The organism is Rubrobacter marinus (genome assembly GCF_011492965.1).
Classification (GTDB): domain Bacteria; phylum Actinomycetota; class Rubrobacteria; order Rubrobacterales; family Rubrobacteraceae; genus Rubrobacter_F; species Rubrobacter_F marinus.
Map to the genome: position 1 here is coordinate 109,209 of NZ_CP045121.1, position 56,005 is coordinate 165,213.

Here is a 56,005-nt window from a genome sequence, read left to right on the forward strand (position 1 = left end):
CCTCGACGTACAGCGGTCCCGTCTGGGGGTTGAGGAACTTGGCGGTTGCCAGCGCCTTGCTCGCCACGTCGTCCTTGCTCTGGATGCGGCTCTCGAACGCGTCGTTGGTGTGGATGGTCACCCGATCTCCGGGGCTGACTCGCGCTATCGCCTCCCGGTAGGGGTTGAAGACGTAGCTGTAGTCCTCGGGCTTGATCTCGACGGTCCTAGCTTCTGTCGTCACAAACGCTCCTTTCTGCGGCCTACTTACCTTTCATATCGGGGATCGGATGGTACCGTTTAGGCCCTCGCGACGGAGTAAAAATGCTCGGCGTCCATCGGCATGCCTCGCCTTGCTAACGTGGTCTTTTCGTGGCTTTGCCGGAAGGGTAGCGATTTCGCGAAGTATCCGCGAGGGTCCGAAGAGAGCGCTAGAGCCAATCCACCGAGCTTCCTCCTCTTTCCTATCCCGAGGGCATTGTAGGTTGGCCCCAAACCCCATACAAGGCGCGTGGTCTCTTGCGGAGGGTTGCTACACGCACGAGGCTACTTCTCCTGCCATATACCATCCCCGACCCCCGCGATGTGCCAAGGACGGAGAGGCGCGCCCAGATCGGACGGCCACGGGTCAACGTTGCTTCGATGCTTCATGATCCGGAGCCCGGATCGGTGACGTAGGCCGGGAACCAGCGACCGTATGGGAAGCCCGAACCCACCGGCCCCTGCCTTGCCGTCGCTCGAAACGTGCAACCCCAACCGATCATCGCCCGCTCGAGGCGAACCTCCCGGGAGCCATCGGTCAGCAGGGCGCAGAACCTCCGCCTATCTGTAAGCTGTTTGCGTGCTCCAAATCCTGGTCGTCATCCGGGGTTTCGTCGCGATCTTCTGGTTCGCCGTCCAGACCTACCTCGGGAGCCTCGCCGTGGGCCTTGGCTTCTCAATCGTGGTCAGGGGTTCCCCTCCGGTCGGGAAGTCGTTCGAAGTGACAGAATATTGTCCGGTCGTCTAGTATGCGCGGCAATTCGTGGTTTGTAGGCGGATCTCATACGGTCGGGCAGGGAGGGGCAGGGTTTGGAGCAACGGAACGCGGGCGGGGGCTCAGGGGCGGGGCGCTCTCGACGGTCGAGGCGATGGTCGTCTCGATGGGCTTTATGGCGCCCTCGGTGGCGATGTTCTTCAACACGCCGTTTATAGCGGGCTTCGCCGGTGGGGCGATGCCGCTCACCATGCTGCTCTCGTTCGCCGCGGTCTTTCTCGTGGCCCTGGGCTTCTCGCAGCTCGCGCGCAGGACGGCTTCGGCGGGGAGCGTTTACGCGATCGTCTCGAACGCCATCAACCCCAGGACCGGGTTCATGGGGATGTGGTTCTTTATCATCGGGTACGGCATCTTCGAGGCGGCGACGTACTCCATCTTCGCCTCCTTCTCCAGCGAGCTTCTGGAGCGCACCTTCGGCATCGCGGTGCCCTGGATCATCCCGTTCCTGCTCGTGGCCGGGCTGGTCTACACGCTCTCCGTGCTGGGCGTCACGCAGTCCGTGCGGGCGGCCTGATCTTTCTGGCCTACGAACTCGGGTCGTCACGATCCTGCTGCTCGTCGTGGTCTTTCAGGGCGGCGCCGAGGGGAACACCCTCGCCGTCTTCAACCCGGCGACCGGCTCGGGCGTCGGCGGGGTCTTTCTCGGCATGATCTTCGGGATAATGTCCTTCGTCGGCTGGAAGGCCGCGGCCTCCCTGGGCGAGGAGACCCGCGACCCGCACACGTCGATCCCCGCGCCCTGCTCGGGGCGGTGGCGATCATCGGCACGTACTACGTCTTCGTGACCTACGCCGCCACGATCGGGTTCGGCCCGGGCAACATGGAGCGCTTCGCGGGCGACGCCGCCTGGTTCGACACGCTGACCCGCGAGTACCTCGGGCGGGGTGGGCGCCGTTCGTCGGCATCGCCGCCCTGACCGGGGCCATTGCCTCCTGCATCGGCATCCACAACGCGACCGTCAGGCTCCTCTACGCCCTCGGCCGCGACGGGGTGCTGCCGCGCGCGCTCGCCAGGGTCCACCCGACGAGGCGCTCGCCGTACGTCGCAGCCTCCTTCCAGGCGGGCTTCTCCGTCCTCCTCGGCATCATCTTCAGCGCCTTCGTCTTCGGCGACCCGGCGACGACCTACGGGTACTTCGGCGGCCTCGGGACGCTCGCGGTGCTGCTCGTCTACATCTTTATCAACGTCTCGGTCTTTCTGTACTTTTCGAGGAAGGAGCGCGGGAGCTTCTCGCCGCTGAGGCACGCGCTGATACCGCTCGTCGCGACGGCGGCGGTCTGCCTGCCGATCTACGGCCTGATCTACCCGGTCCCGGACCCGCCGTTCAACCTGTGGCCGTACCTCATCGCGCTCTGGGCCGTCATCGGCCTGGTCTTCCTCTTCGTCGTCTCCCGCCGCCGCCCCGACCTGGTGGAGACGATGGGCCGCGCCTTCACCGAGGCGGGCGACGAGCCGGATGCGGCGCAGGAGGACGTGCTGAGGGTCGAGGACCGCCGGGCCGCCGGAGGGAGCACCACCACCGGAACCGCCGAGTAGGGGGTGCGGAGCCCGGTCATCCCCATCGAGCGGCATCGGTCTGGCCCGCGGCGCGTATCCACCGCGGGAGCGGAGCGTCGCTTCTGTACGCTCGGCCGAAGAGAACGCGGGCCGGGACCGCTTTACTTGCGGGGCGGGGAGTCGAAAGGAGCCCGAGGGTGTACGACCTGATCATACGCGGCGCGCGCCTCGACGGCGCGGTGGTGGACGTCGCCGTCGCGGGGGGCAGGATAGGGCGAATAGCGCCCCGCATAGGAGAATCGGGCGTGCGGGAGATCGAGGCCGGAGGACGCCTCGTCTCGCCGCCCTTCATCGAGTCGCACGTCCACCTCGACACGACGCTGACCGCCGGGGACCCGCGCTGGAACGAGTCCGGGACGCTCTTCGAGGGCATCCGGATCTGGTCCGAGCGCAAGCGGAGCGTGACGCGGGAGGACGTGATCTCGCGCGCCACGGAGCTTCTGCGGTGGCAGGCCGCCCAGGGCGTCCTCCACGTCCGCACCCACGTCGACGTGACCGACCCGAGCCTTACGGGCCTGAAGGCGATGCTGGAGGTCCGCGAGAGGGTCCGCGGCTGGACGGACGTGCGGATCGTCGCCTTCCCCCAGGAGGGCATCCTCTCCTACGCGCGCGGCTCGGAGCTCATGGAGGAGGCGCTGAGGCTCGGGGCGGATGCCGTCGGAGGCATCCCCCACTACGAGCACACCCGCGAGATGGGTGCTGCGTCCGTCCGGGAGAGCTTCCGGCTCGCCGAGAAGTACGACAAGCCCGTGGACATTCACTGCGACGAGACGGACGATCCGGAATCTCGCTTTCTGGAGGTGATGGCGGCGGAGGCCATCCGGACGGGGATGGGGCCGCGCGTGACGGCGAGCCACACGACCGCCTTCGGCTCCTACGACAACGCCTACGCCTTCAAGCTCATGGGCTTTCTGGCGAGGGCGGACATAAACTTCGTGGCGAACCCGCTCGTGAACATCACCCTTCAGGGCCGCTACGACTCCTACCCGAAGCGCCGCGGCCTCACCCGCGTCAAGGAGCTCCTGCAGCACGGGCTGAACGTCTCCCTGGGCTACGACGACATCATGGACCCCTGGTACCCCCTCGGGACCGGCGGGATGTTGCAGCCGGCCCACATGGCCGTCCACGCGTGCCACATGACGAGCCGCGAGGAGGTCACGGCCTGCTTCGACATGGTGACGCAGAACGCCGCCCGCACGCTGGGGGTGGAGGGCTACGGGCTCGCCGAGGGCAACAGGGCCAGCTTCGTCCTCGTCGACGCGCCGGATAAGTGGGACGCCATACGACGCCTGGCGACCACGACGCTGGTGGTGAGGGACGGTGAGGTAGTGGCGGAGGCGCGGCCGGCCGAGCACCGGCTCATGGGCGAGGTCGTAGAGTTTCGGAGGAAGGGGCGGGCGTCGGCCCGGAGCCCCTCCCGGGCGAGGGCCATTAGCGGGAGAACGGAGGAAGCATGAGCAGAAGTACGAGCGCCGGGCAGGGCGGGGCGAGCTGGCGGAGGCCGTGCACCTCGAGCGCCACAACAGCATCGAGCCGGTCCCGGACGGGTACAAGGACGCGACGGCGCTGGACCAGTTCTGGATCTGGGCCGGCGCCAACATCGCCCCATAAACTGGGTCCTGGGCGCTCTAGGGATCGTGCTCGGGCTCGGGCTCTGGGATACCGTCCTCGTCCTCGCCGTCGGCAACGCCCTCGGGTGACGATCTTCGGTCTGTTCGTCCTCATGGGCCAGAGGACCGGGGTGACGCAGATGGTCCTGGCGCGCAGCGCGTTCGGGCGGAGGGGGGCGTACTTGCCGGCGCTCTTCCAGATCGTGATCGCGACCGGCTGGATCGCGGTGAACACCTGGATCATCCTGGACCTCGGCGTCGCGCTGCTGGAGATTCTGGGCCTCCCCGGCACGGCCGCCGCCAAGGTGATCCTCGTGCTCCTCATCATGGCCGCGCAGGTCGGCCTGGCGACGCTCGGCTTCTACGCCATCCGCACGTTCGAGAAGTGGACGGTGCCGGTGACGCTCGCGATCCTCGTCGCCATGTCGGTGGTCGCGTGGACGAGCGGCGACGTCCGGTGGGCCTACGCCGGCGAGGCGCAGGGGGCCGCCCGCTTCACGGCGATGAGCCAGGTCATGACCGCGATCGGCATAGGATGGGGGATCACCTGGCTCGCCTACGCCTCGGACTACTCGCGCTTCGTCCCCCGGACGGTGCCTCGCCCGAAGCTGTTCTTCGCGGGTGCGATGGGCCAGTTCGTCCCCGTCCTGTGGCTCGGCGTCCTCGGGGCGTCCATCGCCACCACGGGCACGGGCGCGGATCCCGCCGTCATCATCGTCCAGACCTTCGGCGCGCTCGCGGTGCCGGTGCTGCTCCTTGTGGTCCACGGCCCGATCGCGACGAACATCCTGAACGTCTACTCCACCTCCGTCTCGGCGCTCGCCGTCGACATCAGGGTGCCCCGGCACGTGCTCTCCATCGTCGTCGGGGTCCTCGCCACCGCCTTCACGCTGTACCTCGTGTTCGCGGGCGAGATCGCCGAGCAGCTCGACTTCTGGCTCGCCAGCGTCGTCGCCTGGGTCAGCCCGTGGGCGGCGATCATGCTCGTCCACTTCTACGTGATCCGTCGCGAGAACATAGACATCGAGGCGCTCTACCAGAGCCCGAGGGAGTCGCGCGTGGGCGACGTGAACTGGGCCGCGATGGCCTCCCTCCTCGTCGGCCTCGTCATGACCTGGATGTTCCTCTACGGCCTCGTCGCCCCGCTCCAGGGCCCGATCGCCCGCTCCATGAACGGCCTCGACCTCTCGTGGCTCGCCGGGATGCTCACCGCGGGTACCCTCTACTTCACCCTCTACAAGCTCGGCTTCGTGGACCGGCACAGCGGCGCCCGCGGAGGGATCGAAGAGCCGCCGGCGGTCGAGCGGAGGACCGGGGCGTAGACGGGGCTCCTCTACCGCGGGACCGGTGGCGCCCCGCACTAGCCCTCGGCGCCGATGTCCCGCTGGACAACGGGTCGGGCCCCCGAGCCCCCACAAGTTTAGCCCGCAGGCTACAGCCAGCCAGGCTGCGTCCCCCTAGCATTCCCCCTACATCCACGCACACCGCGGTCTCTTCGGGAGGCCCCGGGCCAGAAGGAGGGTTTGTTTGGATTCAGCGGTGAGGAAGGGCGAGGCGTTCGACCCGACGCTGTACAACGAAGATCTCGCGCCCATCCCCAGGGAGAGGCGCAACTGGAGCTGGGTCAACTACTCGACGGTCTGGATGGGGATGGTTCACAACGTCGTCGCGTACACGACGGCCGCGGGCCTCGTGGCGGCGGGGATGAGCCCGTGGCAGGCCCTCGGGACGGTCGCGGCGGCGAACGTGATCCTTATCCTCGCGATGTGGGTGAACAGCATCGCGGGGGCCAAGTACGGGCTGCCGTTCCCGGTGCTGCTGCGCGCGGCGTTCGGGTACCGGGGGGCGCAGGTCCCGGTTATCATCCGGGGGTTCGTCGCGATCTTCTGGTTCGCCGTCCAGACTTACCTCGGGAGCCTCGCCGTGGGCCTCATCCTCGGGACGTTCATCCCGGGTTGGAGCTCGCTCGACGTCTCCATCCTCGGGATGGGGCTGAACGGCTGGATCTCCTTCCTCATCTTCTGGGGCTTGCACGCGTACGTGATCTTTCACGGGATGGAGCGCATCAAGTTCTTCGAGCTCTGGGCAGGCCCCCTGGTTATCGTCGCCGGGCTCGTGCTCGTCGGGTGGGCCGTGAGCGTCGCCGGCGGCGTCGCCCCGCTCTTCGACCAGCCGTCCAGGCTCGCGCCGGGCGAGTTCTGGCCCCTCTTCGCCCTCTCGGTGACGGCGCTCGTCAGCGTGTGGAGCACGCTCGTCCTGAACATCCCGGACTTCACCCGCTTCTCCCGCTCCCAGGGCGACCAGATGGTCGGCCAGGCCATAGGGCTCCCGCTCACGACGATCATCTTCTCCTTCATGAGCATCGCCATCACCGCGGGCTCGACGATAGCGTTCGGCAGGCCCATCAGCGCCCCCGACCAGCTCCTCCTCGCCTTCGACAACCCGGCGATACTCCTGATCGGGGCCGCCACCATCCTGATCGCTACGCTCTCGGTGAACGTCGCCGCGAACATCGTCTCCCCGGCCTACGACCTCGTGAACCTGTTCCCGCGCCGGCTCGACTTCGTCCGGGCGGGCCTAATCTCCATCCTCATCGGCTTCCTCTTCGTGCCGTGGCTCTGGATGGACAACCCCGAGACGATCTTCGCGGTGCTCGGCTACATCGGCGGCGCCCTCGGCCCGGTCGCGGGGATCATGATCGCCGACTTCTACCTCGTCCGCCGCCGCAACTACGACCTCGCCAGCTTCTACGACAGGAGCGGCCAGTACGCCTACCGGAGCGGCTGGAACACGAAGGCCCTGATCGCCACGGCCCTCGGCCTCGCCGTCGCCTTCGTGGGCCTCGTCGTCCCGCCCCTGAGCGGCCTCCTCGCCTACACGTGGTTTCTCGGCCTCGCCGTCGCCTTCGTCGCCTACGCCGCCCTGATGCGCTCCGAGAGCCGCCCGGCGGCCGAGGCCGAGCCCGCGATGGAGATCGCCGACGAGCTGGGCTAGACGCCGCCTCGCGGGCAGGGAGGGCCGCTCCGTTTATTCGGGGCGGCCCTCCCTGTTCGTGGCCCGAGGCGAGGCTTGACGCGAGGATACGCGCCACCCACACTAGAACCATTACGCCGGGGGACCCCGGCGCCGGGGACAGGGAGCAAGAGAGGAGTCGGATGAGCGAGTTACTCTTCACCGACGGGAGGGCCGTCACCGCCGCCGGCGCGGTGCGCGCGTGAAGCACGAAGACTTGAGGGCGCGCCACGGCGCCGTGATGCCCGGCTGGATGCCGCTCTACTACGAGAAGCCCATCGGGATCGAGCGCGGCGAGGGGTTCCGGGTCTGGGACTACGAGGGGAACGAGTACCTCGACTTCTTCGGCGGCATCGTCACCGCCATAAGCGGCCACGCCGTACCCGAGATCACCGAGGCCGTAAAGGGTCAGGTCGACAAGGTCTTGCACACCTCGACGCTGTACCTCATAGAGAACCAGATCAAGCTCGCCGAGAAGCTCATCGAACGCGCCCCGATCTCCGGCGACAAGAAGATCTTCTTTGTCGGCAGCGGCACCGAAGCTAACGAGGCGGCGCTCCTCTTCGCCACCCGCTACCGCAACTCCAGCGAGGTCATAGCGCTGCGCTCCTCCTACCACGGCCGCTCCTTCGCGACGATGGGGATCACCGGCCAGAGCCAGTGGAGCCCGACGAGCCGCTCCGGCCTCGACGTCTCCTACGCCCCGAACCCGTACCGCCTCCGCTGCCCGTTCTGTAAGGACGAACCAAGGTGCAACCTCCAGTGCGCCGACGACCTCCGCGCGATCGTCGGTGAGGAGACGACCGGGCACGTAGCGGCGTACATCGCCGAGCCGATACAGGGGGTCGGCGGCTTCATCGAGGCGCCGCCCGGTTACTTCGAGAGGGTCAAGGAGATCCTGGACGAGACCGGCATCCTGTTTATATGCGACGAGGTGCAGACCGGCTTCGGACGCACGGGGAGCCACTTCTGGGGCATAGAGGCCTTCGACGTCGAGCCGGACCTCGTCGTGATGGCCAAGGGCCTCGGCAACGGCCTGGCCATCGGCGCCGTGATGGGCCGGGCCGAGGTCGTGGAGTCCGTCTCTCCGAACCTCCACCTCTCGACCTTCGGGGGCAACCCGATCTCCTCCACCGGGGCCCTGGCGAACCTGAACTACATCCTCGACAACGACCTCCAGGGCAACGCCTATACGGTCGGTACGTACCTCAAGGACCGCCTCCTGAAGATGGCCGAGGGACACCCGGTGATCGGGGACGTCCGGGGCAAGGGGCTAATGCTCGCGCTGGAGCTCGTCGGTCCGGGGAGGGAGCCCGACCCGGCGGCGGCGAACCGTTTCCTGGAGGCGTGCCGCAGGCGTGGCCTGCTCGTCGGCAAGGGCGGCCTGAAGGCGAACACGATCCGCATCTCGCCGCCCCTCACGATCACGCGGGAGGCCGCGGAGGAAGCGGCCGGGATCATGGACGAGGCGCTCGCCGAGATCGGGGCGAGGGAAGGGGTGCGCTGATGGAGGCGATGGAGAGCGTCGACGCCCGCCGCGCCGTCGAGGAGCTGAAGGAGCTTGCGGCCCTCACCGGTGGCCCCGATGGGGCCCGCCGCGTCTGCTGGACGGACGAGTGGGCGAAGGCGCGCGCGTGGCTGCGGGAGAAGCTCTCGGAGATCGACGGCGTCGAGGTCGAGACGGACGAGGCCGGCAACCTCTGGGCCACCGCCCCCGGCGAAGGGGAGGCGGCGGTCCTCCTCGGCGGCCACCTCGACTCCGTCCCGAACGGCGGCTGGCTCGACGGGGCGCTCAACACGGTCGCGGCCCTCGAAGTCCTGCGCGTCCTCGCCCCCCAGAGGCGGCCCGTCACCCTGCGGCTCGTGGACTGGGCCGACGAGGAGGGCGCCCGCTTCGGCCGGAGCCTCTTCGGCTCGGGCGCCGCCGCCGGCGCCTTGAAGCCCGACGACGTGCGGAACCTCAAGGACGCGCAGGGCGTCGCCCTCCCCGACGCCCTGCGCGAGCACGGCGTCGAGCTGGATCGGGTAAACGAGGCCGGCCGGCAGCTAGAAAATGCCGTCGCTTACCTGGAGCTCCACATCGAGCAGGGCCCCGTGCTCGAACGGATGGACCTGCCGCTCGGCGCCGTGCTCGGCACCTTCGGGGTGGAGCGCCACGCCGTCCGCTTCACCGGCCAGCAGGCCCACTCCGGCTCGACGCCGATGGACGTCCGGCGCGACGCGTTTATAGCGGCGGCGAGGTCCGCGGTCGCGTTCCGCGACGACGCCGCGCGGCGCGACGACGTGCGGGGGACGACCGGCTTCGTGAACGTCAGCCCCGGCATCGTCACGGCCTTCAACGGATGGTGCGAGATGTCGCTGGACCAGCGCGCCCTCGACGCCGGCGTGCTCGCCGACATGCTGAGGACGGCCAGGGAGACCAGCGAGGGGATCGCCGGGGAGGAGGGCGTCTCGGTCGAGTGGGCGAAGCTCTGGGAGATAGAGCCGATACCCTTCGACGAGGAGCTTATAGGGCTCGCCGAGGAGGCGATAGCCGAGGTCGCCGGCCGGTCGCACCGGCTGCCGAGCGGCCCGCTGCACGACGCGGCGGAGATGGCGCGGCTGATGCCGACGGTGATGGTCTTCGTGAAGTCCTTGCGCGGCCTGAGCCACAACAAAGAGGAGGATACGCCGGAGGAGGATCTGGAGCTCTCCGTGCGGGCGCTGCACGGGCTCGCGCTCCGCACGATCGACTGGGCCGCGCGGCGCGGGTAGGGGACACGGGAACAGAGGAAAGGGGAGCCGTGGAGAGGCAAGAGTACAGGGAGTTCGCGGCCGATCCGGCGGAGCTCGCGCGCATAAAGACCGAGGTCATGTCGAGCAGCCTCTACAACGAGGACCTCGCGCCGACCGGCCCCGAGGAGCGGACGTGGACGACGTACAACATCGCGGCGCTCTGGATCGGGATGGCGATCGTCATCACCACCTACACCATCGCCTCGGGGCTGATGGCAGCGGGGATGAACTGGTGGCAGGCGCTGCTGACGATCTCCCTCGGCAACGTCATCGTCCTCATCCCCATGCTCCTCAACGCGCACGCGGGGACGAGGTACGGGGTGCCTTTTCCGGTCTTCGTCCGGGCCTCGTTCGGGGTGAGGGGGGCGAACTTCGCGGCGATCGCCAGGGCGCTCGTCGCGTGCGGCTGGTTCGGCATACAAACCTGGATCGGGGGCCTCGCCCTCGACGCGCTCCTCGGCGCGGTTTGGGGCGGGTGGGCCGCGGTCCCGGGGCACACGGCCATAACGTTTATCGCGTTCTGGGCGATACAGCTCGCGATCATCCTAACCGGGGTCGAGGGGGTCAAGTGGTTCGAGTCGTACACGGCGCCGCTCCTGATCGCCGGTAGCGTCGCCCTCCTGGTCTGGGGCTTCTACGCCGGCGGCGGCGTTGGCAGCGTCTTCTCCAACTCGGCCCAGCTCCAGCAGGGGAACACCCCGTTCTGGTCGCTGTTCTGGCCGAGCCTCGCTGCGAACGTGGGGTACTGGATCACGCTCTCCCTCAACATCCCGGACTTCACCCGCTACGCGAAGAGCCAGCGCTCGCAGGTGGTCGGCCAGTCCCTCGGGCTCCCGCTGACGATGACGGCGTTCAGCTTCGTCGGCATCGCCGTCACGGCGGCGACGGTGGTCGTCTTCGGCGAGGCGATCTGGGACCCGGTCACGCTCATCACGCGCCTCACCGCCGGCCTGCCCGTGGTGCTCATCATCGCCATGATCATCATCGTGCTCGCCCAGATCTCGACGAACATGGCGGCGAACGTCGTCTCGCCGTCGTTCGACTTCTCCAACCTCGCGCCGAAGCGCATCTCGTTCAGGACCGGCGGGATCATCACCGCCGTCATCGGAATTGTCTCGTTCCCCTGGTACCTCTACAACAGCGTCGGGGCGTACATCTTCACCTGGCTCGTCGGCTACGGGAGCCTGCTCGGGGCGATCGGCGCCGTCATGATCGCGGACTACTGGATCGTGCGCCGCCGCCAGCTCGACCTCGCCGACCTCTACAAGCACGACGGCCGCTACGCCTACTCGAACGGCTGGAACTGGCGGGCCATCATCGCGGTCTTCGTCGGCGTGGTCCCCGTCGTCCCCGGCTTCCTGAACGCCGCCACGACCCCCGGCTTCACCGGCGTCTTCGAGAACCCGAGCTTCTTCGACACCCTCTACACCTACGGCCTCTTCTTCACGTTCTTCGTGGCGGGCCTTGCGTACCTGATCCTGAACCTCATCCCCGGCCGCGCCCCCGCCCGCGAGCCCGAGGCCACGTAGGGGCCTCGATGCCGGACGCTTCCACATACGGCGTCTTCGTCGCGGCCTCGCTGGCGCTCACGCTGGTGCCCGGACCGGCGGTCCTGTACATCGTGGCCCGCAGCGTGGAGGGCGGACGTCCGGCGGGGCTGGTCTCCGTCCTCGGCATCGGCGTGGGCGGTCTCGTCCACGCCCTCTTCGCCGCCGCCGGTCTCTCGGCCATCCTGGCCTCTTCGGCGACTGCCTTCTCGGTCGTCAAGTGGCTCGGCGCGGCGTACCTCGTCTACCTCGGGTTGCAGCGCGTGCTCGCCGGCGACGAGGGGACCGCCGCGGTGACCGTTGGGAGGGAGCCGCTCTCGCGCGTGTTCTCCCAGGGCGTGGTCGTCAACGTCCTCAACCCGAAGACGGCGCTCTTCTTTCTGGCCTTCCTGCCCCAGTTCGTGGACCCGTCGCGCGGCGCGGTCTCGGCTCAGACCATGCTGCTCGGAGTAACCTTCGTTGCCCTCGCCCTCTTCACCGACGGGCTCTACGCTCTGCTCACCGGCTCCGCCGCGGGCTGGATCCGGCGCCGCAACGAGAGCGCGCGGTTCAGGCGTGGGCAGCGTTACGTTTCGGGCGGGGTGTACATAACCCTGGGCGCGGTCGCGGCGGCCTCGGGCAAGGATTGATGGAGGAGGACGCATGGACTTCGGGGTAACCTTCCAGACCGACCCGCCGGCCTGGCGCGTCGTGGAGCTGACGAAGAAGGCGGAGTCTCTGGGCTTCACCCACGCCTGGACCTTCGACTCCCACATCCTGTGGCAGGAGCCGTACGTCATCTACTCCCAAATGCTCTCCGCGACGGAGAAGATAATCGTAGGACCCTTCGTCACCAACCCCGCGAGCCGCGACCCGTCCGTGACCGCCTCCCTCTTCGCCACCCTCAACGACATGTTCGGGAACCGCACGATCTGCGGCATCGGCCGCGGCGACTCCGCCCAGCGCGTCCTCGGCAAGAAGCCGACGACGCTCGCCGAGGTCGAGGCCGCGATGAGCGTCATAAAGGAGCTCGCCGAGGGCCGCGAGATCGACGTCTTGGGCAGGAAGGTCCGCATCCCTTGGGTAAGGGACGGCAAGCTCGACGTGTGGATGGCCGGCTACGGCCCGAAGGCGCTCGCCCTCACCGGGCGCAAGGCCGACGGCTTCATCCTCCAGCTCGCCGACCCCGTGATCCTGGAGTGGACGATGCGCCACGTCCACGACGCCGCCGTTCAAGCGGGCCGCGACCCCGGGGACGTCAAGATCTGCGTCGCGGCCCCGGCCTACGTCGGCGACGACCTCGCCCACGCGCGCGACCAGTGCCGCTGGTTCGGCGGCATGGTCGGCAACCACGTCGCCGACCTCGTCGGGCGCTACGGCGAGGGGGAGAGGTCCCCGTCGCGCTCACGGACTACATAAAGGCCCGCCAGTCCTACGACTACTCCCACCACGGCAAGGCCGGCAACCCCACCACGGACTTCGTCCCCGACGGGATTGTGGACCGTTTCTGCGTCCTCGGCACCGCCGAGGATCACGCAAAGAAGCTGACCGAGCTGAAGGAGCTGGGCGTAGATCAGTTCAACGTCTACCTCATGCACGACGCGATGGAGGAGACGCTGGAGGCCTACGGGCGGGAGATCATGCCGGCGCTCGGCGCGAGGGTCGACGCCGCGCTGTAGGAGGAGACTTCTATCGCGCTACCGAAGTCATCCTTGGAAGGGAGGAGCATAGCGCCGCTTCGCCTACGATAAGCGCAGGCGCTCACCCGTAGGCCCGTATGTCGGCAAAGCCCAGGTCGAGTGTTACGAGGGCCGGTTGCTCGCGCTGGCATACCAGCCCGACGTTCGGATCGGGCTCACCGCTCATGCTCTGCTGGCGAATGGTCGAGGCGTTGTGACCTTCTCTTCTCAACGATTCGGCCACTTCGTCCGGCAGGTTCTCGTCGATCTTGAACCTCATGTGCCGGCTCTACGCCGTCAGGGTGACAACGCGCTCCCCGGAGAGCTCCGCCGCGTAAGCGATGGCGGCTCGTATAGCCTCCGGGGTAAGGGAAGGGTGGCTGTGCAGGATCTCCTCCTGCGAGACGTTCGCCGCGAGGTTGTCCAGCACCACGGATGCCATGATCCGCGTGCCCTTGATGCACGCCTGACCGTGGCAGATTTCGGGATCCACGGTGATGTACTCACGCCAATCCATACCGATCCTGCCCATTCTGCAGCCTACGGGGCGCTACTCGTCGGCGACGGAGACGTAGTAGCCCTCGTCGTTCGGGGCCCCGTAGGTGTAGCCGATGAATTCGGCGCCGGCCGAGGTGTTGAAGATGAGGGCGGCGCCCGAGTACGAGAACGTCCCCTCCGTGTCCGTAAACTCGACGGAGACGGCGTCGAGGTCCCTGTGCAGGGCCTTGAGGTCGCGCGCGATGAGGGCGTAGCCGGCCTCGTCCGAGGCCCGGGTGTCGACGAGGAGCCTGATGGCCTCGGCGCAATCCTGCCTGACGTTCTCCTCCTCGAGCACCTCGTAGGGCGGCACCGGCTCCTCCGGCGGCGCGAAGTCGCCTATGCGCCACTCCTCCCTCTCCGGGGGACACGACCGCTCCTCCGTGGTGGGCGGCATGGGCACCGTCTCGCCCGTGGACGCCGACGCTCCGTCCGTGGAACCGGCGGGGCTCGCGGCGGAGGCTTCGGCCGGGGCTTCGGGGGCGCGCTGCGCCTCCTCGCCAGAGCACCCCGCCAGGAGGGCGACGGCCAGGAGCACGGATGCTATGGGGGTTGCCCTGGTTGCGAGCATGGTCTCCTCCTTCCGGGGAAGACTAGCACGGGGCCCGGCGGGCCGTGTGAACCGTCCGTCTACCCGGAGAACCGAATGTAATAAAATAAGGGGGTAGCAAATTTCATACTCCAAGGAGGGTCGCGCTTTGGCTCAAAAGACATACGACGTCGTGATCATCGGTTCGGGGCCGGCGGGTTACACCTCGGCGCTGTACGCCTCGAGGGCGAACCTGGAGACGGCGGTCTTCCAGGGCTTCGAGTCCGGCGGGCAGCTCATGCTGACCTCCGACGTCGAGAACTTCCCCGGCTACAAGGACGGCGTCGAGGGGCCGGAGATGATGGACGAGCTTGAGGCCCAGGCCGCGCGCTTCGGAGCGGAGATGCTCCCGGACAACGTCGAGAGGGTCGACTTCTCCGAGCGGCCGTTCAAGCTGTGGGCCGAGGGCGAGGACGAGCCTACCCTGGCGAAGGCGGTCGTGATCGCGACGGGTGCGAAGGCCAAGTGGCTCGGGCTGGAGAAGGAGCAGCACCTCATGGGCAAGGGCGTGAGCGGCTGCGCCACGTGCGACGGGTTCTTCTTCAGGGAGAAGAAGGTCGCGGTCGTCGGCGGCGGCGACACGGCGATGGAGGAGGCGCTGTTCCTGACGAAGTTCGCCTCGGAGGTTTTCCTGATCCACCGCCGCGACGAGTTCCGGGCGTCCAAGATCATGGTCGAGCGCGCCCGCAACAACCCGAAGATGACGTTCGTCCTGGACTCCGAGGTCGAGGACATCCTCGGCGAGAACTCCGTCGAGGGCGTGAGGGTGAAGAACGTCAAGACCGGCGAGGAGACGGAGATCGCGGTCGAGGGCTTCTTCACGGCGATCGGCCACGAGCCCGCCACGGCGATCTTCAAGGGCCAGGTCGAGATGGACGGCGCGGGGTACATCTTGCAGAAGGAGCATACGATGACGAGCGTGCCGGGCGTCTTCGCCGCGGGCGACGTCTCGGACACGCGCTACCGCCAGGCCGTGACGGCGGCGGGCGACGGCTGCCGCTCGGCGATCGACGCGGAGAGGTGGCTGGAGGAGCAGGGCGAGGCCGAGAACGCCATCGACCCGGGCTCCTGGACCGCCGAGAAGGACGAGAAGGCCGGGGTCTGGGCGGGCTAACCTCCCCGGCCCGGTAGACCGGTCTCCAACGCCGACGCCCCCGTCGTAACGGCGGGGGCGTCGGCGTTGGCGGTGCTGCTATAGTGTCGCGCAAGACGTGCGCGAACGGGAGGAGAGTTGGAGGAGCCAAGGGAGATCCTGCTCGTCGAGGACGACGAGGACCAGGTGATGCTCGCGATGCGCGCCATGCGCAAGCACGGGATCGTCGACGAGGTCGACAAGGTGGTGGTCGCGAGCGACGGCGAGGAGGCGCTCGACTACCTTTTCGGCCGCGGCGAGTACCAGGGGCGCGACACGAGCGTGACGCCGGAGTTCGTGCTGCTCGACGTGGACCTGCCGAGCACCACGGGCCTCGGGGTCTTGGAGGAGCTCCGGGCCGACGAGCGGACGGAGCTCCTGCCCGTCATCCTCTTCTCCGCCTCGAACCGTCGCGGCGACGTGATCGAGGGCTACAAGCTCGGCGCCAACTCCTACGTCACGAAGCCGACCAACTTCGACGACTTCTCCCAGGCGATGAGCCACCTCGGCTGGTACTGGCTGAACTGGAACGAGACGCCCTGACGCCGTAGCCGGTCCCGGGGCCACGAAGCCAAACCCGGCACGCATTGCGGTACCCGCCCGGTCCGAGCGGCGACGGGCCCGTTGCCGGCTCGATTCGCGAGCCACGCGGCCCGCCAGATTGAACCCTAGCCCCGAGCGGTCCGCGAACGGTTCAGTCTTTCGACCGTGTCGAAGAGGGAGAGCAGGTCCTCTATCGTGGGGTTGGAGGTCTCGGTGAGGCGTCCGTCCAGGAACAGTCGTGCGGGCCGTTCGGAATCGTTGGAGAGCTGTATCCAGGCTGCGGTGGAGGCGAGGTCTCCGGCGTCCAGGCCGTCGCAGATCACCAGATCCGGCGCCATCAGCACTGCCTCCTTCTCGAACCTGCTCGGCTCGGCAACCGTTACCCTGGCCTCCGGGCGCAGCGCCTGGATGGCGACCGCTATCGCCTCCCGGTAAGAGCGGTAGTCGTCGTCGAAAACCACCAAGACCTGCATCTTCGTATCCCATCTTCTGAACCAGGCTTGACCGTGCGGGGACGAGCGTGAGGACCCGATGCCGCGGGTTTCCGGGCTCGAAGCCGCCGGGGCCTTGCGCTTCGAGGAGCGCGGCCGAACCGGGTGGGGTTCCACGACTCTACTCATCCCATCCTCCCGAGAACCGTTCCGGGTACTCCCGCCGCCGGAGGAAGCACCCTTCGCCGAAGCCGTCGCGGGGAGCCGCACGAGGCGGTGCGAGGGGTACCACCCGTCCGTGGTCCCGGCCCGTGGCCCTCGCCTCGTCGTACGCCGTGCCGGTCATGGAACCCTCCCCTGGCTTCTGGACCATCTACACCTCCGAGTTTGAACGCCGAACCTGTCTTTGGCATGTGGGGAAGATGACGTTTTCGACAGAAAAGGAGCCCGGGGATCGGGGGGTGGGATAACATAAGTTTGGAGATGAGAAGGATCCTGCTCGTGGAGGACGAAGCGTACCTCGCCCGGATGATCGCCCGGGTGCTCGGCGAGGAGGGGTACGCGGCGGACACCGTCGGGAACGGACGCTCCGGTCTGACGCGCGCCCTGGCGGAGCCGTTCGACCTGCTGATCGTGGACTGGACGCTCCCCGACCTGGACGGGGTCCAGATCGTCCGCAGGCTCCGCGCGGCGGAGGTGAGCGTGCCGGTGCTGATGCTCACCGCGCGCGGCCAGATCGAGGACCGGGTCGAGGGCCTCGACGCGGGCGCCGACGACTACCTCACCAAGCCCTTCGCCCTCCCGGAGCTCCTCGCCCGCGTGCGGGCGCTCACGCGCCGCCCGAGCGGGGAGCCCGTGGAGGCGGTCATCAGGGCCGGCGACATAGCGCTGGACCCGGTCCACCACGCGGTTCGGCGCGGCGGCGAGCGCGTGGAGCTGACGGCCAAGGAGTTCGCCCTGCTGGCTACCCTCGCCAGGCACCCCGGCCAGGTCTTTACGCGCTCGCTGCTGCTCGCCACGATCTGGGGGGGGACGAGCGAGGTCTACACCAACGTGGTGGACCTCTGCGTCTCCCACCTCCGCAAGAAGCTCGACCGCCCCGACGAGCCCTCCCACATACGCACCGTGCGCGGGTGGGCTACTCCCTGCAGCCCCGGAACGGTAGGTGATGTTCAACAGGAGCCGCACACGCATCACGCTCGGGTACGTGGGCATCCTGGCCCTTATCCTGATCTTCTTCAGCGTCACGGTCGTCGTGCTGTTCTGGGACGAGCCGCCGAGCAGCAAGACGCGCTGCTCGTCCGGGAGGCGGAGAGCAGGAGGAGCATCGTCCTCGGTGGGGGCGACGGGGGCGCCGGTAGCACCTACGCGGGCGGCTCCGACGAGTTCGGCTGGTCGGTGACCGGTCCCGACGGGCGTCCCTTCTCCCGGATCACCACGGGCTCGGACCTCGGTCTGCCCCGCCCCGACCTGGCCCGGCGGGCGGTCCGGGAAGGGACCGTCCTCGATACCTTCGAGGGACCGGGGGGAGACCTGCGGGTCGTGAGCCTGCCCGTCAAGCAGTCGGGGGAGGTGGTCGCCGTGATCCAGGTGGCGCAGTCGCGCGAGTTGATCCAGGAGACCGTGGGGGAGCTGGTCTTCGTCCTGGCGCCGATGGCGATCCTGGCGCTCGTCCTCGCCGCCATCGGCGGGCTCATCGTCTCCGGGAGGGCGATCCGGCCTATCAGGACCGCCTTCGACAAACAGCGCGCCTTCGTGGCGGACGCCTCGCACGAGCTGAAGACCCCGATCACCCTGATCCGGGTAGACGCGGAGATGCTGGCCCGCAGCCCCAAGACCGACGACGACCGGCAGTTTCTGGACCACCTCGTCGGGGAGACCGAGAGGATGGACGCCGTCCTCTCGGACCTTCTGGTGCTGGCGCGGCTGGACAGCGGCCAACTGGACGTGGCTCGCGAGCGCTTCGACCTGACCGGGGTGCTCGCCGAAGCGGTCGGCCGGTTCGAGGGCCGGGCCGCCGCCGAGGGCGTTCGTCTCGAGGCCGAGCTCCCCGAGGGGCTCTACGCCCGCGGCGACGGAGGACGGACGCACCAGATTCTGGCGGCGCTCCTCGACAACGCCCTGAGGTACACGCCCGCGGGCCGCACGGTCGCGGTCACCGCGCGTCTGAACGACGGCCGGACCGAGGCCACGGTCGCCGATTCGGGCCCCGGGATCGCCCCCGGCAACCTCTCTCGCGTCTTCGACCGTTTCTACCGGGCCGAAGCCGCCCGCACGGGGGGAGAGGGAGGAACGGGTCTCGGGCTCGCCATCGCCCGCGACCTCGCTCGCGCTCAGGGCGGCGACCTGACGGCGCGCAACACGGAGGCGAGCGGGGCCGAGTTCTGCCTGAGCTTGCCGGCGGTGGCGCGCGAGGTGCCGGAGGGGGACGCCGCGCGGGGTCCGGGCGCGGAACACGTCCCGGCCCCGATGCCGGTGCGGGCGCGGGACGGGCGCGGGGCGGAGGAGACGGGGCCCGGCGGGAGTACCGCGGGCTACGGGCCGCCGCACTAGCTTAAACAACGTAGAGAAAAACCGCCCCTTCGGGGGTGGGAGGTCCCCCTCCGAAGAGCGAACATACCCCGTAGACGGTCCGTGCGACGCGGGAAGGTGATCGACTTCAAGGCGGAGACCTCCACAACGCCCGCCAGGTGCGCGTCCAGCGGCGCCAGCTTCGAACGAGCGCCCGCTCGCGCGCGGCGTCCGGAGATCGTCGGAGAACCGACGCGTCGGAGCGGGCCATGAGCGAGAGTTTGCGCCCCCGGCCCGGAGGATCTCCCGCACGAAGAGATGCACGGGTGATGACGCTGGCCCCGAGCCGGTGGGGTACCCTGGCGCTCTTGCCGGCGGCCCTGGTTGCCGTGCTTCTCTTCTCGGTCGTTTGTGCCCTGCCCGCGAGGGCGGAGCCGTCGAGGAGCGGGCCGGTAGATCCGGGGACGGGGTTCCCGGCCTGGTTGGGGGACTCGGAGGGTCTGCGGCTGGAGCCGTGCTTTGTGGGGGCGAACTGCTCGGCGATCGTGCCGGATCCCTCGCGCCCGCCCTCGGCGCCCGGCAACATCGGGGACCGCGTGGTCTACTGGTCCGCCAGCGCGGAGATGACGACGCGCGGCGGCGGCCGAGCGCTGCTGCAACTGACCAAGCAGGGCGGGTTTCTTCCCGCCGCGGGACCGAAGGACGACGCCCGGCAGGTCGTCAGCAGGATCCGCATCCAGGTCGACAACCTGGTGCCGGGCGCGGCGTACAAGGTAACCCATCCCTACGGGGTGGAGACGTTCCTCGACGTGGACGGCGGGCGCCGGAGCATCGACTTCACCGAGGACGTCGGGTGCATCCAGGCGCCGTGCAGCGAGTTCGCGGCGGGCCTGAACGGTCGCGTGGACCCCTGGCTGGCGTGGGACACGCTCGGCGCCCCGGCGGGAGGGCCGCCTGCGGGGTACGTGGGAGACCCGGCAATACCCCACGAGGTGACCGGCAGCCCCTTCAGCGACGCCGACGGGGCCCGGCAGAACTACTTCGAGATCGAGGGGCCGGACGTGGGGGGACCGGGGGTGGACGTCGTGCGGACGGACCTGTTTCGCGTCGAGGGCAAGCTCGCGGGGCTCGCCGCTTTCGCCGACCCGAAGGGCGGGTTGCACGGGGGGGTGCGATCGGTGACCCTCGCCGCGTCCGACCCCGACGCGGAGATCTTCTACACGACCGACGGCACGGAGCCGACGGCGAGGAGCACGCCGTACGAGGGGCCGTTCGACGTCGCCTCCTCGACGACCCTGAAGTTCGTCGCGCTCGGCGAGGCCGGCCCGGCGGGCGATAGGCCCCGGTCGCCCGTCGTCACGGAGACCTACCACGTGGACTAGACGGAAGCCGTCCCGGCGCCGGGGGGCCCCGGATCGATCACGAAGGGCCGCCCTGACGGCCGGTAGGCGGTACTCCGCCGACCGCGCTCGCCGAACTTCCGGGGCGCTCCTACGCCGGGGACGAGAAGCGGAGCCCCACCACGCCGACGACTATGAGGGTGATGGAGATCAGGCGTACGAGGTCGCTCGACTCCTTGAGGAACAGGATGCCGAGGACCACCGTTCCGGCCGCGCCGATGCCGGTCCAGACGGCGTAGGCCGTCCCGACGGGGAGGCTCTTCATCGCGATCGAGAGCAGGTAGAAGCTTATGCCGCCGGAGACGGCCATCCCCACCGTCGGCCAGAGCCGGGAGAAGCCCTCCGAATACTTCAGGCCGAGGGCGAGGCCGATCTCGAAGAAGCCGGCGATGACGAGGTAGACCCAGGCCACTTTACTTCCCCTCTCTCAGGTAGGCCTCGAACTCCGCGAGCGGGAGGGTGTTCACGACGCTCCCCTTCTCGACCCAGGCGCGCCGGGCCTGGGAGACGCCGAACCTCGCGAAGCCCAGAGCGCCCTCGTCGTGGGCGTCGGTGTCTATCGTGATCTTTACGCCCGCGCCGATCGCCTCGCGGACGTAGGGGACGGAGAGGTCGAGGCGATCCACGTAGGAGTTGAGCTCCAGGGCCGTGTTCGTCCGGGCGGCCTCCCTTATGAGGCGGGAGACGTCGACCTCGTAGGGCTCGCGGCGGTTCAAGACGCGGCCGGTGGGGTGCGCGATCGTCCGCACGTAGGGGTTGTTTATGGCGCGGATCATGCGCTCCGTCATCGCCTCCTCGCCGATGTTGAACGACGTGTGGATGCTCGCCACCACGAAGTCGAGCTCGGCGAGCAGGGCGTCCTCGTAGTCGAGCGTGCCGTCCTTGAGGATGTCGACCTCGGAGCCGTTGAGCAGGCGGATCTCGCCGTACTTCTCGTCCGCCTCGCGCACGGCCTCTATCTTCCTCTTCAGCCGCTCGGGGGAGAGGCCGTTGGCCACCTTGAGGCTCTGGGAGTGGTCGCAGAAGACGAGGTACTCGTAGCCCAGGGATATCGCGGCCTCGGCCATGCTCTCGATCGTGCCGCGGCCGTCGGAGAAGTTCGTGTGGACGTGCAGGTCGCCGCGGATGTCTCCGACCTCGATCAGGTCGGGAAGCTCCCCCTTCTCTGCTGCCAAGAGCTCGCCCGCGTCCTCCCGAAGCTCGGGCGGGATGTACGGGAGGCCGAGGCGCTCGTAGAGCTCCGCCTCCGAGGCGACCGGCTCGTACTCGCCCGTCCCGGCCCTGGCGAGGCCGTACTCGGAGATGTTCAGCCCCCGCTTCACCGCCCGCTCCCGCAGCACGATGTTGTGGGCCTGGCTCCCGGTAAAGTGGTGCAGGAGCGCGCCGTACGCCTCGGGCTCCACGATCCTGAGGTCCACCTCGACCCCGCGTGTCTTGATGAAGACCTTGGTGGGTCCGTGGGCGAGCACCTCTTGGACGAACGGGGCCTCCGCGAAGGCGTCGGCCAAAGCCTTCATCTCCCCCGACGACGCGACGATGTCGAGGTCCCCGATCGTCTCCTTCTGTCGCCTCAGGGAGCCCGCGACCTCGGCCCTCTCGCAGGCGGGGTGGGAGCGGACGAACTCGAGGATCTCACCGGCGAGGTTCGTCGCCTCGTTGAGCAGCATCCGCTTCTCGGTGGCGTTGTACGTGCGGGCGGCCTTGAGGACCCGCTCCTCGCTCTTCTTGCCGAAGCCCTTGAGGGCGGCGAGCTTGCCCTCCTCCAGAGCGCCGAGCTCCTCGACGCTCGTGATCCCGAGCTCCCGCCACAGGCGTCCGGCCGTGCGCGGCCCGACCCCGGGGAGGCGGGTCACCTCGACGAGCCCGGCGGGCACCTCTTCCAGGAGGTCCGAGAGAAGCTGGGGGGTGCGGTCCTCGGCGAGGTCCCTTATCACCCCGGCGGTGGCGGCGCCGACGTGGGCCAGCTTCGTGAGGTCCTCCATCTCGCGGACGGGGCGGCCCTGGGCCACCACCGACTCCGCGGCGCGCCGGTAGCCCAGGATGCGGTAGTAGGCCTCGTCCTTGATCTCCATGAGCGTCGCGATTCTCTCGAGCTCGCGAGCTATCTCGCCGTTCTGCAAAGGGTACCTCCTCGTGGCTGCGGCAGCCCTGAGTATACGCGCAGCCCTTGGTCCTCCCCCGGGGCCCGGTTACAATCTCCGCTTATGCTCCGAAAGAAGATCCTGGGACGCGAGCTGGGCCACCACCTCACCCAGTGGCTCGGTCAGACGCTCACCGTCGGGCTGGCCCTCGGTCTGCTGCTCTCCCTGGGCGTCATCCTGCTCTTCGCCAAGATCGCCGAGGACGTCGTGGAGGGGGAGAGCCGGGCCTTCGACACGGCGGTCCTGCTCTGGATCGACAACAACTCCCCGGAGTGGCTCTACGGGCCGATGCTCGTGGTCACGACCCTGGGGTACTACTGGTTCGTCGTCCCCCTGCTCGTCGTCGCCACGGCGGTCTTCTACTGGAAGCGGCGCAGGATCTCCGCCGTCCTCCTCCCCATCGCCACCCTGAGCGGGATGGTGCTGACCACGGTCTTGAAGGACGTCTTCGAGCGCGCCCGCCCGGACCTCTTCGAGTCGGGATACACCGCGTCCTTCTACTCCTTCCCGAGCGGCCACGCCACCATCGCCGTCGGCTTCTACGGGACGCTCACCCTCCTCGTCGCCTGGCGCCTCAGGGGCCCCACGCGCTGGGCGGTCGCCGCCGCGGGGACGTTCCTCGTCCTCCTCATCGGCTTCAGCAGGCTCTACCTCGGTGTCCACTACCCGACGGACATCCTCGCCGGTTTCCTCGCGGCACCCTTGTGGATCAGCGCGATCGGCCTCTCCTACTTTCTGTGGCGGGCGGTGCGCGGCGCGACAAAGATCCGCTGGGACGACGAGGAGTAGGCCGGGAGTAGAAATCCGCGGCCCGGGGTGATAGCTTCCCCTCCGTGCTCGAAACCATCCTCCAACCGCTCATAGACTGGGTCACGGTGACCATCGGGGACCACGGCCTCTTCGCGGTCTTCGGGCTGATGCTGCTGGAGAGCATGGGGATACTCATCCCGTCGGAGGCGATCTCGCCGTTCGCCGGCTTCCTGGTCTCGGAGGGCAGGATGGGCCTCTTCGGGGCCGTGACGGCGGGCGTCCTCGGGAACGTGGTGGGCTCCTGGGTCGCGTACTTTATCGGGCTGTTCGGGGGAAGGGAGCTCTGGGAGCGCTACGGGCGCTTCGTCGGGGTCCGCGCGCACCACCTCACGGTCGCCGAGAAGTGGTTCGACAAGTACGGCGAGTTCACGGTCTTCGTCTCCCGGTGCCTCCCCGTCGTAAGGACGTTCATCTCCTTCCCGGCAGGGACCGCCCGGATGAACTTCGCCAAGTTCAGCGTCTACACGCTCCTCGGCTGCATCCCGTGGGTCTTCGCCCTCACGTACCTCGGCTACCTGCTCGGGGAGAACTGGGACACCATAGGCGACTACCTGCACTACCTCGACTACGCGGTCGCCGTGGCGTTTATCGTCGGGGCCGTCTACCTCTTCTACCGCTGGCGCTCCTCGCGCTCCCGGGGGCCCAAGAGGGTCAAGTAGGCGCCCCTTTCGCGCGCGGGGTCCCGCGCGCTCTCCCAGAATGGCTGGATGGATCTCCTTCAGGGCCTCTTGCGGGCGCTCTCGGGCGCCCTGGAGGGGATGGACGCCGCGCAGCTCTCGACGCTCGGGGTCCTCGGCGCCGTGGGCGGCGTGCTCTCGGGGCTGGTCAGGGTCGGCGGCGGGGTGGTGATGGTGCTCGGGCTCGGGCCCGGCGAGATCTGCGGCGGCTGGCTCGGGATGGACGCTGACGGGATCATCGACGGGGCGCAGCCCGTGTGGGGCCTGCCCTTCGCGCGGCTGGAGGATGTCCTGGCGTTCAAACCCCTCCTCGAACGGCCGAAGGACCGCGAGCACGTCCGGCTCATCAGGGGCTACCTCGGGGCGGGCCATAACGCGACCGGCGTGCGGTATTCTTAGCCCTTATGGTCGAGAAGCGCTACGAGGACTGGAATTTCGAGACGACCACCCAGAAGACCGGCCGCTCGCCGCGCGGCGGGAAGAAGGGCGGGGGGCTGCTGGAGTTCCTGCTCATCCTCATCGTCGCCTTCGTGCTCGTCTTCGGGTTCGTGCGGCCGTTCGTCGTCGAAGCGTTCTACATCCCCTCCGGGAGCATGATCCCGACGCTCGAGGTCGGCGACCGGGTGCTCGTCAACAAGTTCATCTACCGCTTCGAGAACCCCGAGAGGGGGGACGTGGTCGTCTTCGAGAGCGTCGAGCCCAACGCGGACGGCAGCCGCGACGACCTGATCAAACGGGTGGTGGCCGTCGGGGGCGACGAGGTCGCCGTGCGCGAGGGCACGCTCCTCGTGAACGGCGAGCCCCAGAACGAGCCCTACGTGAACGGCGAGTTCCCGGACGCGGGGTTCTTCGGCCCGACGGTGATCCCCGAGGGGAACGTCTTCGCGATGGGCGACAACCGCTCGAACTCCCGCGACTCACGCTTCTTCGGCCCGGTGCCCGTCGAGAACATCGAGGGCGAGGCGTTCGTCGTGTTCTGGCCGCCGTCGAGGCTGGGCTTCCTCTAGCCCATGAGGAGCGACGAGCGGGTCTGGACGGAGGAGCCTCGGCGGAGGAAGAGCCGCCGCGAGCTCAGGCAGGAGCGGGAGCGGGAGAAGCGGAAGAGGGGCTTCCTCGAGTACGCCGTGATCCTCGTCGTCGCGTTCGCGCTCGTCTTCGGCGTCATAAAGCCGTTCGTCGTCGAGGCGTTCAGGGTCCCCTCGGAGAGCATGGTGCCCACGCTGGAGGTGCAGGACCGCTTCCTCGCGAACAAGTTCGTCTACCGCTTCACCGAGCCCGAGCGCGGCGACATCGTCGTCTTCGAGAGCGTCGAGCCCAACGCGGAGGGCGAGTTCGACATCCTCGTCAAGCGCGTGGTCGGGCTGCCGGGCGACACGGTGCAGGTCCAGGGCGGGACGCTCCTCGTGAACGGCGAGCCCCAGAACGAGCCCTACCTCAACACGGACGTCGTCCCGGACATCAACCCGCCCTACGGACCCAGGGAGGTGCCGGAGGGCACGTTCTTCGCCCTCGGCGACAACCGCGGCAACTCCCAGGACTCGCGCTTCTACGGCCCCGTGCCGATGGAGAACCTGAAGGGCGAGGCCTTCCTGCGCTTCTGGCCCATAAGCCGCGCCGAGATTCTGTAGACGCTCATCGGGTAACCTATGCCCAGGCTCGTCGCGCGAGCCCGAAGCAAGAATCGAGCCCCAAAACAGGGAGAGAGCTTGGATATCGCGACGCTGGCCCCGATCATGTCCTCCTCCGCGACGTTCTGCGTCGCGGTCCTCATATACCTCCAGCTCAGGGAGCAGCGCCGGGCGCGCAACGACCCGACGCGGCCCCTGATCATCGTGGACGTGGACTACAGCGGGCGCACGACCGTCAACGTCGTGACCCGCAACATCGGGGGCGGGGCCGCCAAGAACATCACCTTCGACTTCTCGGCGCCGATGGAGACCTCGAAGGGGTGGGACATCACCCAGCTCCCCTACTTCCAGAACGGCATCAACTTCATGGCCCCGCACACGGACATCGTCGCCGTCTGGGATTCTTTCGAGAACGTCCTGCAGACCCTCAAGGACAGGGACCTCGAGACGGGCATCACGATCACGTCGTACTACGAGGACCTTCAGGGCGAGTCTTACAAGACCGAGTGGACGATCAACCCGCTCCTCCTCGAAGGGAGCGGCTACTTCGACTACAAGAACTTCGAGGACCAGGTGCAGGCGGCCGAGGACCAGGCCAGGGCCCTGGAGAAAATCTCCGAGAGCGTCGGGGAGGCCGTCAAGCAGCGCGAAGCCTCGTAGGCTCCGCGCCTGCCCCTGACGCCTCCCCGACCGGCGGCCTCGACGCAGGGGCCTGATGCCGCCCCGGCCGACTGTCGCCGTCGCCGGGCGTCTAACGGCCGTAGAGCTCGGCGATCTCCCTGAGCTTCTTTGCGAGGGGCTTCGTCGTCTCGCCGCCCTCCATCCTCCAGGCCCAGTTGCCGCTCGCCTCGCCGGGGGTGTTCATCCGGGACCCGGAGCCCAGAGCGAGCGCGTCCTGCATCGGGACGATGGAGCGGGCGGCAACGGAGGCGTGGGCCAGCCGCACGAAATCCCAGACCGAGGGGTCCTCATTGCCGAGGTAGCGCCGGGCGAAGCGCTTCTCCTCGTCCGAGGCGGAGGACCACCAGCCCGCCGTCGTGTCGTTGTCGTGGGTGCCGGTGTAGGCGACGAGGTTGGCGTCCCGGAAGTTGTGGGGGAGGTAGGGGTTGTCCGGGCCCGAGAAGGCGAACTGCAGGACCTTCATGCCGGGGAGGCCGGCCGCGTCCCGGAGCTCCTCCACGGCAGGGGTGATCAGGCCGAGGTCCTCGGCGATGAGCGGTAGGCTCTCGTCCCCCGCGCCAAGAGCGTCGCGGAGGGCGCGGAAGAGCTTCAGGCCGGGGCCCTCTACCCAGCGGCCCTCCTTGGCCGTCTCGGCATCGGCGGGGACCTCCCAGTAGGACTCGAAGCCCCGGAAGTGGTCTATGCGCGTCGCGTCGTACAGGGTGAGGGCTTGGCGCAGGCGCGAGACCCACCACGCGTACCCCTCCTCCTCGAGGACGTCCCATCGGTAGAGCGGGTTGCCCCAGAGCTGGCCGGTCTCGCTGAAGTAGTCCGGCGGCACCCCCGCGACGACCGTGGGGCTCCCCCGGTCGTCGAGGTAGAATAGGCGCTGGTTCGCCCACACGTCGGCCGAGTCGTGGGAGACGAAGATCGGGAGGTCGCCCACGATCTCGACCCCCGCGTCGTTCGCGGCCTCCTTCACGGTCCCGTAGTGCTCGTAGAAGAGATACTGGACGAACTCGTGCCGCAAGATCCCGTCGGAGAGCTCCCGGCGGGCCTCCTTCAGCGCCGCGGGCTCCCGCCGGGCGAGCGCCCTCTCCCATCTCACCCACGGCCTCCCGCCGAACCTCTCCTTGAGGGCCGCGTACAGCGCGTAGTCCTCCAGCCAGCCCCGCTCCTCCTCTCGGAACCGCTCGAAGCCCCCGCCGAGCCCGCCGCCGGCCTTCGCGTTGGCGTAGGCCCGGCGCAGCATCTCCCCCTTCCGGGAGTCGACGGATGGGTAGTCGACGGGACCGGGCGGCACGCGTTCGGGGGCCTGACCGGGCTCCAGAGCCCCGTCGTCGAGGAGGCGGTCGGTGCTTATGAGCAGGGGGTTGCCGGCGAACGCCGAGTATGCCGAGTAGGGGGAGCCCTCCGGACCCGTCGGGCCCAGGGGAGGACCTGCCACAAGCCCTGGCCGGCCTCTTTCAGAAACTCGACGAACCGGAGGGCCTCCGGCCCGAGCTCGCCGATGCCGTGGGGACCGGGCAGCGAGGTCGGGTGGAGCAGGATGCCGGCGGAGCGAGAGGTATCCATGGGCGGGGCTAGCGGGGTCGGGCGGGCCTGATCCTACCTTGCCGGGGCACCCTCAGTCCGTGATCTGGTGCGTCAGCTTGCGGGGTCGAAGTAGGCCCGGAAGCGCTTCACCTTGCCGTCCTCGATCTCCAGGACGCTGACGCCGTCGTAGGAGACCTCCTTGCCGTTGGCCTCGCCGGTGGTCGTCCACTCCAGGACGCCGTGGCCCCCGTCGTCGCCGAAGACGTTCCGGAACTCGCTCTTCATCTCCCCGAAGGTCTTGCGGTAGTTGTTCCAGAACTCGCGCAGCCCGTCGTGACCGTGAAAGGTCTGGGGCACGGCGACGTTGCCGATGTCGCAGTCCTCGCTGTGGATCGCCACGAGCCCCTCCACGTCTCGGTCCTCCTCGAGCTGCCACAACGCGTCCCGAAACTGCTCCGTAACCTCTTGAGACAAAACACTCACCCCTCGAATACCGTTGACATCTCCTGCGGTTCGGCCCACGTATTTACCCGGGCGACCCGGGCTCGAACCCCGCGCCGTATGGGACCGGCGCGCCGGGATTACAAGGAGTAGTCTCCTGTGTGGGCCTCTTCCAGGTAGCGGGCGAGGAGGTCTATGCACGCCTGGACGTCGCCCTCGTCCACCATCTCGTTCGGGGTGTGGACGTAGCGGCAGGGGATCGAGATCGTGATGGCCGGGACGCCGCCGTGCAGCTTCTGGACGCCGCCCGCGTCGGTGCCGCCGGCCGGCAGGATCTCCATCTGGTACGGGATGCCCTCGCGCTCGGCGACGGCGCGCAGGTGATCTACGAGCTTCGGGTGGGAGATGGAGTAGCCGTCCATGATCTTGATCGCGGCACCCTTGCCGAGGGCCGTGATCTCGTTCTCCCCGCCCCCGCCCGGCACGTCCATCGCGAGCGTGATGTCCAGCGCGACCACGACCGTCGGCGCGAGCGCCCGGCCACTTGCCTCGGCCCCCTCAGCCCGACCTCCTCCTGCGAGGTCGCCACAGCGTACACCGTAGCCTCGTGATCCCCCAGAGCCCTCAGCGCCTCGAGCATGACGAAGACCCCGATCCGGTCGTCCATCGCCTTGCCCATGTAGCGGTCCCCGACCTTCTCCAGCGTCCGGTCCATCGTGACGTAGTCGCCGACGCGGACCCTCTCCTTGACCTCGTCGGCGCTCATGCCGAGGTCCACGTAGAACTCGGCGGCCGTCGGGGGCTTCTGCTCCTGCCCCTTGGAGAGGTGTGGGGGCTTGCGGGCCGGTTGGAGGGCGCCCCTGAGCGCGGTACCGTCCGAGGTCGTCACGACGACGCGCTGGGAGACCATGTTCGCCGGGTCGTGTCCGCCCAGGGTCTGGAGGCGGAGGAAGCCCTTGTCGTCGACGTGCTTGACGAAGAAGCCGATCTCGTCCGTGTGCGCCGCGACCATCACGCGCACGTCCTCGCGGCCCCCCTTCGTGCCGATGACGCTGCCGAGGGCGTCCGTGCGGACCTCGTCGGTGAGGCTCGAGAGCTCCTCGCGCGCGATCTCTCGCAGAAGCTCTTCGCGCCCCGGCACGCCGGGGGTCTCGACCAAACGCCGCAGTAGCTCCTCGTTCAACGACATCCCGTCCCCTTCTCTCCGTGGCTCGCCGCGAGCCTAGCAGCGGCGCGGGGAGACGTCAAAAGGACGCCGGGGGGCGGCTAGACGGCGGTGCGGGCCTCTTCTTCGGCGCGGCGCGCCTGGAGCATCTTGGCGGAGAGGTAAAGGCTGAGGGTCAGGTAGTAGACGAGGTAGAGGAGGGTGAAGTTCAGGAGGAAGGCGTCGGGGTCGGGCATCTGGAAGAGGATCGCGGCGTACCCGAGGAGCCAGAGGCCGGTGAGGGCGACGGTGATCTTCTGGAACGCCACCGTGCGCGACGGGTAGACGTAGCGGAGGGGGACGAAGACGAGGAGGGAACAGACGAAGAGGATCGCGCCGACGGCCGTCGGGTCGAGGTTGAAGACGATGGCGTAGAAGGCCACGATGTTCCAGTAGCTCGGGAAGCCCCGGAAGAAGTGGTCGTCGGTCTTGGCGTCCACCTGGCAGAACTGGTAGCTGGAGGCGAGGAGGGGGAGGGCGGCGATGGCGACGCCGGTCGTCCCCTCGGGCAGGTAGCCGCTGCTCCACAGGAGCAGGACGGGGGCGAGGACGTAGGTCATGTAGTCGACGATGTCGTCGAGGCGGGCGCCGTCGAAGGACGGCAGAAGCTCGCTGACCCTGAAGCGGCGGGCGAGGAGTCCGTCGGTCGAGTCTATGATGAGCGCGGCGAGGCCGAGCCAGAGGGCCTTGACGACATCGCCCTCGTAGGCGGCGACCATGATCAGGAGCGCTATGACCGCCCCGCTCGCCGTGTAGAGGTGGACCGCGGAGGCGCGCAGCCTCAGCCAGAGGGAGCTATCCGTAGTGCTCTCCTGGCCCGAGTCGTCCATACGGCTCCCTCTCCTCCCTACCGCCCGCAGGCTCATCATAGCAGCGTTGCGGGCGCGGGGTCTCGCCCGGGACCCCGCGCCCCTCCGTTCGTTACCTGTGCGGTGCTTCCTCGATCTCGACCCGCTCGATGCGGTCGCCGGGCTGGGAGTCGCTCTGCGGGTCGCGCTCGCGGATCGCGTTCACGACGTCCATGCCCTCGACGACCTCGCCGAAGATCGCGTGGCGCCCGTCGAGCCAGGGGGTCGCGCCGTGGGTGATAAAGAACTGCGAGCCGCCCGTGTTCGGCCCCGCGTTGGCCATCGAGAGGATGCCGGGCCTGTCGTGGCGGAGCTCCGGGTGGAACTCGTCCCGGATCTGGTAGCCGGGGCCGCCCATGCCGGTCCCGGTCGGGTCTCCGCCCTGCACCATGAAGTCCCTTATGACGCGGTGGAACGTCGTCCCGTCGAAGTAGCCGTCGCGGGCCAGAAAGACGAAGTTGTTGACCGTGTTCGGGGCCTTGTCGGCGTACAGCTTGATCCTGATGGGACCCCGCTCGGTGTGGAAGGTGGCGAAGTAGTCCCTGCCGGACGCTATGGTCATCTCCGGCGGGCTGGAGTAGCTCTTGCTTTCTGCCATGCGATGCTCCCTCTCGTTGCTAGAAGACAATGCTATCTTACCCGGCCGCGCGGTATGTGAGGCGGTCCACGCCCCGTCAGGCCAAACGGCGGACGTAGATGGGGACGAGGAAGGTGACCTCGTAGTCGGCGCCGGGGCCTTCCCCCCGCACCTCGAGCTCCCAGTACGTGAGCGGCGGCCCGGCGAGGTCGGTCGAAGGGAGGCCCTCGGGGAGGCGGAAGGAGAGGCCCACGCCCAGGCCCCGCCCCGCGACCCCGCTCGGTGCGGCCGCGGTCTTCTCGTCGGAGTAGAGTTCGTAGGCGACCGCGGTCGGAGAGGGCTCGGAGCGGGTGCCGCGGTCCTCGTAGCGCTCCAACACGCACCGCAGCGTCGCCTTCAGGGGCACGCCCGGCAGCTCTCGCGCGGGCCTCAGGACGACGTCCAGGTCCTCCCCGAGAAAGAAGGGGAAGCGTCCGTATGCGAGGCCGCCCGACCCGTAGCGCAAGAGTTGTGTGAGGGAGCGCGCGAAGCGGTAGAGGCTATAAAGGGCCACAAGGTCGAAGGTTACCGCCACGAGGCCGAAGCCCAGCCTCCCCCACCATGGGAGCTCGCCCGAGAACGCCACCGCGTTGAACGGGACGAGAAATAGAGCCAGGGCCACGAGGCGCAGCGCCCAGACCACGGGGCGACGCCGCGCGTCGTCACGGATCCCGCTCTCGTCCCAGCCGTGGTCCCAGCGCCAGGGCTCCCCCGGGTACATCTCTCGGCCCCGCCGAACCCCGCGTCTGCGGCTCGCCCCGAGAAGACCGAAAGCCGCCAGCCACAGCCCCGCCGTTACGAATAATACGCCGAAGACGACCCCCACCAGCGTCGTCGTGACGTCCGGGGGACCACCAGGCTCGTACAGAGGGGCGAGCGCGAACGGCAGGAGGGTACCGCCGGCCGCGGCGAAGGCCAGCCCCACGAGGACCGCCGTCCACCCGTAGCCCGCGGCACCAATACGACTCTCGTGGTCGTGGAGTTCCCTGCCCGATGCATCCGTCGCCGTGCTCTTCAGGAGGCCGCCTCCCACGTTCGCTCGCCTACGAGTCGGTTATGCCCCCTTTTCCGTGGCCGCCTCCAACGAGCGGATGCGGTTTATAGCCGCCGCCACCTCCTGCGGTCGCGGGAGGCTCAATTCCCCGGGGTGACCCCGGAAGCTCCCCAGCGAATCCAGGCCGTTCTCGGCGACCGCGTCGAGCGCGCCCCGCACGATCTCCGCCACGCCCCTGCTCCTGTTGCCGGCGGCGAACTCGCCGATGGCGCGCGCCACGGCCTCCGTCTGGCCCGCTTCGGCGAGCTGCTCCAGGTACGAGAGCTCCACCCGCTCGCGGCCGAGCTCGATCGTGTGCATCCCCTTGCCCCTCGCCGTCTCCCTCTTGCCGCGCCGGAGGTCTATGGAGGAGGCGCGCACCCTCCGCCCCCTGGGGGCATGTACGTCGCCTGCGGAACCTCCCGGCGGCACCCGGGCCGGGAACGCATCGCGCACCTCCCGGGCGCGAGCCGTCGCGTCGCGCGCGAGGTAGTCCTCCATGAGAATCACGCGGTCCGCCACGTCCAGGTAGTCGCCGACCCCGCCGACGACCACGACTGTGGAGACGCCTAAAGAGTCGTAGAGGGGACGCACCAGGTCTATAAAGGGGCTTATGGGCTCCTTCTGCACGAGCTCCCTCATCCTCTCGTCCCGGATCATGAAGTTCGTGGCGCTCGTGTCCTCGTCGACGAGGAGGAGGGAGGTTCCTATCTCCAGGGCCTCCGCTATGTTCGCCGCCTGGGAGGTCGAGCCCGAGGCGTTCGGGGTCGAGAAGCTCGTCGTCGCCCGGCCGCCGGGGAGCGCCCCGATCATGCCCGAGATGTCCACCCCCGCCACGCTCCGCCCGTCCTCGGCCCTTATCTTCACCGCATCACGCCGCGCCACGACGAGCTCGCGCCCGTCCCCCGGAACGTGGTCGTACACCCCCCACGAGAGCGCCGAGAGCAGCGTGCTCTTGCCGTGAAAGCCGCCCCCCACGACGAGCGTCACCCCCTCGGGGATGCCCATCCCCGAGACCTCGCCCCCGTTCGGCAAGGTCACGCTCACCCGGTACTCCTCCGGGCTGCGGAACGGCACCGCGCCCTCTCCCAGGGGCCGGTCGCTCGCCCCGCTCTCCCGCGGCAGCACCGCCCCGTTCGCAACGTACGCGACGAGCCCGAGCCCCGGCAGCTGCCTCCTCAGGTCGTCCGCGTCCTCGACGGTCTCGACGTGCCCCCGCGCCGCCCTCGAGTCCACGCCCTCCGGCAGCAGCGCCTCCCGCACCACCCTCGGCAGCTCCTCCAGGAGCATCGCCTCGGCGCCCCTCGCGTCCACGGACCTGCCGCGCGCCGGGAGCCCGACCGCCATCCGCGCCTCCACGTAGCCGTCCTCGACCACCATCGAGGAGCGCGGCAGCACGACCTGCGAGGGGCGCTGTATCTCCATGCGCCCGCTCCCGCCGGAGCCCCGGTTGCCCCTCACCGCCCGCCGCAAGGCCCTCTCCACCGCGCGCGTCAGAAAGTCCTCGAAGGCCACTCGTCGTGTCCCGTTGCCGAAGAGCGCCCCTTCGAAGCCGTTCTCCTTCGTTCGGACGCGGACGAGTGAGGGCGGGGCGAACGGGTCGCGCTGCACGCGATCGACGAACAGGGTGAAGGGGCCGAGGTCGTAGGAGCCCTGGAGGTCCTTGTATGCGCCGTAGCCCTTGCGGTCTATGCGTTGGAGGATGGATCTGAGGCGCTGCATCTCTCCCCTATGGTCGGACGGCTTGCGTGAGCGCCCGGAGTATAGTCGCCCCTCCGGGCGCGCTCGGGGGCTCTCAGTAACCCCGAGCCGAGATCTCTTCGAGCCACCCGCGCATCGCGTCCGTAGTTTCTTCAGGACGCTCCAGCGTCGAGAGATGCCCGCAGCGGTCGATGAAGTGAAGACGTGCCCCGGTATCCCCTCGGCGAGCTCCTCGTGCAGGGGAGGGGGCGTGAGGGCGTCGTCCCGCCCGCACAAGACGAGGGTGGGGCAGGAGATGCCCGGGAGGACGCCGCGGCTGTCCGGGCGTCCGATGATCGCGCGCTCCTGCCTCTCGAACGCCTCCGGGCCCACGGAGAGGGCCATCCCCTCGACGGCCGAGACGACCTCCGGGTCGCCGACGCGCTCGGGGTGGACGATCCTCGGCAGAAGGGTGCGCCACACCTCGTCGAAGCGCCCGTCCCGCGCCACCTCGATGAGCGCGAGGCGGGTCTTCGTCTGCTCGGGGTATCCGGCCGCGCCGAGGTATCGAGCAGCGCGAGGCCGACCACGCGCTCCGGGGCCTGCCGCACGACCTCGAGGGCGACGTACCCGCCCATCGAGAGGCCCGCGAGCGCGAACCGCTCGGGCACCTCCTCGAGCACCGCGCCCGCCATCCCCCGCACGGAGTCGTGGCCGGTCACGCCGGGGACGAGTATGGGGTCCGCGAGGGCCGCGAGGCCCTCGGACTGGTGGTGCCACAACCGTTCGTCGCAGAGGAGGCCGGGGATCAGGACGAGCGCAGGCGCCACCCCGGCTTCACGCGTCCGTTCGGAGCTTGTAGAGGGGCTTGTCCGGACGGCCTTCTTCGCGCTCGACCTCTACCGTGCCCTCGGCCTCCAGGGCGCCTAGAGTGTTCCGGACCTCGCGCTTGTCCTCGTTCAGGACGCGGCCCCAGTCGGTCGTGGAGTAGCGCACGCCTTGGGGGATGGAGGTGAGGACCTTGAGGATCTTGCCCTCGATCCGCTCCCTCCCCACTAGTCCAGGCCCATCTTCGTCCGGGCGTCGCCGAGCGCCCGATGCGCCGCCCCGCGCGCCTTCTCGGCCCCGGCTTCGAGCAGGTCGTCGAGCTCCTTCGGCGCGTCGAGCAGCGCGAGCGCCCGCTCCCTGACGGGCGCGAGCGCCTCGACGACGGCCTCGGCGAGGTCCTTTTTGAGGTCGCCGTAGCCCCTGCCCTCGTACTCCCCCTCCAGCTCTGCGACGGTCCTGGAGGTGGTCGCGGCGTAGATGTCGAGGAGGTTGGTGATGGCGGGCTTGTCGGGGCTCGCGGTCACCTCGGAGCCCGAGTCGGTCTTGGCGCGCCGGATCTTGCGGCGTATAACGTCCGGCTCGTCGAGGATCGCGACGTAGGAGCCCTGCACGGGGGAGCTCTTGCTCATCTTGCTCGTCGGGTCGTCGAGCGCCATGACGCGCGCGCCGGTCTCCAGGATCATGGGCTCCGGCACGACGAAGGTCTCGCCGTGCTGGTTGTTGAAGCGCCTGGCGAGCGTGCGCGTGAGCTCGAGGTGCTGGCGCTGGTCCTCGCCGACGGGGACGAGGTGCGCGTTGTAGAGGAGGATGTCGGCGGCCATGAGGACCGGGTAGTCGTAGAGCCCGACGCTCGCCGACTCCGCCCCGCCCTTCTGCGCCTTGTCCTTGAACTGCGTCATCCTGGAGAGCTCGCCGAACCTCGCCACGCAGTTCAGGAGCCACGCGAGCTCCGCGTGCCCGGAGACCCTGCTCTGGCGGAAGACCACCGACTTCTCCGGGTCTATCCCCGAGGCGAGGTAGATCGCGGCGACCTCCCGGATCTTCTGCCGCAGCACCTTCGGGTCCTGCGGCACCGTGATCGCGTGCAGGTCCACGATGCAGAAGTAGTTCTCGTACTCGTCCTGGAGGGCGACCCAGTTTTTCAGGGCCCCCAGGTAGTTGCCGAGGTGGAGGTTCCCGCTTGGCTGTATCCCGCTGAATACCCGCTGTTTCTTGCTAGTCATGGGCCTATTCTAGCCGACGGTTCAAGGGCGATCTCCGGTCGCGGGGGGCAGGTCTAGCGGCCGGACCTCGACCATGGTACAGTTGGAAAAACCCCCGGAGGGGAGTATCCTTCGTGCCTCCATCGTCAGTACGGCGAAAGCCCGGTGGAGCACGCCCGACACGGGCGGGAGAGACTTCCGGCTTGTAGAGCGACGAGCCGAAGGAGTCCAGCGTGCCTGTACCAGTTCTCGAACCTACGACCGTAGCGGCGCGTTTCGTTTGCGTTCCGCAGAGCCCTTCCCGCGCGAGGGGGGTGCTCTCGTGACCGAGTTTCCCGTCTGGGCGTGGGTAGGCTTCACCGGTCTGATCGCGGCTCTGCTGGTCCTCGACCTGCTCGTGTTCGGGCGGGGGAGCCGCGAGATCTCCTTCCGCCGGGCGACGGTGTTGAGCGGCGTGTGGATAGGGCTCGCGCTGCTCTTCGGCGTCGCGGTCTTCGCCGTCGCCGGGCCCGAGCGCGGCGGCGAGTACCTCGCGGGGTACGTGATCGAGAAGAGCCTCTCCGTCGACAACGTCTTCGTCTTCGCCCTGATCTTCTCCTTCTTCGCGGTCCCCGCCCGCTACCAGTACCGCGTCTTGCTGTGGGGGATCGTCGGCGCCCTGATCCTGCGCGGCATCTTCGTCCTCGTCGGGGCGGAGCTTCTGGACCGCTACGATTGGATGGTCTACGTCTTCGGGGTCTTCTTGATCTACACGGGCATCAGGATGGCGTTCCACAGCGGCGCCGAGGTCCACCCCGAGAGGAACCCGGTCCTCCGCCTCGTGCGGCGCGTCGTCCCCGTGACTCGGGACTTCGAGGGCGAGAAGTTCTTTGTCCGCCGCGCGGGGAAGCTTCTTGCCACCCCGCTGTTCGCGGTCATCGTGGTGATCGGGACGACCGACGTGATCTTCGCCGTGGACTCCATACCGGCGATCTTCGCCATAACGTCGAGCCCGTTTATCGTGTGGAGCGCGAACGCCTTCGCGGTCCTGGGCCTGAGGCCGCTCTACTTCATGCTCGCCGGGATGATGGACCGCTTCGTCTACCTCCAGACCGGCCTCGCGGTCGTCCTAGTCTTCGTCGGCGCGAAGTTCATCTACGGGGGCCTCTTTGGCAAGGTGCCGATCTGGATCTCCCTCCCCTTTATCGCCATCGTCGTGACCGCCTCCATCGTCGCCTCCCTGTACAAGACGCGGAGCGTGGACCACGACGCTCGTCGTCCGGGGGCCGGAACCGGACTCCCCCGGTAAGCGACGACACGCCGAACGAGCCGGTAGTCCATACATCCGGCGGACCTCGGTATCTGTCGGGCGAATGCCGGAGGCATAGGGCCGGGAACGACGCGGGGCCCACCCCCGGTCAGACTGCTTACTGCGTAATCGGTGCGCGATCGCCAGCTACATTGTTGCTATTGTTACCAAAGAACGGCCTCTTTTGTAACCCTCCTGTTATGCGACCCCAGCATAGTGGTTTCCAAGGGCGCCGCTGGAGGCGCGAAGAGCGGGGGGAAGAAGGAGGCGATGGGGATGGCGAAGAGGTTGGCGGCACTGGTGGCGGCGCTGGCGTTGATGCTCGTGGCGGCGGTTCCGGCGCTTGCGCAGGAGGGGCAGGCCGCGGCGACGGGTGTGCTCGTGGACGGGCTCCCGCAGGACGTCGGGGGCTTCGGCACCCACTCGATCTCCGACGAGGCGACGGGCACGCTCTACGCGCTGCGCAGTGCGGGCGCGGACCTCGACTCCTACGCTGGACAGAGGGTGACGGTCTACGGCGCGCTGACGCCGGGCGAGGATGGCTCGGGCGAGGGGGACTTCGGGGCAGGCGGCACCCTGCCCTCCATAGACGTCACGCGGATCGAGCCGGCGGGAGATCCCGCGGACGACGGGGAGATCACGGCGACGTTCGAGCTCGCCGTGGAGGGCGAGCCCCCCACGGGCACGGCGTTCTTCGCCGGCGCCTCCCAGCAGGTGGCGGCGCTCGAAGATCCCGACGGCGACGGTACCTACGAGGGCGCCCTGACCCTCCCCGAAGGCTTCTACGACCTCGGCCCCTTCCCGGTGCCGGTGGCGATGCTGGCGGGCACGCCCGAGGTCCCGAACCAGCAGACCATAGAGTACTTCGGCGAGGTCGTGCTTGAGGACGGGGACCACTTCTCGGCGGACTACTCCTTCGACGGCCCCGCTCCGGGTAGCAGCGCCACGTTCGCCTACGAGCTCGCCGTCGATTGCGAGCCCCCCGAGGGCGCCGAGTTCCTCGGCCTCACCGCCACCGAGAGCCTCGTCACCACGCCTCTTACCGATCCCGACGGCGACGGCGTCTACACCGGCAGCCAGACCGTGCCGAGGTTCGCGCCCGGCGGCCCCGGGGAGCCGATCGAGATCTCGCCGGTCCGCATCGTTCAGGGTCCCCCGACGGCGACCGGCCCCCTGGGCCCCGAGTACCGCGTGATCGAGGACTTCGGCGCGGTTACGGCCGAGGACAGGACCCTCTCGGCGAGCGTCTCCTTCTGCGACGGCGGCGGCCCGGACGGCGGCGGTACGACGGGCGGCCCCGTGGTCAGCGGCGACACCGGGGGCATCGTTCCCTCGTTGCCGAAGGTCCTCCCCTCGACGGGTGGCCTACTCCCGATCGCTTGCCTCGTCGGCCTCGTCCTCGTCGCCGGCGGCCTGATGAACCGTAGGCGCAACCGTTAGAGAGAAGCGAGCAAGGGGGCCCGGTCGAACCGGGCCCCCCTTGTGTTGCGCAAAACTCCTGCTGCCCGCGTTGCTGCGTCCGTCAGGCGAGCATGCAGATCGACCGGATGTGCGGACCCTCTTCGGAGGGTTCGCTCTTTGCGTGCTACGCGTCCCTCTCGAACAGCGCGACGCCGCCCTGGCGGATCGGCTTTACGTCTATCCGGTCGATGTTGACGTGCGGGGGCAGCGTGACGGCCCACCGGACGCACTCGGCGACGTCCTCGGCGGTGAGCGGCGTTATCCCCTTGTACGGCCGCTCGGCCTTCTCCTCGTCCCCCCCGAAGCGCACGAGCCCGAACTCGGTGCGGACGGCCCCCGGCATGACCTCCGTTACCCGCACGTCCTCGCCGAGAAGCTCCAACCTCAGGTTGTGCGTGAGGGCGTGGGCCCCGAACTTGGCGGCGTTGTAGCCGCCCCGCCGGGGTAGGACTCGACCCCCGCGGCGGAGCCCATGATCACGACGTGCCCGCCCCCCAGGGCCCGCATCTGCGGCAGCATCGCCCGCGTCATCAGCCCGATGGAGAGGACGTTCGCCTCCCACATCCAGCGCCAGTCGTCCTCGTCCATCTCCGCGACCGGCGCGAGCCCCTTGGCCCCCCGGCGTTGTTGACGAGCACCGACGCCCCGCCCAACTCCTCCGTCCACCCCGCAAACTCCGCCACGGAGCCCCGGTCCGTCACGTCGAGGTGCTTCGCGTGCCCCCGAGCTCCCTGGCCAGCGCCTCGATCCTCTCCTCGCGCCTCGCCCGAGGGCGACCGCGAAGCCCGCCCCCGCCAGCGCCCGAGCCGTCGCCGCCCCGATGCCCGACGACGCCCCCGTGATCACGGCGAGACGCGTGCCGTTCCCTTCCGTCATTCGTTCCCCCCGTTCGTGCGTTGCCCAGAGCTTCCTCTATCTTACGCGCGGCCTCCACCACTTCGGCGGCGAGACGCTCGCCGGGGCTCTCCCCGAGGCGGGCGATGGGGCCGCTCGCGCTCACCGCCGCCCTCACCCTGCCGGCCTCGTCGAAGACGGGCGCGCTCACGCTCGCCACCCCCTCCTCGCGCTCGGCGACGCTCTCCGCCCAGCCCCGCCGCCTGACGCCCTCCAATATGGAGGGCTCCGGCCCTCCCGAGAACCCCTCCCGGTCCTCCGCCCACGCGAGCAGGACCTTCCCCGCCGATCCCCGCACGAGCGGCAACACCGCGCCGACCGGCACGGTGGTCTTGAGCCCCGTCGCCCGCTCGGCGGTCGCCACGCAGACCCGGGCGTCCCCCTCCCTGACGTAGAACTGCGTGCTCTCGCCCGTCGCGTCCCGCAGAGCCGTCAGCGCCGGACGCGCCGCCCCCACGAGGCCAGCCCCCGCCGCAACCTCGTTCCCCCAGCCGAGCAGGCGCATCCCGAGGGCGTAACGCCCCTCGCTGCGCGCCACGAGGTGGTGCGCCTCCAGCGCCGACAAGAGACGGTGCGCCGTCGGCCGCGCGAGCCCCGTCCCCTCGACCACCCCCGCGAGCGAAGCCGGACCGTCCGTCGCGAGATACGACAGGATCCCCACGGCCTTGTCCAGCACCCCGACCCCGCTCGTCGCCTCTCCCTTGTCCGCGCGCCCGATGCGTTCTATACTGCTCATATCTTGGATAGTATATCTCACATACTGAGACAAAGTAAGAGGGGCTCCGGTTGACGATGGAGTGGAACGCGGCGGAGTACGAGGTGCTCGCCGCCCCGATGACGGGGTGGGGGGCGAGGCTCCTGGGGCGCGTCGGGCTTCGGGGGGACGAGGCCGCGTTGGACGCCGGGTGCGGCACGGGCCGGGTGACGGAGATGCTTCTGGAGAGGTTGCCGGAGGGGTCCGTGCTCGCGGTAGATGCTTCGGCGGCGATGGTCGAGGCGGCGCGGGGGCGCTTCGCCGGGGATCGGAGGGTTCGGGTGGAGCGCGTCGACCTTCTGGAGCTCGAGGTGGCGGAGCCCGTGGACCTCGTCCTCTCGACCGCGACTTTTCATTGGATCCACGACCACGAGCGGCTCTTCGGGAGGCTCGCGGCCGCCCTGAAGCCGGGGGGGCGGCTCGTCGCGCAGTGCGGCGGCTACGGGAACATCTCCCGGGTGCGGGCCGTAGCGAGGGAGGTTATGGAGGAGGAGCGGTTCCGCCCTTACTTCGAGGGCTGGGAGGACCCGTGGAACTTCGCCGGCGAGGGCGAGACGAGGGCGCGGCTCGAAGATGCGGGGTTCGGGGAGGTCGAGGTCTGGACCCACGACGAGCCCACCGGGTTCGGCTCCTTCGGGGAGCTCGCGCGCTACTTGAAGACCGTCGTGCTCGGCCGGCACCTGGAGGCGCTGCCGGAGGGGGAGGACGATGCTTTCGTGGGCCGGGTTGCGTCGCGCCTCGGCGAGGAGGGGGCGCTCGTGGTGGATTACGCGCGGCTGAACATCCTCGCCCGGAGGGTGGCGTAGTGCTCGGGATCGGGGAGGTCTTCGACTCGGCCGCGCCGGGTTACGACCGGGCGCGCCGGATGCTCGTCCCCGGGTTCGACGGCTTCTACGGGGCGGCGGTGGAGAGCATCCCCTTCGGCGCGGACGAGCCCCTGCGGGTGCTGGACCTCGGGGCGGGGACGGGGCTCCTGAGCGCGATGGTAGCCGGGCGGTTCCCCCGCTCGCGCGTGACGCTCGTGGACCTCTCGGTGGAGATGCTGCGGGTGGCGCGGCGTCGCTTCGCCGGGGAGCCCGGACGCTTCGAGTTCCGCGTCCTGGACCACGCGCGCAAGCCCCTGCCCGGGAGGCCGCGCGCGTACGACGTCGTGGTCTCTGCGCTCTCGATCCACCACCTCACGCATGGCGACAAGAGGGAGCTCTTCGAGAAGGTCCACGGCGCTCTGGCGGGCGGCGGCTGGTTCGTCAACGCGGACCAGGTCCTCGGCCCGACCCCCGAGGCGGAGAGGGAGTACGGGGAGGACTGGCTGCGCCGGGTGCGGCTAGCAGGCGCGAGCGACGGCGACCTGGCCGCCGCGCTCGCGCGCATGAAGGCCGACAAGAACGCCACCCTGGAGGCGCAGACGACCTGGCTCGAGGAGGCCGGCTTCGCGCCGGTGGAGAGTTTTTACGAGGACGGCCGCTTCGCGGTGTACGGCGGCCTCAAGGGTAAGAGAAGAAAGGAAGAAACGCATGGCTAACAGCCCGAAGACGCTCTTCGAGAAGCTCTGGGACCGGCACGTGGTCCGGAGCGTTGCGGGGGAGCCGGATCTCCTCTACGTAGACCTCCACCTCGTCCACGAGGTGACGAGCCCGCAGGCCTTCGAGGGCCTGAGGCTCGCGGGGCGCGAGGTGCGCAGGCCCGACCTCACCTACGCGACGATGGACCACAACGTCCCGACGAGCGCCGTAGGCTTGCCGATAAAGGACGAGGTCTCCGCCAAGCAGATGGAGGCCCTGAAGAAAAACTGCGCCGAGTTCGGCATAACCCTCAACGAGTGGGGGGCCATCGGGCAGGGCATCGTACACGTCATCGGCCCGGAGATGGGCCTGACGCAGCCCGGCCTCACCGTCGTCTGCGGCGACTCGCACACCGCGACGCACGGCGCCTTCGGCGCGCTCGCGTTCGGGATCGGGACGAGCGAGGTCGAGCACGTGCTGGCGACCCAGACCCTGCCGCAGCGCAAGCCGAAGACGATGGCCGTGACGATAGAGGGCGAGCTTCCCGCGGGCGTCTCCGCCAAGGACCTCATGCTCGGTATCTTGAACCGGATCGGGACCGGCGGCGGGGTCGGGCACGTCATCGAGTACCGGGGCGAGGCGATCCGTAGCCTCTCCATGGAGGGCCGCATGACGATCTGCAACATGTCCATCGAGGGCGGCGCCCGCGCGGGCCTGATCGCCCCCGACGAGACCACCTACTCGTACCTCGAGGGCCGCGAGCACGCCCCGAAGGGCGAGGACTGGGACCGGGCCGTGGAGGACTGGAAGACCCTCGGGACCGACGAGGGCGCACGGTTCGACAAGGAGGTCGTGATACAGGCCGAGGACCTCGTCCCGTACGTCTCCTGGGGGACGACCCCGGCGCAGACCGTCGGCCTCGACGACGTCGTCCCCGAGCCGAAGAACGACGGGCACCGCAGGGCCCTGAAGTACATGGACCTCACGCCCGGCACCCCCATAAAGGAGATAGAGGTCGACACCGTCTTCCTCGGCTCCTGCACCAACGCCCGCATCGAGGACCTGAGGGCGGCGGCCGAGGTGCTGCGCGGCCACAAGGTGAAGGAGGGCATCCGGGCGATGGTCGTCCCCGGCTCGATGCGCGTGAAGCAGCAGGCCGAGGAGGAGGGCCTCGACGAAGTCTTCAAAGAGGCCGGCTTCGACTGGCGGAACGCCGGCTGCTCGATGTGCCTCGGGATGAACCCGGACATCCTTCAGCCCCAGGAGCGTTGCGCCTCGACCTCGAACCGCAACTTCGAGGGCCGTCAGGGCAAGGGAGGCAGGACGCACCTCGTCAGCCCGGTCGTCGCCGCGGCGACGGCGGTCATGGGAAGGTTCGCCTCCCCCAGCGAACTCGGCGTCCCCGTGGAGGTGAACTAATGCAGGCTGTCGAAAGGGTAGTAGGGAAGGCGCTCCCGCTCGGCTGGAGCGACGTGGATACCGACCAGATCGTGCCGAGCGACGCCCTCAAGCGCATAGAGCGGACCGGCTTCGGCCAGTTTCTGTTCTCGCAGTGGCGCGAAGATCCCGAGTTCGTCATGAACAAGGCCGAGCACGAGGACGCGGTCATCCTCATCGCCGGCGAGAACTTCGGCTCGGGTTCCAGCCGCGAGCACGCGCCCTGGGCGATCCAGGACTACGGCTTCGGCGCCGTCATAGCGCCGTCCTTCGCCGACATCTTCAAGAACAACTGCTCGAAGATAGGGCTGCTCGCCGTCGAGCTGCCGGAGGAGGCCGTCGAGAAGCTCCTCGAAGCCGTGCGCGAGGACCCGGCCACCGAGATCACCGTCGAGCTCACCGAGCGCGTCGTCACCGGCCCCAACGTCTACGAGACGTTCGAGATGGACGACTTCACCCGCCAGCGCCTCATGGAGGGCCTCGACGACATCAGCCTGACGCTGACCCACGAGGACGACCTCGAAGCCTTCGAGAAGGGCCGCCCGAGCTACCTGCCGAAGGTGTTCTAATGTTTGGGGACTACGCCTCCGTGAAGTAGTCTGAGTCGACGCGCTTGATCTCGTACGACGATTCGACCGCGGTGCCGACGTCGTGGTCAATCATCAGTCCTGCAAGTGTCTCGCCGTCGATTAGAACGACGCTGCTCTCGATCGCGGAGGCGTAGTCCCTGGCCTGCTTGGAGAAGTCGGAGGTGGTTATGAAGATGCCTTTCCTGGCTTTCTGTCCCTGCAAAGCTCCGACGAACTTCTGTATCTCCGGGCGGCCTACGGTCCCCTCCCACCGTTTGGCCTGGATGTAGATTACGTCTAGACCGAGGCGGTCCTCGTTGATCACTCCGTCTATTCCCTCGTCACCGCTCTTGCCGAGAACCTCGCCCGCATCTTTCCTCGTACCGCCGTAACCCATCTTCACTAATACCTCTACAACCAGACTTTCAAAGAAGCTTGGCGAGCAGCCCTTGATCTGCTGCAGTAACTCCGTCGCCAAGCTGTCCCGGATGGTTTGGTAGGCGTCCTCGATCGCTTCCACCGGGGTTTGTTTTCCTGCTTCTTCTGGGATCGTAGTTGGCTTGGACACGGTCTCGCTGCTCCCCGCAAGAAACGCAACGAACTCCGGGTAGCGTTGCAGGAGCTTTGTGTCAATCTTTTCGGGGTTTTCCTTCAGCACGGAGAGCCCGCGGGCCGTGATCTTCGAGTAACCCCGTCGCGGCTTCTCAATGAGCCCAGCCTTCTTCATGTAGGTACTCGCCCAGCCTACGCGGCTGTCGAAGGTTGGGTACCTGCCACTCGGTAGAAGCTCCGGGCGTTCCGCCTTACTCAAGTCGAAGCGAGCCGCCAACACTTCGACGATCTCTCGGAGGTCATGCTCCTTCCCGTCTGAGACGAATTGCAGCAACGGAAGCATAATGGTTTGGTAGTCCGGGATAGTCACGCACCCCAGTTTACGGGGCGCTGCAGCCCGCCGCTCGCAAACGGCGATTGTCCAAAGGGAGGGAGCACGGTGCTTGAAGTCGCTTTGATGATCGAGGGCCAGAACGGCATCGACTGGCCGAGCTGGCAGCGCCTGGGGCGCGCCGCCGAGGACCTCGGTCTCGCGGCCCTGTACCGCTCGGACCACTCCACCAACCCCACCGGCCCTTACCTCGACGCCCTGGAGCTGTGGTTCTCCCTGACCTGGCTGGCGGCGAACACGGAGCGCATAGGGTTCGGCCCGCTCGTCTCGCCGGTCACTTTCCGGCACCCGGTCGTCACGGCCTGGCAGGCCTCTAGGTGGACAGTTTGGCCGGCGGGCGGCTGGCCGCCTCTAGGAGGCTGGGGTGGAGCGGGTCATGCTGCAGTGGCTGGAGGTGGACAACGTGGACTGCTTGGAGGCCATGTCCCACTCTGTCCTGCCGCAACTGTAGCGCCGGCGCCCTCCCTCGCCGCGCCCTACGCCCCGCTTCGGCGGCGGACCGGCACGTAGAAGGGCCCCGCCGATTCCGGCGGGGCCCTTCGTCCGACGCTAGGTTCGTGCTACCCGTTGGACCTGGAGGGCTGCATGCTGCTCGCGCTGTAGGCCGCGCCGTTGCCGGCGGAGCCGTTCGTGCTCTCCTCGTCCGCCCGCATGACGTGGACGGAGCCGGTCATCTGCTCGCCGCTAAGCTCGCGGGGCGGGTTGTTGCCGAGGTTGGAGAGGCGCCTCTGGTCCTCGTCCGTGAGCCTCTGCTTGGGGAGCGGCTCGAGGTGCGCGACGTCCGCAGCCTTTACGCCGAGGCCCTCGCCGACGCGGTTGCCGTAGTCGTCGTCGACGAGGAAGAAGTGCCAGACCATCCGCTCCTGGATGTGGCGGTCGCACTGGCCGAGCAGGTCGATCATGTTGAAGACCAGATCGTCGCGCTCCCAGTCCATCATGAGCTTGTACCGGTCGGCGGCCTGCGCGTAGTCGTTGGTGCGCGGGATGCGCTTGCGCGTCAGGCGCCCCTCGATGACCGGGCCCTGCTCGTCGTGCGTCGGGTAGTCGGCCTCGCGGAGGCCGCCCAGGGTGCTCGGCTCGTAGTTCGTGTGCGGGCTCTGCCCCTCCCCGAGGTCGACGTAGTACTCCATCTGGCCGCCGCGCTGGTTTGTGGCCGGGCGGACGCGGGGCTGGTTGATGGGGAGCTGCAGGTAGTTCGGGCCGACGCGGTAGCGCTGGGTATCCGAGTAGCTGAAGGTCCTGCCGACGAGCATCTTGTCGTCGGAGAAGTCGAGGCCGTCGACGAGGACGCCGGTGCCGAAGGCGATCTGCTCGTTCTCGTTGAAGTGGTCCCGGATGTTGCGGTCGAGCACCATGCGGCCGACCGGGAGGAGCGGGAAGCGGTCCTCGGGCCAGACCTTCGTGTCGTCGAGCGGGTCGAAGTCCAGCTCGGGGTGCTCGTCGTCGGACATGACCTGGACCTGAAGCTCCCACTCGGGATAGTCGCCGCGGTCGATGGCGTCCATGAGGTCCTTGGTCGCGTGGCCGAGGTCGGTCGCCTGTATGGCGTTCGCCTGCTCCTGCGTGAGCGCCTTGACGCCGGCCTTAGGCTGGAAGTGGTACTTCACGAGCACGGTCTCGCCATTTTCGTTGACCATCTTGTACGTGTTCACCCCGAAGCCCTGCATGTGGCGGTAGTCCGACGGGATGCCGCGCGGGCTGAACAGGTGGGTGAGCATGTGCATCGACTCCGGGGTCTGGCTCATGAAGTCGAAGATGCGGTTCGGCTCCTGCCGGAAGGTCACGGGGTCGGGCTTGAGGGAGTGGATGACGTCGGGGAACTTGATCGCATCCCGGATAAAGAAGACCGCGATGTTGTTCCCGACGAGGTCCCAGTTGCCGTCCTCGGTCCGGAACTTGACCGCAAACCCCCTCGGGTCGCGCGCCGTCTCCGCCGAGTCGCGCCCGCCGATAACGGTCGAGAAGCGGATCGTGACCGGGGTCTTCTCGCCCTCCTTCTGGAAGAGCTTGGCCCGCGTGTACTTCGAGGCGGGCTCGTCGCCTATCTTGCCGTAGGCCTCGAAGTAGCCGTGCGCCACGGCCCCGCGGGCGTGCACCACGCGCTCCGGGATGCGCTCGCGGTCGAAGTGGCTGATCTTCTCGAGAAACTGGTAGTTCTCGAGCGTCGCCGGACCGCGCGCCCCGACGGTGCGCTGATTCTGGTTGTCGTAGACCGGATGGCCCTGGCGGTTGGTCAAGACGTTCTGATCCTCCACCGTCGTTTCCTCCGGCCTGCCGTTGGCTCTCTCGCTCAGCGTCTTGCCTTTCTTCCTCGCCGTCACTACGGGACCCATCCTAAACTAGGAATAGGAAGAAATCTTGAGTGTACATCGGACCCCGACAGGTTTTCCCCGACACCACGAGAGGCCCGGCCCGGATGATCCGGGCCGGGCCTCTGCTTGCTCCCGACGGCGCCCGAGAGGCCCCCGCCGGAAGGGACTAGCCTTAGGCTAGTTCAGTACGTTGACCTCGACCGGGGCGCTGCCGGCGGCGGTGAGGCCGATGGCCTCCGCGGCACCCTGCGAGAGGTCCAGGTCGCGGCCCGCGACGTACGGCCCGCGGTCGTTGACGGTGACGTTGACGGAGCTGCCGCCGTAGCTAACCTCGAGCTGCGTGCCGAGCGGCATCGTCTTGTGGGCGGCGGTGTAGCCCTCCGGGTCGAACGGCTCGCCCGAGGCCGTCGGCGAACCGGCGAGCTCGTAGCCGTAGTAGGACGCCACCATGACGTCGCCCGCGCCGTACTGCGAAGCGCCGTACTGCGACTCGCCGCCGTACTGCGAGGAGCCGTAGCTCCAGTAGTACCAGTAGCTGTCCGCCTTCATCTTGCCCGCGACCGTGAACGACGCCAGGAACAGCGCCGCCCCGAGAGCCGCGACGATCAACACCTTCTTCAAACCGGGTATAGCCAAAATGGTCCCCCTCTTTGCATTCAAACAGCAAACATCTCATATGCTCCGGCACACGCCGGAGAACAGCGTCCCCTACGGGAGGTACGCATTCTTCTCCTTATTCGCTTGCAATCCTAAAGAGGCTACTCGGAGCCCCCCTCCTAGTAGGACGGCGAGAAAGTAACAGCTTCGCAACGTTTCGACAACGTCCGATACACCCTTCGGTGCAGCGCCGCTGCTACCTTAGCCCTGCAAATGCAAGGAAAAACAGGCCCATACGAAAACCGGAATCTTAATATTTCTTAACATAAAAAGGGCTGGTTTCGCAATGTGCCGGGGGTGTAGCCGCCTGCGTGGCCGAGGGGGCGGTCCCTTTCGTCAGGGGGTGCCGAGGCGGTTCAGGGGCCAGAAGCGCAGGGAGGGTTCCCCGATCAGGTTCTCCGTGGGCACGGGGCCGAAGTATCGGGAGTCGTGGGAGTTGGCCCTGTTGTCGCCCAGGACGAAGACGTGGTCCTCGGGGACGAACATGGGGCCGAAGGAGTTCACGCCGGGCGGGGCCTTACGGCGGGCACCGTCGCGTCCCTCGCCGCCTCCCCGGTCGTCCTTCGAGAGGTAGGGCTCGTTCTGGGGCTCGCCGTTCACCTTGAGGACGCCGCGGTCGACGTGGACCACGTCCCCGGGGAGGCCGACGACGCGCTTGACGAGCCGCTCCCCCTTGCCCTTCTTCTCGACGCCCTTGAAGACGACGAGGTCGCCCCTGTCCGGGTTCGTGAGGTCGTAGGCGAGCTTGTTGGTCAGCATGCGGTCCTTGGGCTGGAGGGTCGGGGCCATGCTCTTCGAGGGGACGCGCATCGGCTCGGCCACGAAGGGCCGAACCACCCCGAAGACGAGATTAAAGGCCACGACCAGCATCAAGAGGAGATCCCAGGACGACTTGTGCCTTCCGTAGAGGCTCTTCGCCTTCGGGAGGAAGTCTTCACTCCCGGCCTTGCTGCTGGTCGAGAACCGACCGTAGAAGTCGTTTCGATCCACGACGAGGGAGGATACCGCACATGTGGAGGCCTGTAGCGGACCGCGCCGCAGATGGTGTGGCGCGGGACGTTAGCTTTCAGTCTTCGAGCATGCATAGACACGGTTCGTGCAGGGGTTTTCGGGCGAAGCCGCGCGGAGGGGGGCCGGAGCGGGCCGGCCCCCGAGAGGGTCCCCCTAGTCGCGCACCTCGATCTCCACCTTGCCGTCGTAGAAGCACAGGTGGTCCCGGACCTTCTGGGCTTCGGGGAGGGGCTCCGGGTAGTACCAGGCGGCGTCCTCGATCGTCTCGCCGCCGGCGTTCAGCGAGCGGTACGAGGCGATGCCCTTGTACGGGCAGACCGTCCGCGTCTCGCTCGGGGTGAGGTGCTCCATGGCGACGTCCTCCGGCGGGATGTAGAAGCGGACGGGCAGCCCGGTCTCGAAGAGGAGCATCGGCCTCTGCGTCTCGGCGATCACCGCGCCGTTCGCGGTGACCTTTACGCTCCGGGAGCTCCGGAGGACGTCCACGCGGTGGTAGGGGTCGTGGGGGTGTCCGAACGTCTCCTCGTCCTCCTCCAGCCACCGGTCCATCTTGTCCCCGTAGAAGGCGGCGTGACCGGCGATGGGCGGGGCGGAGGGGAGGGGGTTCTCGTAGGTCCACACGGCGTTCTCGGCGACCCGGTCGCCGACGCGGACGGAGCGGTAGGAGGCGTCGCCCTTGAAGGGGCAGTGGGTCGTGTGGTCCGTCCCTTCGAGGAGGTCACCGCGGAGGTCCTCCTCGGGGAAGTAGTAGACGGGGAGGTGGCCCGTCTCGTGCAGGATCTTGACGGATCGGCTGTCCGCGACGGGCTCGCCGTTGAAGACGGCCCGGACGCGCTTCTCGGTCTCCTCCAGGTACAGGACGTGCCCGTCGGGGGCCGTCACCTCGAAGTTGAACCGGCCGGTGCTCTCCTTGCCGAAGGGGCCCTTCCCGAGCGTCAGCGCCATCGTGCCCTCCTTGAGGTAGCGGTCTTGTCACTATGGTACACCCGGTTTTGCAAGGGCTTGTCCGGCGGGCTTGTCCGGCGCGGCCGGACGGGGTAGGGTCCATTGACGGCGAGCGAAGGCGGAAGGGAGCGGCGGATGTCCCACGCTATCTCCAACCTGGACGATCTCTACCAGTTTATGCTTGACCTGTCCCCGAACGAGGCCTCGGGGCTGCTGGCGATCGAGAACGATGACTTGCTCCGGGAGCACGGCTGGGATCGGGCGTTCTGGGTGTGCCTCGACGAGGGGCCCGTCACCGATTGCATCGCGCTCGTCGGGCACAGGGCCGACTCGGTCGACGACGATCTCGCCCTGGGATGGGAGATAGCGCGCCTCCGCGCCGCCGCCGTCGGGGAGACGAAGGCCACCGAGGACGCCGAGGGGCTCGCGCGCAAGGACGGCTACGTGTACGTTATCGGGTCGCACTTCGGGAGCAAGCGCGGGCCGTTGCACCCCAAGCGCGGGTTTGTCGCCCGGTTCGGGGAGGCGGGGGTGCTCCGCGCCGCGAACGACCCGCCGGCCGAGATCGAGGTGGCCCGCCCGAGCTTCGTCCTGCACCGCGTCATCAACGACGCCTTCGGGGAGCACGGCGTGCGCCTGATCCCGCTAGGCCCCAACTGCCGCAGGGCGTTCGTGGACGAGACGATCGAGGTGGGGGAGAAGAAGCGCAAGAGGTGGTCCGGCAGAGTGCGGGAGGACGACTACCCCCTGAACATCGAAGGGCTCGCCTTCCGCCCGAACGGCTCCCTCCTCATCGGCCTGCGCTTCCCGATGTCCGCCGACGGACGCCCGATGATGGTCGAGGTCGAGGGGATCGAACGCCTCTTCGAGGGCGGCGCGGAGCCCGAGGTGAAGGGCTTCTGGACCCTCGACGCCGTGGGCCGCGGGGGGGAGATCGCCGGCGTCCGCGACCTCACCTTCGTCGGCGACGAGCTGCACGCCATAACCGGCGACGTGGACAGCGCGAAGGCCGGGAGCCTCCTCCTCGAGGACTACCCCGGCGGCAGCGGCACGATCTCGACCCACTGGCGCGTCACCCTCCCCGAGGGCAAGAGCTCCGGAGAGCTCAAGCCCACCCCGGTCCGCGAGTTCCCCGGCCTCCCGCGCGTCGAGGGCATCGCGGGAACCGAGGACGGTCGTTTCTTCTACGTCGTGGACGAGGACGAGGGCGTGCTCCTGAGGCTCACGCGCCTGCTGGTCGGTTAGCGGACGCGCTCTCGCGACGTCCACCAATCGCCTATTAAAGCGTGGCCGCGTCTTCGAGGATCTCGTCGGCGTGGGTTTCTGGGGAGACCTCGGGGTAGACCTTGGCGATCTCGCCGTCGGGGGCGAGCAGGAAGGTGACGCGGTTGGCGTAGCCCCGGCTCCCGAGTATGCCCAGGGCCTCAGCCGCGCGGCCTCCCTCGTCCGTCAGGAGCGGGAAGTTGAGGTTGTGCTTCTCGCGGAACTTCCGGTGGGACTCGGGGTCGTCGAGGGAGACGCCGTAGACCTTGATGCCGGCGCCCTCGTAGTCGCCCATGCGGTCTCGGAACGCGCAGGCCTCCCTGGTGCAGCCGGGGGTGTCGTCCTTGGGGTAGAAGTAGAGGACGGTCTTGGCGCCCGTCAACTCCCCCGAAGGCAGCTTCTCGCCATCTTCCGTGATGAACTCGACGTCGGGGAGGTGCTGGCCTCTCTCGGGCGTGGTCGCCATCTGGCTCCTCTCGGGAAGTGGTACGTGCCGTGATTCTACGTCGTCGTCCGAGCGGCCGGACGGGGCTCTTCTTCCGGCGCCCGGTAGTGCTCGCGGCGGTAGCGGAGGTGTTCGTTGCTGATGCGATGGCGAGGGTGGACTGTGAGGCGGCCCTCCGCGCCGGTCATGGTCAGGTCTTCTTCTATCACGAGGCCGCCGTGGTCGAAGAGGGCGTGGTGGTTGGGGCAGAGGCAGAGGGTGTTGTCCGGCGTGTCGGGACCGTCGTGCGGGGCGCCTAAAGGTCTTATGTGCGCGGCCTCGGCGTAGGGTCCGGCGGGGCCTTCCAGGCGGGTCCCGCAGACCTGGCAGCGGTAGTCGTACAGCGCTTTGATCTCCCGCGCCTGCCGCGTGTCCCTCACGACGCGAAGCACGGTCGTCTCCCTGCGCGGGGCGGCCGAGTAGTCCGCCCGGCCCTCCCCGACCCGTTCCGCGGCGCTCGGCACCGTCGGGACCTTGAGCAGCCGGAAGCGCCAGATGAGGAAGCCGGATCTCCCGACGTCGTGCCAGTAGTCGTCGACGGTGTACAGGCCGTCGTAGCGGTATCCGCTCTCCGGGGAGTATGGTGATGCGTGGCGAGACCCCCGGATAACGCGGACCGGGAGGCCTTCGAGGCTGCTCTTCGCGAGCGCCAGGTTGCCGCCGCGCAGGGCCTGGTCGGAGACCTGGACGCCCGTCCGCGGGTCCCGCCCGCCGTGGCCCGTGTAGACGATCTCGTCTCCGAGGTCCTTGTCGTCCTCGTAACCGCCCGAGAGGACGATCGAGTCGGCGCCGTCCCGCGCGTTCCCCGAGATGCCCGCCATGAGGGGACGGTGCACCCCGGCTTCGGAGAGCTCGGCCCGCGAGTCGAAGGTGGTGCCCTCCGGATACCCGGGGATCTGCCCGAAGGTTCGCTCGGCCATGGTGGCCATGATGCCTCCGGGCCGGACGCGGATCAAACTCCGTGGGAGAATGGGGCTTCTGTTGCAGGGGCCCTACTCGTTGGAGGAAGGATCGCAGATGACCGGACGGGATCCTTCCATAGGGAACGCGGCGAGGGACGCCGGGGACCACGCCGAGGAGGCCGCGCGGCGGGCGAGCCCGTGGGTGAGGCGCCTCGCGCGCTTCGGGTACGCGGCGAAGGGGGTCGTGTACGTCGTCATGGGGGTCCTGGCGGTGCTTGCGGCGGCGGGGCTCGGGGGGAGCACGACGGACCAGGCCGGCGTCTTCCGGGCGATCGCCGCCGTCCCCACGGGGCGCGTGCTGCTCGGCGTGGTCGCCGTCGGGCTAGCCGGCTACGTCCTGTGGCGCGCCTTGCAGGCGTTGGCGGACCCCGACGGGGAGGGGACGGACCTCCGCGCCGTGGCGAAGCGGCTGGGCTACGCGGGGAGCGCCCTGCTTCACGCCGGCCTCGCGTTCAGCGCGGCGCGGCTGGTCCTGGGGGCGAGCGGCGGGGGCGGGTCGGCGTCCGAGAGCTGGACGGCGCGGGTCCTGGCCCAGCCGTTCGGGTGGGCGCTCGTCGCGGCGGTAGGGGCGGGGGTGGTCCTCGGGGGGCTGTACCAGATCTACGAGGCCTACCACGCCGAGTTCAGAAAGTACCTCAAGCTCGGCGAGATGGGCGGGGGGATGGACGGCTGGATCGAGCACGGCGGGCGGTTCGGCGTCGCCGCCCGCGGCGTGGTCTTCTGCATCGTCGGGGTCTTCCTCGTCCTCGCGGCGCTCCGGTCCGACGCGCAGGAGGTCAGGGGCCTGGGCGGCGCCCTGGCGGCGCTCCTCGAGCAGCCCCCGTACGGGTACCTGTTGCTGGGGGTCGTCGCCGTCGGGCTCGTCGCCTACGGGCTGCTCATGATCGCCGTCGCCCGCTACCGCCGCATCGCCCCGAGCCGCGCGCTCTAGGAGCTTCGGGTCTTAGCGGCTGGCTCCTGCTCCTACTCGCGGGTGTAGCGGGCGACGATCTCCATGGCGTCGAGGCCCGCGTCGAGCTGGCGGGTGATGCCGTCGAGGAGCCCGATGGCGCGCCCGACGAGCAGCAGCTTGGGCGGAATGTCGCTTATCCCGGAGCCGAAGCTCCGCCCGAGCCGACCGAGGTCCACGCCTTCCGTCGCTTCCCCGTCTCCGAGGTGCTCCTCGCCGCCGAGCAGGACGCCGACGAGACCCATGAGGGCGTCGAGGTCCGTCCCCTCGTCCACGGGGAGTCCGGCCTCCTTGAGGGCGGCGGTCATGGCGCCCAGGTCGCCCTCGGAGATCGCGCGGACCATCCTCGCCAGCGGGGCCACGAGCTCGGGCTCCAGGGGGAGGGTGAGGCCGTGGTCGAGCAGGACCAGGCGCGGGCCCTCCGGGCCGGGCTGCACGAGCAGGTTGCCGGGGTGGGGGTCGGCGTGCAGGAAGAATCGCTTGTACAGCTGGTCCGCGTAGACGTCGTTGAGGAGCTCCGCCACCGCCCCGGGGTCGATGCCGGCCGAGGTCATCGCCTCGCGGTCCGTGATCTTGGCCCCCTCCACGAGGTCCATGACGAGCAGGCGGCCCGTGCTCACCTCGTCCACGACGCCGGGGATGACGACGTCGTCGCGGTCCTCCAGCGCCTTCTTCAGGTCCCGTATGGCGCTGGCCTCGCGGTCGAAGTCGAGCTCCATCGGCAGCGTCCAGCGGAGGTAGTCGACTATGGGCTGCAGCTGGACGTCGGGCTCCAGGGCGTTCAGCCCGGAGAAGACCGTCTCCAGCGCCCCGAGGTCGGCCTCCACGAGCTCGGAGATCCCGGGGTACTGGACCTTCAGGGCGACGGGACGGCCACCGCGCAGGAAGGCGCGGTGGACCTGGGCGATGGAGGCCGCCGCGATCGGCCTCGGCTCGATCGACGAGAAGACCTCCTTCGGGTCCCTGCCGAGCTCGTGTTCCAGCGCCCGACGGATCACGGGCCACGGCCGCGGAGGCACCCGGTCCTGGAGCGTCGAGAGCTTCTCGATGTACGGGGCGGGGAGTAGGTCCGGGCGGGAGGAGGCGAACTGGGCGGCCTTTATGAGCGTGCCGCCGAGCTCGGACGCCGCGTCCAGGACGCGCGCCGCCCCGCGCCGGTGCTGGAGCTCCCGATCCTCCGCCACCCCCGAGCCGTCCCGCCGCCGGAGCGCGGAGTACCCCAGGTAGAGGTCCGCGGCGACCGCCCCGATAACGAGCGTGCGCGAGAGCCCCGCGTAGCCGGAGAGCCCGGGGACGACAGGGCGAAGCCCCGCCCGAGCCGCTCCCCGGCCATGAGCCCGGCCTCCGTCCACAAAAACGCCTCCGAGCGCGCCAGGTCCCCGATCCGCAAGAGAAAGTCTGCGTCCGAAGCCCCGCCCGACGCGTCGCGGACGGCCCTCCTCTCCTCGCCGGAGCGCCGCGCCGCCCTGGAGAGGGCGCCCTCGGGCCTGCCCCGGCGCCGCGGGCGAGGCCCGAGAGGCGTCCGTCCGCGGAGAGCGAGGCGTTCAGCGCGCCGCGAGCCAGGTCTGCGGCGGCGGACGTGGCGTTGGTTCCCAGCCTCAAGTTCGCTCCCTTCCGAGCAGCCTCCGGGCTGCAACCGTGGTCGGTACGGGTTCTTCCCGGGGGGCGCACGCGGAAACCCGCCTCGCCGGGGACGGCGCCCCGGCCGGGTGCAACGCCCTCAAGATCCCTTCTCCCCCGAGGCGACGACCACCTCGCCGCTCATCTCGACGGGGCCGCCGGGGAAGAGCGCGGAGATCTCCTCGACCACCTCGCTGCGTACCGCCCGGCGCCGCTCCTCGTCGAGGGGGGCGAGGATCGAGACGAGCGGCCCCGCCATCGCGGTGAGGCCGTACCAGTAAGACTCCGCGTCCTTCGCCTTCACGACGGGCGTCTCGAAGGCGGACGCTTCGACGCCCGTGAACCCGGCGGCCTCGAGCACCGCTCCGAGCACCGACGGTGTCGGGAGGGCGAAGAGGCCGGGGCCGTCCTGCGGGAGTTCCGCGTGCCGGGCGATGACCTCCATCGGCAGGGAGAAGTTCGGGTTCCTTTCGGGGCGTCCCCAGGCCGAGACCGAGATGCGCCCGCCGGGGACGAGGGCGACGAGGAGCTCCCGAAGGGCCGCCACGGGGTCGGGGACGAACATGAGGCCGAGGCGGCAGGTGGCGGCGTCGAAGCTCTCGGGCTCGACGCCGAGGTCGAGCTCGGTCGGGATCTCGCGGAACCCGACGTTGCCGATCCCGTGTTCCTCCGCCCACGACCGCGCGGCCCGGGCCATCTCCGGCGAGAGGTCGAGGCCGAGGACGAAACCTTCGGGGCCGACGAGGCGCGAGAGCGTGAACGCCGGGTCCCCGACGCCGCAGGCGAGGTCGAGGACGCGGTCGCCCGGGCCCACGCCCAGGGCCTCGACCATCCTCTCCGTGATGGCGCTCATAGGAGCGCTCATTTTCTCCCGGTGGCGCTGCCAGCCCCCGGCCACGGCTCCCCAGTCGGCGCGCTGCCTCTCGCGTACCTCCCGCGCCCGGTCCGCTCCCTCCACGCCCGCCTCCTTCCGGATACCCAGGGAGTCTAGCAGCGCGTGGCGAAACACCGCCGACGGGGGCGCTCGGCGCGGCTCGCGCTCTCGACCTTTCGGTGAGCAGAGCAAGGGGAAGAGCCGGAGTGGTGAGGCCGTTCCGTCGTGTCCCCAGCGACCGCTACCCTCCAGGAGGGCTCGAACGAGCGCACGACCTCCTGCTCTCCGGCCGAAACGGGGGAAGCCGGTCCGGGGGCGAGGAGACGGGCTTGGCGAACCACTATAATGCCGCTCGTGGGCGGAGACGGTAGTGGAGGAGACGGGGATCCAGACCGGCGTGGCCGCGAGCGCCAGGGGCTTCTGCCCGAAGGCCTTCGGGGGGGAGCAGACGCTCCGGTC

The 56,005-nt window shown here is 68.8% G+C and carries 55 protein-coding genes and 6 pseudogenes (2 of these 61 only partly in view); 33 read left to right on the forward strand and 28 right to left on the reverse strand.

Going from position 1 to position 56,005, the window contains the following annotated elements:
- Nucleotides 1-223 (reverse strand): annotated as a pseudogene (locus tag GBA65_RS25940) (acetamidase/formamidase family protein) (its annotated part extends 194 nt beyond the left edge of the window); the annotation flags it as partial.
- Between the two features lie 597 nt (nt 224-820).
- Here GBA65_RS25940 and GBA65_RS00655 point away from each other — a divergent pair.
- The 13 genes and pseudogenes from GBA65_RS00655 to GBA65_RS00715 all read left to right on the forward strand — a co-directional run bounded on the left by GBA65_RS00655 (nt 821) and on the right by GBA65_RS00715 (nt 13,174).
- Entirely contained in the window at nt 821-988 is a 168-nt protein-coding gene (locus tag GBA65_RS00655) for a hypothetical protein (protein ID WP_166394934.1), read from the forward strand.
- A 121-nt stretch (nt 989-1,109) separates the two neighbouring features.
- Complete coding sequence (locus tag GBA65_RS00660; RefSeq protein ID WP_166394935.1) at nt 1,110-1,529, forward strand: APC family permease; 420 nt, start codon at nt 1,110-1,112, stop codon at nt 1,527-1,529.
- A 46-nt stretch (nt 1,530-1,575) separates the two neighbouring features.
- Nucleotides 1,576-1,800, forward strand: a complete 225-nt coding sequence (locus GBA65_RS00665) for an APC family permease (RefSeq protein WP_166394936.1) — start codon at nt 1,576-1,578, stop codon at nt 1,798-1,800.
- Nucleotides 1,767-1,931 (forward strand): hypothetical protein, encoded by a 165-nt coding sequence (locus GBA65_RS00670; RefSeq protein ID WP_166394937.1) that lies wholly within the window; start codon nt 1,767-1,769, stop codon nt 1,929-1,931. Before GBA65_RS00665 ends, GBA65_RS00670 begins: the two co-directional genes overlap by 34 nt.
- A gap of 26 nt (nt 1,932-1,957) precedes the next feature.
- Nucleotides 1,958-2,551: an APC family permease gene (locus tag GBA65_RS00675; RefSeq protein WP_323127107.1), complete on the forward strand. Its 594-nt coding sequence runs from the start codon at nt 1,958-1,960 to the stop codon at nt 2,549-2,551.
- Between the two features lie 158 nt (nt 2,552-2,709).
- Nucleotides 2,710-4,029 carry a cytosine deaminase gene (codA, locus tag GBA65_RS00680; protein WP_166394938.1) on the forward strand — a complete coding sequence of 440 codons (1,320 nt, stop codon included), beginning with the start codon at nt 2,710-2,712 and terminating at the stop codon, nt 4,027-4,029.
- Nucleotides 4,030-4,268: 239 nt separating this feature from the next.
- On the forward strand, nt 4,269-5,504 hold the full coding sequence (locus GBA65_RS00685) for a purine-cytosine permease family protein (RefSeq protein ID WP_207956021.1): 1,236 nt from the start codon (nt 4,269-4,271) through the stop codon (nt 5,502-5,504).
- 205 nt (nt 5,505-5,709) lie between these two features.
- Nucleotides 5,710-7,176: an NCS1 family nucleobase:cation symporter-1 gene (locus tag GBA65_RS00690; RefSeq protein WP_207956022.1), complete on the forward strand. Its 1,467-nt coding sequence runs from the start codon at nt 5,710-5,712 to the stop codon at nt 7,174-7,176.
- A 220-nt stretch (nt 7,177-7,396) separates the two neighbouring features.
- A complete protein-coding gene (locus GBA65_RS00695) occupies nt 7,397-8,701 on the forward strand; it encodes an aspartate aminotransferase family protein (protein ID WP_166394939.1) in 1,305 nt (434 codons plus the stop codon).
- Nucleotides 8,701-9,948: a Zn-dependent hydrolase gene (locus GBA65_RS00700; protein WP_207956023.1), complete on the forward strand. Its 1,248-nt coding sequence runs from the start codon at nt 8,701-8,703 to the stop codon at nt 9,946-9,948. The genes GBA65_RS00695 and GBA65_RS00700 overlap by 1 nt, the downstream gene beginning before the upstream one ends.
- 29 nt (nt 9,949-9,977) lie before the next feature.
- On the forward strand, nt 9,978-11,498 hold the full coding sequence (locus GBA65_RS00705; protein ID WP_207956024.1) for an NCS1 family nucleobase:cation symporter-1: 1,521 nt from the start codon (nt 9,978-9,980) through the stop codon (nt 11,496-11,498).
- 8 nt (nt 11,499-11,506) lie between these two features.
- Nucleotides 11,507-12,145 carry a LysE family translocator gene (locus GBA65_RS00710; protein WP_166394940.1) on the forward strand — a complete coding sequence of 213 codons (639 nt, stop codon included), beginning with the start codon at nt 11,507-11,509 and terminating at the stop codon, nt 12,143-12,145.
- Nucleotides 12,146-12,158: 13 nt separating this feature from the next.
- A pseudogene (locus GBA65_RS00715) lies at nt 12,159-13,174 on the forward strand (TIGR03842 family LLM class F420-dependent oxidoreductase).
- Nucleotides 13,175-13,256: 82 nt separating this feature from the next.
- On the opposite strand, the gene GBA65_RS00720 reads toward GBA65_RS00715, so the two are convergent.
- Genes GBA65_RS00720 through GBA65_RS00730 form a run of 3 tightly spaced genes read right to left on the reverse strand, consistent with a single transcriptional unit; the run spans nt 13,257 to nt 14,282 of the window.
- Nucleotides 13,257-13,454, reverse strand: a complete 198-nt coding sequence (locus tag GBA65_RS00720; protein ID WP_166394941.1) for a DUF5615 family PIN-like protein — start codon at nt 13,452-13,454, stop codon at nt 13,257-13,259.
- 9 nt (nt 13,455-13,463) lie between these two features.
- Nucleotides 13,464-13,706 carry a DUF433 domain-containing protein gene (locus GBA65_RS00725; RefSeq protein WP_207956025.1) on the reverse strand — a complete coding sequence of 81 codons (243 nt, stop codon included), beginning with the start codon at nt 13,704-13,706 and terminating at the stop codon, nt 13,464-13,466.
- A gap of 18 nt (nt 13,707-13,724) precedes the next feature.
- On the reverse strand, nt 13,725-14,282 hold the full coding sequence (locus tag GBA65_RS00730; RefSeq protein ID WP_166394942.1) for a hypothetical protein: 558 nt from the start codon (nt 14,280-14,282) through the stop codon (nt 13,725-13,727).
- A 127-nt stretch (nt 14,283-14,409) separates the two neighbouring features.
- On the opposite strand from GBA65_RS00730, the gene trxB reads away from it, so the two are divergent.
- A complete protein-coding gene (gene trxB, locus GBA65_RS00735; RefSeq protein WP_166394943.1) occupies nt 14,410-15,414 on the forward strand; it encodes a thioredoxin-disulfide reductase in 1,005 nt (334 codons plus the stop codon).
- 117 nt (nt 15,415-15,531) lie between these two features.
- Complete coding sequence (locus GBA65_RS00740; RefSeq protein WP_166394944.1) at nt 15,532-15,975, forward strand: response regulator; 444 nt, start codon at nt 15,532-15,534, stop codon at nt 15,973-15,975.
- 125 nt (nt 15,976-16,100) lie between these two features.
- On the opposite strand, the gene GBA65_RS00745 is transcribed toward GBA65_RS00740, so the two are convergent.
- Nucleotides 16,101-16,448: a hypothetical protein gene (locus tag GBA65_RS00745; RefSeq protein ID WP_166394945.1), complete on the reverse strand. Its 348-nt coding sequence runs from the start codon at nt 16,446-16,448 to the stop codon at nt 16,101-16,103.
- Between the two features lie 441 nt (nt 16,449-16,889).
- Between GBA65_RS00745 and GBA65_RS00750 the strand changes: the two genes are divergently transcribed.
- Nucleotides 16,890-18,959, forward strand: a complete 2,070-nt coding sequence (locus GBA65_RS00750; protein ID WP_266096621.1) for an ATP-binding response regulator — start codon at nt 16,890-16,892, stop codon at nt 18,957-18,959.
- A gap of 287 nt (nt 18,960-19,246) precedes the next feature.
- A complete protein-coding gene (locus GBA65_RS00755) occupies nt 19,247-20,299 on the forward strand; it encodes a chitobiase/beta-hexosaminidase C-terminal domain-containing protein (protein ID WP_228282029.1) in 1,053 nt (350 codons plus the stop codon).
- A 109-nt stretch (nt 20,300-20,408) separates the two neighbouring features.
- On the opposite strand, the gene GBA65_RS00760 is transcribed toward GBA65_RS00755, so the two are convergent.
- Entirely contained in the window at nt 20,409-20,729 is a 321-nt protein-coding gene (locus GBA65_RS00760) for a DMT family transporter (protein ID WP_166394948.1), read from the reverse strand.
- A gap of 1 nt (nt 20,730) precedes the next feature.
- Nucleotides 20,731-22,437, reverse strand: coding sequence for a DNA polymerase/3'-5' exonuclease PolX (polX, locus tag GBA65_RS00765; protein WP_166394949.1), 1,707 nt, complete (start codon nt 22,435-22,437; stop codon nt 20,731-20,733).
- A gap of 84 nt (nt 22,438-22,521) precedes the next feature.
- Between polX and GBA65_RS00770 the strand changes: the two genes are divergently transcribed.
- The 6 genes from GBA65_RS00770 to GBA65_RS00795 all read left to right on the forward strand — a co-directional run bounded on the left by GBA65_RS00770 (nt 22,522) and on the right by GBA65_RS00795 (nt 26,233).
- Nucleotides 22,522-23,247 carry a phosphatase PAP2 family protein gene (locus GBA65_RS00770; RefSeq protein ID WP_166394950.1) on the forward strand — a complete coding sequence of 242 codons (726 nt, stop codon included), beginning with the start codon at nt 22,522-22,524 and terminating at the stop codon, nt 23,245-23,247.
- A gap of 44 nt (nt 23,248-23,291) precedes the next feature.
- Complete coding sequence (locus GBA65_RS00775; protein WP_166394951.1) at nt 23,292-23,927, forward strand: DedA family protein; 636 nt, start codon at nt 23,292-23,294, stop codon at nt 23,925-23,927.
- 48 nt (nt 23,928-23,975) lie between these two features.
- On the forward strand, nt 23,976-24,344 hold the full coding sequence (locus GBA65_RS00780; RefSeq protein ID WP_166394952.1) for a hypothetical protein: 369 nt from the start codon (nt 23,976-23,978) through the stop codon (nt 24,342-24,344).
- Between the two features lie 5 nt (nt 24,345-24,349).
- On the forward strand, nt 24,350-24,952 hold the full coding sequence (gene lepB, locus GBA65_RS00785) for a signal peptidase I (RefSeq protein WP_166394953.1): 603 nt from the start codon (nt 24,350-24,352) through the stop codon (nt 24,950-24,952).
- Nucleotides 24,953-24,955: 3 nt separating this feature from the next.
- Nucleotides 24,956-25,573, forward strand: coding sequence for a signal peptidase I (gene lepB, locus GBA65_RS00790; protein ID WP_166394954.1), 618 nt, complete (start codon nt 24,956-24,958; stop codon nt 25,571-25,573).
- Nucleotides 25,574-25,651: 78 nt separating this feature from the next.
- Nucleotides 25,652-26,233, forward strand: coding sequence for a hypothetical protein (locus GBA65_RS00795; protein ID WP_166394955.1), 582 nt, complete (start codon nt 25,652-25,654; stop codon nt 26,231-26,233).
- A 91-nt stretch (nt 26,234-26,324) separates the two neighbouring features.
- Here GBA65_RS00795 and malQ read toward each other — a convergent pair.
- From malQ to trpS, 10 genes and pseudogenes are all read right to left on the reverse strand, one after another.
- Nucleotides 26,325-27,808: pseudogene (malQ, locus tag GBA65_RS00800) on the reverse strand (4-alpha-glucanotransferase).
- A gap of 72 nt (nt 27,809-27,880) precedes the next feature.
- The gene (locus GBA65_RS00805; protein ID WP_166394956.1) at nt 27,881-28,243 is read right to left on the reverse strand and encodes a nuclear transport factor 2 family protein; all 363 of its coding nucleotides are present in this window, start codon (nt 28,241-28,243) and stop codon (nt 27,881-27,883) included.
- Nucleotides 28,244-28,350: 107 nt separating this feature from the next.
- Nucleotides 28,351-29,399 (reverse strand): annotated as a pseudogene (locus GBA65_RS00810) (M42 family metallopeptidase).
- A gap of 77 nt (nt 29,400-29,476) precedes the next feature.
- The gene (locus GBA65_RS00815) at nt 29,477-30,244 is read right to left on the reverse strand and encodes a CDP-alcohol phosphatidyltransferase family protein (protein ID WP_166394957.1); all 768 of its coding nucleotides are present in this window, start codon (nt 30,242-30,244) and stop codon (nt 29,477-29,479) included.
- Nucleotides 30,245-30,335: 91 nt separating this feature from the next.
- The gene (locus GBA65_RS00820; RefSeq protein ID WP_266096623.1) at nt 30,336-30,824 is read right to left on the reverse strand and encodes a peptidylprolyl isomerase; all 489 of its coding nucleotides are present in this window, start codon (nt 30,822-30,824) and stop codon (nt 30,336-30,338) included.
- A gap of 112 nt (nt 30,825-30,936) precedes the next feature.
- Entirely contained in the window at nt 30,937-31,911 is a 975-nt protein-coding gene (locus GBA65_RS00825) for a hypothetical protein (protein WP_166394959.1), read from the reverse strand.
- 21 nt (nt 31,912-31,932) lie between these two features.
- Entirely contained in the window at nt 31,933-33,633 is a 1,701-nt protein-coding gene (locus GBA65_RS00830; RefSeq protein ID WP_166394960.1) for an ABC-ATPase domain-containing protein, read from the reverse strand.
- A gap of 131 nt (nt 33,634-33,764) precedes the next feature.
- Nucleotides 33,765-34,421 carry an alpha/beta fold hydrolase gene (locus tag GBA65_RS25945; protein WP_166394961.1) on the reverse strand — a complete coding sequence of 219 codons (657 nt, stop codon included), beginning with the start codon at nt 34,419-34,421 and terminating at the stop codon, nt 33,765-33,767.
- A gap of 7 nt (nt 34,422-34,428) precedes the next feature.
- Complete coding sequence (locus GBA65_RS00840; RefSeq protein WP_166394962.1) at nt 34,429-34,647, reverse strand: hypothetical protein; 219 nt, start codon at nt 34,645-34,647, stop codon at nt 34,429-34,431.
- A complete protein-coding gene (gene trpS, locus GBA65_RS00845) occupies nt 34,647-35,642 on the reverse strand; it encodes a tryptophan--tRNA ligase (RefSeq protein ID WP_166394963.1) in 996 nt (331 codons plus the stop codon). The genes GBA65_RS00840 and trpS overlap by 1 nt, the downstream gene beginning before the upstream one ends.
- A 301-nt stretch (nt 35,643-35,943) precedes the next feature.
- On the opposite strand from trpS, the gene GBA65_RS00850 reads away from it, so the two are divergent.
- Together GBA65_RS00850 and GBA65_RS00855 are read left to right on the forward strand one after the other, a co-directional pair.
- The gene (locus GBA65_RS00850) at nt 35,944-36,909 is read left to right on the forward strand and encodes a TerC family protein (RefSeq protein WP_228281581.1); all 966 of its coding nucleotides are present in this window, start codon (nt 35,944-35,946) and stop codon (nt 36,907-36,909) included.
- A 276-nt stretch (nt 36,910-37,185) separates the two neighbouring features.
- Nucleotides 37,186-38,349: a hypothetical protein gene (locus tag GBA65_RS00855; RefSeq protein ID WP_166394965.1), complete on the forward strand. Its 1,164-nt coding sequence runs from the start codon at nt 37,186-37,188 to the stop codon at nt 38,347-38,349.
- A gap of 145 nt (nt 38,350-38,494) precedes the next feature.
- Here the strand turns inward: GBA65_RS00855 and GBA65_RS25950 are convergent.
- Together GBA65_RS25950 and GBA65_RS00865 are read right to left on the reverse strand one after the other, a co-directional pair.
- Nucleotides 38,495-39,246, reverse strand: a pseudogene (locus GBA65_RS25950) (SDR family oxidoreductase).
- Nucleotides 39,247-39,343: 97 nt separating this feature from the next.
- A pseudogene (locus GBA65_RS00865) lies at nt 39,344-40,000 on the reverse strand (IclR family transcriptional regulator); the annotation flags it as partial.
- A 56-nt stretch (nt 40,001-40,056) separates the two neighbouring features.
- On the opposite strand from GBA65_RS00865, the gene GBA65_RS00870 reads away from it, so the two are divergent.
- From GBA65_RS00870 to leuD, 4 genes are read left to right on the forward strand one after another with little or no spacing between them, the layout of a single operon-like run.
- Nucleotides 40,057-40,824 carry a methyltransferase gene (locus GBA65_RS00870; protein WP_228282030.1) on the forward strand — a complete coding sequence of 256 codons (768 nt, stop codon included), beginning with the start codon at nt 40,057-40,059 and terminating at the stop codon, nt 40,822-40,824.
- Nucleotides 40,824-41,540: a class I SAM-dependent methyltransferase gene (locus GBA65_RS00875; RefSeq protein WP_166394967.1), complete on the forward strand. Its 717-nt coding sequence runs from the start codon at nt 40,824-40,826 to the stop codon at nt 41,538-41,540. Before GBA65_RS00870 ends, GBA65_RS00875 begins: the two co-directional genes overlap by 1 nt.
- Nucleotides 41,533-42,939, forward strand: a complete 1,407-nt coding sequence (gene leuC, locus GBA65_RS00880; protein ID WP_166394968.1) for a 3-isopropylmalate dehydratase large subunit — start codon at nt 41,533-41,535, stop codon at nt 42,937-42,939. The genes GBA65_RS00875 and leuC overlap by 8 nt, the downstream gene beginning before the upstream one ends.
- Complete coding sequence (gene leuD, locus GBA65_RS00885; RefSeq protein ID WP_166394969.1) at nt 42,939-43,526, forward strand: 3-isopropylmalate dehydratase small subunit; 588 nt, start codon at nt 42,939-42,941, stop codon at nt 43,524-43,526. Before leuC ends, leuD begins: the two co-directional genes overlap by 1 nt.
- Before the next feature lie 10 nt (nt 43,527-43,536).
- Here leuD and GBA65_RS00890 read toward each other — a convergent pair whose 3' ends face one another.
- Nucleotides 43,537-44,448 carry a restriction endonuclease gene (locus GBA65_RS00890; RefSeq protein ID WP_166398258.1) on the reverse strand — a complete coding sequence of 304 codons (912 nt, stop codon included), beginning with the start codon at nt 44,446-44,448 and terminating at the stop codon, nt 43,537-43,539.
- Between the two features lie 69 nt (nt 44,449-44,517).
- On the opposite strand from GBA65_RS00890, the gene GBA65_RS22590 reads away from it, so the two are divergent.
- Entirely contained in the window at nt 44,518-44,979 is a 462-nt protein-coding gene (locus GBA65_RS22590) for an LLM class flavin-dependent oxidoreductase (RefSeq protein WP_207956029.1), read from the forward strand.
- 50 nt (nt 44,980-45,029) lie between these two features.
- On the opposite strand, the gene GBA65_RS00900 is transcribed toward GBA65_RS22590, so the two are convergent.
- The 4 genes from GBA65_RS00900 to GBA65_RS00915 all read right to left on the reverse strand — a co-directional run bounded on the left by GBA65_RS00900 (nt 45,030) and on the right by GBA65_RS00915 (nt 49,394).
- Nucleotides 45,030-46,724 carry a catalase gene (locus GBA65_RS00900; protein ID WP_407691127.1) on the reverse strand — a complete coding sequence of 565 codons (1,695 nt, stop codon included), beginning with the start codon at nt 46,722-46,724 and terminating at the stop codon, nt 45,030-45,032.
- Nucleotides 46,725-46,958: 234 nt separating this feature from the next.
- Nucleotides 46,959-47,417 (reverse strand): septal ring lytic transglycosylase RlpA family protein, encoded by a 459-nt coding sequence (locus GBA65_RS00905; RefSeq protein ID WP_228281584.1) that lies wholly within the window; start codon nt 47,415-47,417, stop codon nt 46,959-46,961.
- 357 nt (nt 47,418-47,774) lie between these two features.
- A complete protein-coding gene (gene lepB, locus GBA65_RS00910; RefSeq protein ID WP_228281585.1) occupies nt 47,775-48,428 on the reverse strand; it encodes a signal peptidase I in 654 nt (217 codons plus the stop codon).
- A gap of 174 nt (nt 48,429-48,602) precedes the next feature.
- Nucleotides 48,603-49,394, reverse strand: a complete 792-nt coding sequence (locus GBA65_RS00915) for a DUF427 domain-containing protein (RefSeq protein ID WP_166394971.1) — start codon at nt 49,392-49,394, stop codon at nt 48,603-48,605.
- Between the two features lie 135 nt (nt 49,395-49,529).
- On the opposite strand from GBA65_RS00915, the gene GBA65_RS00920 reads away from it, so the two are divergent.
- Nucleotides 49,530-50,639: a DUF3616 domain-containing protein gene (locus GBA65_RS00920; protein ID WP_166394973.1), complete on the forward strand. Its 1,110-nt coding sequence runs from the start codon at nt 49,530-49,532 to the stop codon at nt 50,637-50,639.
- 34 nt (nt 50,640-50,673) lie between these two features.
- On the opposite strand, the gene GBA65_RS00925 is transcribed toward GBA65_RS00920, so the two are convergent.
- Nucleotides 50,674-51,123 (reverse strand): peroxiredoxin, encoded by a 450-nt coding sequence (locus GBA65_RS00925; RefSeq protein WP_166394974.1) that lies wholly within the window; start codon nt 51,121-51,123, stop codon nt 50,674-50,676.
- Between the two features lie 35 nt (nt 51,124-51,158).
- Nucleotides 51,159-52,070 carry a YDG/SRA domain-containing protein gene (locus GBA65_RS00930; protein WP_207956030.1) on the reverse strand — a complete coding sequence of 304 codons (912 nt, stop codon included), beginning with the start codon at nt 52,068-52,070 and terminating at the stop codon, nt 51,159-51,161.
- An 88-nt stretch (nt 52,071-52,158) separates the two neighbouring features.
- Here GBA65_RS00930 and GBA65_RS00935 point away from each other — a divergent pair, with 88 nt between their 5' ends.
- The gene (locus tag GBA65_RS00935) at nt 52,159-53,034 is read left to right on the forward strand and encodes a DUF1206 domain-containing protein (protein ID WP_166394976.1); all 876 of its coding nucleotides are present in this window, start codon (nt 52,159-52,161) and stop codon (nt 53,032-53,034) included.
- A 32-nt stretch (nt 53,035-53,066) separates the two neighbouring features.
- Here GBA65_RS00935 and GBA65_RS00940 read toward each other — a convergent pair whose 3' ends face one another.
- Both GBA65_RS00940 and GBA65_RS00945 read right to left on the reverse strand, forming a co-directional pair.
- Nucleotides 53,067-54,404: an ABC1 kinase family protein gene (locus GBA65_RS00940; RefSeq protein WP_166394978.1), complete on the reverse strand. Its 1,338-nt coding sequence runs from the start codon at nt 54,402-54,404 to the stop codon at nt 53,067-53,069.
- Nucleotides 54,405-54,772: 368 nt separating this feature from the next.
- Nucleotides 54,773-55,630 (reverse strand): class I SAM-dependent methyltransferase, encoded by an 858-nt coding sequence (locus GBA65_RS00945; RefSeq protein WP_166394979.1) that lies wholly within the window; start codon nt 55,628-55,630, stop codon nt 54,773-54,775.
- Between the two features lie 286 nt (nt 55,631-55,916).
- Here GBA65_RS00945 and GBA65_RS00950 point away from each other — a divergent pair, with 286 nt between their 5' ends.
- On the forward strand, nt 55,917-56,005 hold the start of the coding sequence (locus GBA65_RS00950) for a hypothetical protein (protein WP_166394980.1). The gene runs 469 nt beyond the window's last position; 89 of the gene's 558 nt are visible here — the first part of the coding sequence; the start codon lies at nt 55,917-55,919; its stop codon lies off the right edge, out of view.

What these genes read in the sequence shown, in the direction of transcription:
- lepB (WP_166394953.1), top strand. Translation starts at nt 24,350, where the DNA reads ATGGTCGAGAAGCGCTACGAGGACTGGAATTTCGAGACGACCACCCAG.
- GBA65_RS00855 (WP_166394965.1), top strand. Translation starts at nt 37,186, where the DNA reads ATGGCGAAGAGGTTGGCGGCACTGGTGGCGGCGCTGGCGTTGATGCTC.
- GBA65_RS00920 (WP_166394973.1), top strand. Translation starts at nt 49,530, where the DNA reads ATGTCCCACGCTATCTCCAACCTGGACGATCTCTACCAGTTTATGCTT.
- GBA65_RS00755 (WP_228282029.1), top strand. Translation starts at nt 19,247, where the DNA reads ATGACGCTGGCCCCGAGCCGGTGGGGTACCCTGGCGCTCTTGCCGGCG.
- trpS (WP_166394963.1), bottom strand. Translation starts at nt 35,642, where the DNA reads ATGACTAGCAAGAAACAGCGGGTATTCAGCGGGATACAGCCAAGCGGG.
- GBA65_RS00750 (WP_266096621.1), top strand. Translation starts at nt 16,890, where the DNA reads ATGAGAAGGATCCTGCTCGTGGAGGACGAAGCGTACCTCGCCCGGATG.
- GBA65_RS00770 (WP_166394950.1), top strand. Translation starts at nt 22,522, where the DNA reads ATGCTCCGAAAGAAGATCCTGGGACGCGAGCTGGGCCACCACCTCACC.
- GBA65_RS00730 (WP_166394942.1), bottom strand. Translation starts at nt 14,282, where the DNA reads ATGCTCGCAACCAGGGCAACCCCCATAGCATCCGTGCTCCTGGCCGTC.
- GBA65_RS00870 (WP_228282030.1), top strand. Translation starts at nt 40,057, where the DNA reads ATGGAGTGGAACGCGGCGGAGTACGAGGTGCTCGCCGCCCCGATGACG.
- GBA65_RS00830 (WP_166394960.1), bottom strand. Translation starts at nt 33,633, where the DNA reads ATGCAGCGCCTCAGATCCATCCTCCAACGCATAGACCGCAAGGGCTAC.
- GBA65_RS00780 (WP_166394952.1), top strand. Translation starts at nt 23,976, where the DNA reads ATGGATCTCCTTCAGGGCCTCTTGCGGGCGCTCTCGGGCGCCCTGGAG.
- GBA65_RS00925 (WP_166394974.1), bottom strand. Translation starts at nt 51,123, where the DNA reads ATGGCGACCACGCCCGAGAGAGGCCAGCACCTCCCCGACGTCGAGTTC.
- GBA65_RS00815 (WP_166394957.1), bottom strand. Translation starts at nt 30,244, where the DNA reads ATGGACGACTCGGGCCAGGAGAGCACTACGGATAGCTCCCTCTGGCTG.
- GBA65_RS00820 (WP_266096623.1), bottom strand. Translation starts at nt 30,824, where the DNA reads ATGACCATAGCGTCCGGCAGGGACTACTTCGCCACCTTCCACACCGAG.
- GBA65_RS00725 (WP_207956025.1), bottom strand. Translation starts at nt 13,706, where the DNA reads ATGGGCAGGATCGGTATGGATTGGCGTGAGTACATCACCGTGGATCCC.
- GBA65_RS00660 (WP_166394935.1), top strand. Translation starts at nt 1,110, where the DNA reads ATGGTCGTCTCGATGGGCTTTATGGCGCCCTCGGTGGCGATGTTCTTC.
- GBA65_RS00930 (WP_207956030.1), bottom strand. Translation starts at nt 52,070, where the DNA reads ATGGCCACCATGGCCGAGCGAACCTTCGGGCAGATCCCCGGGTATCCG.
- leuD (WP_166394969.1), top strand. Translation starts at nt 42,939, where the DNA reads ATGCAGGCTGTCGAAAGGGTAGTAGGGAAGGCGCTCCCGCTCGGCTGG.
- GBA65_RS00710 (WP_166394940.1), top strand. Translation starts at nt 11,507, where the DNA reads ATGCCGGACGCTTCCACATACGGCGTCTTCGTCGCGGCCTCGCTGGCG.
- GBA65_RS00745 (WP_166394945.1), bottom strand. Translation starts at nt 16,448, where the DNA reads ATGCAGGTCTTGGTGGTTTTCGACGACGACTACCGCTCTTACCGGGAG.
- GBA65_RS00935 (WP_166394976.1), top strand. Translation starts at nt 52,159, where the DNA reads ATGACCGGACGGGATCCTTCCATAGGGAACGCGGCGAGGGACGCCGGG.
- GBA65_RS00700 (WP_207956023.1), top strand. Translation starts at nt 8,701, where the DNA reads ATGGAGGCGATGGAGAGCGTCGACGCCCGCCGCGCCGTCGAGGAGCTG.
- lepB (WP_166394954.1), top strand. Translation starts at nt 24,956, where the DNA reads ATGAGGAGCGACGAGCGGGTCTGGACGGAGGAGCCTCGGCGGAGGAAG.
- leuC (WP_166394968.1), top strand. Translation starts at nt 41,533, where the DNA reads ATGGCTAACAGCCCGAAGACGCTCTTCGAGAAGCTCTGGGACCGGCAC.
- GBA65_RS00915 (WP_166394971.1), bottom strand. Translation starts at nt 49,394, where the DNA reads ATGGCGCTGACGCTCGGGAAGGGCCCCTTCGGCAAGGAGAGCACCGGC.
- GBA65_RS00720 (WP_166394941.1), bottom strand. Translation starts at nt 13,454, where the DNA reads ATGAGGTTCAAGATCGACGAGAACCTGCCGGACGAAGTGGCCGAATCG.